Below are 42,298 nucleotides of genomic sequence, written 5' to 3'. Positions count from 1 at the left end.
AACTCGCGACCCCGACCTTGGCAAGGTCGTGCTCTACCAACTGAGCTATTCCCGCGCCTTGTACCGTTAATAAATTCTTCACCGGTACGGGGTGCGCATTATACGAGAAATCGTTGCTGCTGCAAGCGTCTGAAAGCAAAAATTTTCGCTTTCAGCGCGTTTGCTGATTAAATCAGCAACCTGGTGATTTCATGCGCACCCGTCGCCGATTAAAGCTGCAAAAAGTGTTCGCGGTAGTACGCCAGCTCCGCCACGGACTCACGGATATCATCCAGAGCCTGGTGCGTCCCCCCTTTTTTGAAGCCAGGAAGGATATCGGGTTTCCAGCGACGAGCCAGCTCTTTCAGGGTACTGACATCCAGATAACGATAGTGGAAGTACGCTTCCAGCTCAGGCATATACTTAAACAGGAAACGACGATCCTGCCCGATGCTGTTGCCGCAGATAGGCGAGGTGTTCGCCGGAACCCACTGTTTCAGGAACTCAATGGTCGCCAGCTCTGCTGCGCGATCGTCAATCTGACTCTCCTTCACCCGCGCAACCAGACCGCTGTTGGTATGAGTGCGGACATTCCACTCATCCATCAGCGCCAGCTGCGCATCGGACTGATGAACGGCCATGACCGGCCCTTCCGCCAGAATGTTCAGGTTGGCGTCAGTCACCAGGGTCGCAATTTCAATAATGCGATCGTGCGTCGGATCAAGTCCGGTCATCTCAAGATCAATCCAGATCAGATTCTGTTCATTTCCAGTAGCCATGCTGTTTCCTGCGGTTGCTGTAGTCGTCATTTACGATGAATAAGGTGTATCATAGACGTTTTGCCCAGCCGGGCGAAATCTGGCTAACGCTGTGAGGGTGAGTGAGTAAAAATAAACTGTCGAAGGGCCAACAACGCCGCGTAAGCGCTAACCACGATCGCCGTCTCAACCAACGCAGAGAGCGTCCGGAAGCGGATGACAACCTGTTTGGTGAAGCTGCAGATGGGGTCGTTGTCAGCCGTTTTGGCATGCACGCTGATGTTGAGGATAGCGCAGGCGTCGCCCACCGCTGCAATATCCGCCGAACCATTCGTTCGCTGGTCACCGGCGACCGGGTGCTGTGGCGTCCGGCAACCAGCGGCAACAAAGGTATTGTTGAAGCGGTGCATGAGCGCACCAGCGTATTAACCCGCCCCGATTTTTACGACGGCGTGAAGCCGATGGCGGCGAATATCGACCAGATCATCGTCGTCTCCGCAATCCTGCCTGAACTGTCGTTAAACATCATCGACCGCTATCTGGTTGCCAGCGAAACGCTGGATATTGAACCGTTGCTGGTACTGAACAAAACCGATCTGCTGGATGACAAGGCGCGCGCCTTTGTCGATAAGCAGATGGATATCTATCGCAATATTGGCTATCGCGTGGTGATGGTCTCCAGCCGGGCGAAAAACGGCATGGACGACCTGAAAGCGGCGCTGACCGACCGCATCAGTATCTTTGCCGGTCAGTCTGGCGTCGGCAAATCGAGTCTGCTGAATGCCCTGCTCGGCTTCGACAAAGAAGAGCAGGTCGCTATTCTGACTAACGAGGTTTCGGATGGCTCAGGCTTAGGCCAGCACACCACCACCGCATCGCGCCTTTATCACTTCCCGGACGGCGGCGATGTGATCGATTCACCTGGCGTGCGTGAGTTCGGTTTATGGCATCTTGAGCCGGAACAAATTACCCGCGGATTTGTCGAATTCCGCGCATTCCTTGGCGATTGCAAATTCCGCGATTGTAAACACGGCAGCGATCCCGGCTGTGCCATTCGCGAAGCGGTCGAACAGGGCAAAATCAACAGGTCCCGTTTTGATAACTACCACCGTATCCTGGAGAGCATGGCGCAGGTAAAAACGCGTAAAAATTTCCCTGATGGTGAAAGTTAATCGGTATAACCGCGTCTGAACGGATAAGCCGGAGCATTTTGCGAGGTGCATTCCAGTCGCGCGTCCAGACCGTGCAGCGTGCCGGAATTCGGGTATAGTCGCCATCTGAACGGGGCGCTGCTACAATCCGCCCCCTTTTTTACAACGTCATAAAATAGCCAGGAGGCTAAGGTGTTTGATCGTTTAAAACTCGGCTTGAATCATATTCTCCCGAAGAAATGGCTGACTGAACTTGCCGGTTGGGGCGCCAGTCGCCGCGGTGGTTGGTTGACCAAACTGGTCATTGACATCTTTGTCTGGTTTTACAAAGTCGACATGGCGGAAGCGCGTAAGCCCGATACCGCCAGCTATCGCACCTTTAATGACTTTTTCGTTCGTCCGCTGAAAGACGATGCGCGTCCGGTGGATGCCGATGCCAATCTCATCGCCCTGCCCGCGGATGGCGCTATCAGCCAGCTCGGCCACATTGATGGCGATCAGATTTTCCAGGCTAAAGGTCATCACTACACCATTGACGCCCTGCTGGCAGGTGATGAGCGGATGGCGGCACAATTTGTTGATGGCGAGTTCGTCACCACCTATCTGGCGCCCCGTGATTATCACCGCGTCCATATGCCGTGCAACGGCATCCTGCGTGAGATGATTTATGTGCCTGGCGACCTCTACTCCGTCAACCCGCTGACGGCGCGTAATATTCCCAACCTGTTCGCCCGTAACGAGCGCGTCATCTGCTACTTCGAAACCGATATCGGGCCGATGGTGCAGATCCTGGTGGGGGCCACCATTGTCGGCAGCATCGAAACCGTCTGGGCTGGCACCATCACGCCACCGCGTGAAGGCGTGATCAAGCGCTGGCACTATCCGGCAGCGGATGATGAAAGCGCCGTGGTGCTGTTGAAAGGCCAGGAAATGGGCCGCTTCAAGCTTGGCTCTACCGTCATCAATCTGTTCGCACCTGGCCGCGTCAAACTGGCTGAAAGCCTGGAAGCAGAAAGCAAAACCCGTCTGGGTCAACCGCTGGCGATTGCGCTGCCGGTCGCGACAGACATTTCAGACGTCATCGTCGATTAAATTGAGTGTCCTCTGTGCGTTCGATTCTCCTCCTGCTGCTGAGCCTGTGGCTCAGCAGCCCGGCCTTCGCGGCCAGCCTTCCTGATGCCAGCCAGCTCAAACAGCAGCTGGAAGAGATAAAATCGGCCAAAAGTTCACCCTCGCAGGCTGAACAGATCCAGACGATTGAAGCCGCCTTAAACTTTCTCTCTGAACGCGATGAGTCGCTGGAGCGCGCGGCGCAATATCAGCAGGTTATTGATGATTTTCCGCGTCTGGCGCGCGAACTGCGTCAGCAGATCGCCGCGCTGAGTGACAGCGGGAAAACCGTGCGCAACAACATGAGCAGCGCCGAGCTGGATCAGGAGATCCTGCAGGTCAGCAGCCAGCTGCTGGAAGAGGGGCGTCAGGCACGGCAGGAGCAGGATCGGGCGCGGGAAATCAGTGATTCGCTGTCGCAACTGCCGCAGCAGCAGACTGAAGCACGCCGGGCGATGACGGAGAGTGAACGCCGTTTGCAGAGCGTCAGCAGCAGTTCGCCACAGGGGCAGCTGCAGCTGGCGGCTCGCCAGGCGGAAAGCGCCGCGAATAAAGCGCTGGTCGATGAACTTGAGCTGGCACAGCTCTCTGCCAACAACCGTCAGGAACTGGCGCGGATGCGGGCTGAAGCCCACCAGCGCAAAGCAACTCAGCTCGATAACTATCTTCAGGCGCTGCGCAACCAGCTCAACGATCAGCGGCAACGTGAAGCCGAAGTCGCGCTGGCCCGCACCGAGCAACTGGCAGAAAACAGTGGCGATCTTCCGCCAGAGATCAGCGATCAGTTTCGGGTTAACCGCGAACTCTCGGTTGCCCTGAATCAGCAGGCGCAGCGCATGGATCTGGTGGCGTCGCAGCAGCGACTGGCCACCAACCAGATTATTCAGGTCCGTCAGGCGCTCTCTACCCTGCGTGAACAGTCGCAGTGGCTGGGTGCCTCTAATCTGCTGGGCGAAGCGCTACGGGCGCAGGTCGCGCGTCTGCCGGAGATGCCCAAGTCGCAGCAGATTGATAATGAGATGGCACAGCTTCGCGTGCAGCGTCTCAATTATGAAGATCTGCTGGAGCGCCAGGAGGCGCTGCGCAAGGGACGGCAGACCGATGGTCAGCCCTTCACCGCAGACCAGAAGCGTATTCTTGATGCGCAGCTACGCACTCAGAGGGAACTGCTCAATTCGCTGATCTCCGGCTGTGACACGCTGATTCTGGAGATCACCAAGCTCAAGGTTGGCAACACGCAGTTGCAGGATGCGCTGACGGAAGTCAAAGAGGCGACGCACCGCTATCTGTTCTGGACCGCCGACGTTAACCCGATTGGTTTGAGTTATCCGCTGGATCTGGCCAAAGATCTTTCCCGTCTGCTGTCGCTGGATACGCTGGGTCAGCTCGGCAAAGCGATGGCGATGATGTTTACCAGCCGCAACTCGGTGCTGCCGATTATTGGTGCGTTGCTGCTGGTCGGCTTCAGCATCAGTTCGCGCCGCCACTTCAATGCTTTCCTTGACCGTTCCGCCAGCAAAGTCGGCAAGGTCACGCAGGATCGTTTCCGTCTGACTATCCGTACCCTGTTCTGGTCGATCCTGGTGGCGCTGCCGCTGCCGGTATTATGGGGTGCACTGGGTTATGGCCTGCAGAACGCCTGGCCCTACCCTATCGCCGTAGCGATTGGTGATGGCATTACCGCCACGCTGCCGCTGCTGTGGGCGTTTATGATCAGCGCTGCCTTTGCCCGTCCTAACGGCCTGTTCATTGTGCATTTCCGCTGGCCGCAAAACCGGGTGGCGCGTGCCATGCGCTACTACTCGCTGAGCATCGGATTAATTGTGCCGCTGATTATGTTGCTGATCGCCTTTGGTAATCTGGAAGATCGGCAGTTCTCCTCGTCGCTGGGTCGTCTCTGTTTCATCCTGATCTGCGGGGCAATCAGCATTGTCACCGTCAGCCTGAAGCGTTCCGGGATTCCGCTCTATCTCGATAAAGAGGGAAATGGCGAGAACATGGTGAACCGGATGCTGTGGAACCTGATGATCGCCATGCCGCTGATGGCTGCCCTCGCCTCCGCTGTGGGTTATCTGGCTACCGCGCAGGCGCTGCTGGCGCGACTGGAAACCTCTGTCGCCATCTGGTTCCTGCTGCTGGTTATCTATCACATTATCCGGCGCTGGATGCTGATTCAGCGTCGCCGTCTTGGCTTTGATCGCGCCCGTCAGCGTCGTGCCGATATGCTGGCTAACCGTGCGCGCAGTGAAGAGGAGAAGGAGCAAGGCTCTCTGAACACTGATGCGATTGAAATTGAAGAGCCGGTAATTGACCTGGATGCGATCAGTGCGCAGTCGCTGCGGCTGGTACGCTCTATCCTGATGCTTATCGCCCTGGTCTCCGTGATTGTGCTGTGGTCAGAAATCCATTCGGCCTTTGGCTTCCTGGAGAATATTCAGCTGTGGGACGTCAGTACCTCAGTGCAGGGCGTAGAGTCGATTCAGCCCATCACCCTGGGGTCGGTGCTGATCGCCATTCTGGTGTTTATTATCACCACCCAGCTGGTGCGCAATATGCCCGCGCTGCTTGAGCTGGCGCTGTTGCAGCATCTTAATCTGACGCCAGGTACGGGTTACGCCATCACCACACTGACCAAATATCTGCTGCTGTTGATTGGCGGGCTGATTGGTTTCTCAATGATTGGTATTGAGTGGTCAAAGCTGCAGTGGCTGGTTGCCGCGCTGGGTGTGGGACTGGGGTTTGGTTTGCAGGAGATTTTTGCCAACTTTATCTCAGGTCTGATTATCCTGTTCGAAAAGCCGATTCGTATCGGCGATACCGTGACGATCCGCGATCTGACCGGCAGTATCACGCGAATTAATACCCGCGCGACCACTATTACCGACTGGGACCGCAAAGAGATCATCGTGCCGAACAAGGCCTTTATCACCGAGCAGTTTATTAACTGGTCGCTGTCCGATTCCGTGACGCGCGTGGTGCTCACCATTCCGGCTCCGGCGAAAGTCAGCAGTGAACAGGTGACCACCATTCTGATCCAGGCGGCTGAGCGCTGCAGCTATGTCCTGGACACGCCGCAACCGGAAGCCTTCCTGGTCGATCTGCAGCAGGGCATTCAGTTATTTGAACTTCGTGTGCATGCTGCTGAGATGGGACACCGTATGCCGCTTCGTCACGAACTGCATCAGTTGATTCTCAGCGGATTTGATCAGCACGGTATTGAGATGCCGTTCCCGCCGTTCCAGATGCGTATGGAAACCCTGGGTAAGAAGCTGCCTGCCAGCAACGGTACACCCGCTGCCCGCGCCTATAAGTCTGGCGGACTGTAATGCAAAACGCCCGGCAAAGCCGGGCGTTATTGCAAGTCTGAGCCGTCAGTTACTGCTTAACGAACTCTTCGCCCTGGGCGATATCTTTCTTCAGCGTATCCAGCATGCCTGACAGCGCCTGCTGTTCGTAAGCGCTGAGGGTACCAATCGGCCTGCGTTCAGCCACACCGTTTTTACCCAGCAGCAGCGGCTGGGAGAAGAAGCGCGCATGTTCACCCTCGCCTTCTACGTAAGCACACTCCACCACATTAGCTTCACCCTTCAGCGCGCGTACCAGTGACAAACCGAAACGTGCGGCTGCCTGGCCCATCGACAGCGTGGCCGAGCCGCCACCCGCTTTGGCTTCCACCACTTCGGTGCCGGCGTTCTGGATGCGTTTGGTCAGATCGGCCACTTCCTGATCGCTGAAGCTGACGCCTTTAACCTGCGACAGCAGCGGCAGAATGGTTACGCCAGAGTGGCCACCAATGACCGGAACTTCCACCTGATCAGGCTGCTTGCCTTTCAATGCAGCCACAAAAGTATTGGCGCGAATGATATCCAGCGTGGTCACGCCGAACAGCCGATTTTTGTCGTAAACACCGTGCTTTTTCAGCACTTCTGCCGCAATGGCCACGGTGGTATTGACCGGGTTGGTGATGACACCAATCAACGCTTTAGGTGCCGTTGTGGCAACCTGTTCGATCAGGTTACGGACGATGCCTGCGTTAACGTTAAACAGGTCGGCGCGATCCATACCGGGCTTACGTGCGACACCAGCGGAAATCAGTACCACATCGGCACCCTGTAAGGCAGGCGTGGCGTCTTCTCCACTGAATCCCTGAATAGCCACTGCGGTAGGAATATGGCTGAGATCAACGGCAACACCCGGCGTAACCGGCGCGATGTCATACAGCGAGAGTTCTGAACCTGCGGGAAGCTGGGTTTTGAGCAGAAGTGCGAGCGCCTGGCCTATGCCGCCAGCGGCACCGAGAACGGCAACTTTCATTCTTAACTCCTTATTAAGGTGGGGCAGAGATGGGCCGAAATTCTATCTGTGTCAGACCTTAATCAACTGCTCAGGCGATGATAAATATCCGTTGTTAATTCTACGTGTTTTCACACTTAATCTCCGGATTCAAAAGTTACTTATCATTGCACCTGAATGACCGACAACTTTGCCGTCGTCAGACAGAGAACGGCTACGTGCGTTTTCTGTTACTACACCACCAATAATATAACAACTTTGCAACCTTCGCCTTCCGGGGCTGTGACGCGTGTTTTGGTCTGAGCGGATTTATTTGCTATTATCGCCGCCCGCTAGCCGCCCGGACGCTGCTCATCAATCGAACGATTGCATAAAAATGCATATAAATGCATAATCACCACTCTGCCGCGGGCGGATGCGCGGTTATTCTCTCTATTTATTGGTAACCTATGCGAAACCCATCGAAACAAGACGATCTGGTTAAGGCTTTTAAAGCCTTATTAAAAGAAGAAAAATTCAGTTCCCAGGGCGAAATTGTTCAGGCGCTTCAGGACGAGGGCTTTGAAAATATCAATCAGTCCAAAGTCTCGCGGATGCTGACCAAGTTTGGCGCAGTGCGCACCCGGAATGCCAGGATGGAGATGGTCTATTGCCTGCCCGCTGAGCTGGGTGTGCCGACCACCACCAGCCCGTTAAAAAACCTGGTACTGGATATCGACTACAACGATGCCCTGGTAGTGATTCATACCAGTCCCGGCGCAGCGCAGCTGATTGCACGTATGCTGGATTCACTGGGTAAGTCGCACGGGATTCTGGGTACCATCGCTGGCGATGACACAATCTTTATTACCCGCGCGCGCGACTTCACCGTTAAGCAGCTGCACGGCGCCATCCTCACCCTGTTTGAACAGGAACTCTGATCGCGGACTGACGACCGGCCATCATGCGCCAGATCGTCAGTTCGTTCTCTCTGCTCACCCCTTTCCACGACAGTTACCCGCTCTGGATAAGTAATAAGCCTGCTTTTACACGCCCGGCTGTTGGTCAGATCGATAACTCTGCTTCACTTTATGCGCTATTTTACACTGCTTTACATCACTGAACCGGCACCATTGCCCGGATCCAGATCAAACTCCAGCCCGATACACCCCCGACTTTCGCACTAAAAGTTAAAGTGATCTATCTCACTGTTTTTGCAATTAAAAGTGGCTTAAAGGTTACTTTTTATCCTTTTTTTATAACGTTAAGTTATTAAAAGTAGCCATAAGGATAAAGAATCACAAAAAAAATTATTAGCGGAGTATTAATTTCTGACGTTATTAGTTCTATACTTCTTTTCGTGATGCAAATCACACTAAATAAAAAGATAAAAATAGACGACGAGGAAAAATCTATGAACGTAAAAACTACCATTGCTACCCTGAGCATTCTCTCCGCACTCTCATTTGGTGCTGTGGCAGCAGAATCTATTGATGCGTCACAGGCGCAGAATCTGCAGGCTGTCGGCACCATCAGTGTCAGCGGCGTGGCGGGTTCACCGATGGATATCAAACAGAAACTCAGCGACAAAGCCGATCAGCAGGGCGCAAAAGCCTATCGCGTGATTGAGGCATACAACAACGGCAACTATCACGCTACCGCCGCACTGTATAACTAAGGCGTAACCGATAATGCCATCTGCTCTCTGTCTGACGCGCCCTTTTGCGCTCCGGAGAGCTGAAGCAGAAATTTCAGGAGAGTTGACCATGAAAATGAAATTAGCTATCGCTGCACTGAGTCTGGCATCCCTGTTCTCAGTAGGTGCCAACGCCGCCAGCCTGGTGTCCAATGAACAGGCACAGGGTCTGCAGCCAATGAATCAGACCATCAGCATTGGTGGACGAAATGGCGACCAGACGCATATCCGTCAGGTGCTGTCAGAGAAAGCGGATGCCCAGGGCGCAAGCCACTATCGCATCATCGAAAACAACCAGGATAACACCTGGCATGTCACCGCTGAGCTTTATAAATAATTAACCGTGATGACGCCTGAAGGGCGTCAGAAGATATCGACGACCCGCCTTTACGAGTAACCGCAGGTTGTTGAATGTATTGAGGAGATAATCATGAATATTAAAACAACCATCGCTACAGTCAGTCTGCTTTCCGTTATGACGTTCGGCGCATCAGCCGCACAGCTGGTCACCGGCGATCAGACGCAGAACCTGCAGCCTGCGGGCACCGTAACCATCAGTGGAACCGCGGGATCGCCAATGGATTACCGCGCTGAGCTTTCTCAGAAAGCGGATGAACAGGGTGCCAGCGCCTATAAAGTTATTGAGGCGCGCACCGGTGATAACTATCACATCACCGCACAGCTTTATAAATAATTCCTCGTCAGATGTATGACGAACCCTTTGGCCCCGCTCGCCGGGGCCTTTTTTCATCTGACGTTTTATCTGACATTAAAGTGAAGCTGACCTTCCAGCTCCTCTTCCGCTTCATCAAATAACAGAATCAGCGCGCCATAACGCCGTCGCTGTCCCCTGCCCAGATTAACAAACTCAATCTCCAGCGGCAGCGGTAACAGATCGCCCGTCACCACATCCCATAATCCATCCAGATCGCAGATGCGGCGCTCCTCCAGCGCAAATCGCTCGCTGAACTGGCGGAAGAAATGGGCCTGATCGACAATTTCATTAAAATCAAAACGCTCGATTTTCATGCTGACGGCTCCCATGCTCCGTCTGCGGGCGACCTTCGCCGCCCGTTACTGTCCGCTAGCTCAAACCGCCCAGGTGCAGCGCTTTGACCTCCAGATACTCTTCCATGCCGAGTACCGAACCTTCGCGGCCCAGCCCCGACTCTTTCACACCACCAAACGGCGCCAGCTCGGTTGATACGGCACATTCATTAATGCCAATCATGCCGCTTTCCAGCGCGGCTGAAACACGGAACACCCGCTGCAGATTCTGGGTGTAAAAGTATGCGGCAAGGCCGAACGGCGTATCGTTAGCGCGACGGATGACCTCATCTTCATCATCAAAGCGGAAACAGGCAGCCACCGGACCAAAGGTCTCCTCCTGCGCGAGCTGCATCCCTTCGTGCGCCTCAGTAATCACAGTGGGCTGCCAGAAGTTGCCACCCAGCGCATGTCGCTCGCCACCCGCCAGTAATTTGCCGCCTTTTGCTACCGCATCATTGACGTGCTGCTCAACCTTTTCCACCGCCGATGCCTCAATTAATGGCCCGACAATCACGCCCTCTTCCATGCCGTTGCCCACCTTCAGCTTGTTCACTTCGGTAGCCAGCTGCTGAGTAAAACGATCATAGATAGCATTGTGAATGTAGAAGCGGTTTACGCTGACGCACACCTGGCCCGCATTACGGAATTTGTTGGCAATGGCGCCCTGTACGGCGGCATCAATGTCGGCATCGTCAAACACGATATAAGGGGCATTACCCCCCAGCTCCATCGACACTTTTTTCATGGTTTCGGCAGCATTGCGCATCAGCAGCTTGCCCACCTGGGTGGAGCCGGTGAACGAGATTTTACGCACCGCTTTGCTGGCCATGATGGCATCGCTGATAGCATGGGTATCACCGGCTACCGCATTCAGTACACCATCAGGCACGCCTGCCTCCTTCGCCAGCGCCAGCAGGGCAAAGGCGGAGAGTGGCGTGTTATTGGCAGGTTTAATAATGCCGGTGCAGCCGGCAGCCAGAGCTGGCCCCAGTTTGCGGGTCAGCATCGCCATCGGGAAATTCCACGGCGTAATGGCGGCCACAACGCCAATCGGTTCGCGGGTTGCCAGAATACGGGAGCCGGGTTTAGCTGGCGGAATAATCTCACCATTGGTCCGTTTCGCCTGCTCGGCGAACCACTGAATAAAACTGGCGGCGTATTCTACTTCCCCTTCCGCCTCTTTCAGGGGCTTGCCCTGTTCGGTCGTCATCAGCAGTCCCAGCCAGCGCTTGTTCTCAATGATCAGCTGGTACCAGCGAGTGAGAATTTCAGCGCGCGCTTTTGCAGTCTGCGCCCGCCAGGCGGGAAATGCGCGCTCCGCTGCGGCGATAGCCTGTTCCGTTTCAGCTTTACCCGCTTTTGCCACCTGTGCAATCACCTCACCGGTCGCCGGATTGGTCACGTCAAAGGTAGAAGCCGCCTGATGCCACTGGCCGTCCGCTAAATAGCCGGTCCGGAACAGTTCGCTCTCTTGCAGTGATTTCATTGATTCGCTCCTGTCAGTTTTGCTCTTCCGTCTGGAGAGTATAGTTGGCAAAAGCGACAGATTTTGTGATGGGTGGGGATTGCGCAGGCCGCTGCAGGTCACAGCGGCCAGATTCAGATTTGGATGAGCGTGTTCTGGTACTTATCCAGCATCATAGCCAGTCGTTTTACCGGTTCCGTTACGCTGGCGGGAGCCTCGTAATGGGCCAGTTTTTCCTGATAGACATCCAGCTCTTTCAGCAGACGTTCAAAGTAGTAACGCCGCTTGTCATCGCTGCTGGCGGAGATCACCCGGTCAGCGGTGTAACGCAACTGCCGGTGATAAGCAGAGAGGTCGGCATTCACCGGCACTTCTGCGTCGCGTAACCGCTGATGACCGATGATCAGCGTCAGGGCGATGCGATATTTGTTGATATCGCCCGGAAACAGGTTCAGCAGCAGAAACAGTTGCTGATAGAGCGCTGGCAGATGGTTTTCACGCCGGCGCGCCTGATTGGTCGTCATGGCAGAGACAGCCGCATACATAAAGCGGTTCAGCAGCTTGCGGCCGGTGCGCGCTTTTGATTTATCACGAATCAGCAGGATCACCATCATCGCCACGAAGCAGCCGATGACCTGGCCCAGAACGTTATCGAGAAAGACGTTAATGTGGAATTCCATCGGATTATCCAGCACCAGAACGTTAAGGGTGCCAATCAACGCCCCCAGCGTGCCAAGCTGACGCCGCTGAATGAAAATACCACCGATAAAACCGAGCAGGCCGATTGCGATGCAGAGCAGCAGTGCGCTCTGCTGCGTCGCCGGGAGAACATACATAAAGTAGAGCGCGCCCAGCGGAACCGCGACCGTCATGCCGTAGAGAAAGTCCTTTGCCATCATCAGCGGGTTGGGCATACGCATCGCCAGCGCGGTGATGACAGCCAGCATGACCATGCAGCCACTGCCAGAGGTCCAGCCGGTATAGAGCCAGAACAGCGAACCCAGCGCGGTGGCCACAAAGGTACGGATACCATTGATCATCGCATGATGCGTTTCAGCGGAACGCGCCTGGATCACCACTTCGCGCTGCAGAATCTCCTCTTCCAGCGAGGTGATCCGGCTATTACTTTTGATCCCTTTCAGCAGCAGCAGATATTCGGTAGCAGTGCCTACCCAGCTGGCCAGCGTGACCGGCGTTGATTTGCCGCTGGCACCAATCACCCGCCGCATCACTTTCATCCGCTTATGCACCTCTTCAACGGTCGAGGCTGGTTTTTCAACCATCAGACGATACTGGGGCGGAATGTAATCAGGACGGGAATTCTGGATCAGAAAGGTTTCGGCTGCCTGTGTAATCAGCGTCAGTGACAGCGTATTGAGCATCTGCAAACGGCGATTGCTGTTCTTCCAGCGTGAGGATTCCATCATCAACTGGCTGCGCATGCTGTTCAGCGCCGTGGTGCGCCGTACCAGCGCGCTCCAGGCTTTATCGACCTCTTCTTTATCACCGTGAGCGACGCAGAGTTGCAACAGGTTATAGTGTGCCACCAGCAGCGAATCGACCTCAGCGTCGATCACTTTTTTAATCGAACGGGGTGAGAAAATCATGTCGGCCAGAATGGCGCACAGGATGCCGAGTACGATTTCACTGCAGCGCTCTACCGCATATTGTGGCACCAGCGTCAGACCGCCGCTGGCATTAGCCGTCACCACAATAATCAGCGCGGTGTAGCCCGCCAGTCCGAGCGCGTAAGAGTTTTCTACCTTGATCAGCGAAGAGAGCCAGACGCAGAGTCCTGCCCAGATGCAGCACAGCAGCAGCATCACGACCGGTGCACGCACGGTGGCGATCATGATGGTCAGCGCGGCGATACAGCCAATAAATGTCCCGATAATACGCAAAACGCCGCGATAGCGCAGCGCCCCAGAATAGGGGTCCCCCCCTGCTGCAAACGCGGTGCCGCCGGCCACGATACCGGCGGTCATCACCGCCCAGCGCGGCGTTTCAAGGTTAAAGTGAAAACCCACCATCAGCGCTAACACCAGCGCAAAGGTGAGCTTTACCGGGAACCGCAGGAACTCGATCATATCGCCCTCTTAACCAAACTCACGCAGGCGATTAAACAGTCTGACCATCGGTGAAACCTGTTCAGGCTGACGATCGGCCTGACCGGTGATCACCACTGTCGCTGTCGTGCCCGCCGGGAAGCGATTGCCGGGCTGCTGATCAAGCCGGATGCGCACCGGCACACGCTGCGCCAGACGGACCCACTCCAGATTGGAGTCCACCGTTGCCATGCCTTTGCTGTCGACCGAGCTGCTACTGTTGGTGACGCCAGCCGCCACACTGTCTACGGTGCCGCGCAACACGATGTTGCTGCCAAGTGGGGTGACTTCCGCGCGGAAGCCCTTCTCCACGCCGTGCAGTTTGGTCTCTTCCAGGTAAGCCAGCACATAGAAAGAGTGCTGCTGAACCAGCGCCACGGCAACCGAACCACGGGTAATGAACTCACCCTGGTAGACATTCAGGTTGGTGACCCAGCCATCGGATGGCGCTTTCACCGTGGTGCGCTCAAGGTCAATCTTCGCCAGATCGCGTGTCGCCACCGATTTCGCCAGCTGGTGCTCGCTGGTTTGCAAATCGTTATTGGATTGCTCGATAGCCTCGCGCGACATGGCGGAGGTGCCCAGCTGGTTACGGCGCCCGGCTTCGCGACGTTTCTCACTGACCAGTGCCTGGTAATATTCAACATCCGCCTGCGCCTGATCGAGCGCTTTTTGATAGCGCGGCCGGTCAACCACAAACAGCGTATCGCCCTTCTTCACCAGCTGGTTGTCGTGTACCGGAACCTCGGTGATCAGGCCGGTGACGTCAGGGGAGATCGCCACCACGTCAGCGGCGAAACGCGCATCACGGGTCCAGGGCGATTCGGTATAGAAGACCCAGGCGCGGAAAATAATGACCACTGCGATGATGACCAGCAGGATAGTAATCGCGTAGCGCGCGATTTTTCTTATGAGTGCTTTCACTTAAACCTCAGACTAATAAACGGGAGACAAGGTAAAACACACAGCAGTAAAGCGCTGTATTAAAAAGTGCCGGATGCCAGACAAGATCGTAGATACCGCTCGGCGTAAGCACGCGTTTCACTAACCAGAACAGCATCAGTGAAATAATAAGTTCGATGAAAATGGGCGGAAAAGAGAGCCCAAACATGACAAATACCGGAAGCACACTCATCACAAATCCTTAGTTCGACCTTGCCGGGATACTCATGCCTCTTCAGATGTCGCGGGAAAACCCTCTGGAAGCGTTATCCGAACCGCAGCTGGCTTAATAATAGCGTATCATCGAAGGGTATCAGGCAATGAAGAATCACCGGGAAATACCCCGGCGCGCTTATAATAACGCGCCTGACTATAAGTTTTCTACAGAATGTGATCTAAATCACTTTTAAGTCAGAGTAAATAATGGAACGACTGAAAGGCATGTCTGTCTTCGCTAAAGTGGTCGAACTGGGTTCGTTTACCGCTGCGGCGCGTCAGCTTCATCTGAGCGTCTCATCAATCAGCCAGATCGTCGCGAAACTGGAAGATGCATTGCAGGTAAAACTGCTGAATCGCAGTACCCGCAGTATCGGGCTGACCGAAGCGGGCAAAATCTATTATCAGGGCTGCCGCCGTATGCTGGCCGAAGCGACGCAGGTGCATGAACAGCTTTACGCTTTTAACAATACGCCCATTGGCGTACTGCGAATTGGCAGCTCCTCTACCATGGCGCAGAACGTGTTAGCCGGCATGACCAGCGATATGCTGCGGGAATATCCGGGGCTGAGTGTGAATCTGGTCACCGGCGTTCCGGCCCCGGATCTGATCGCGGATGGTCTGGATCTGGTGATTCGGGTGGGAGCGTTAAAAGATTCCAGCTTGTTTTCGCGTCGCCTGGGTGCGATGCCGATGGTGGTGTGCGCCGCAAAAAGCTATCTGGCGCAGCATGGTACGCCGGAGAAGCCGGGTGATATCGATAATTTTTCCTGGCTGGAATATAGCGTACGGCCCGACAACAATTTCGAACTGATTGCGCCGGAAGGATTAGTGACACGCCTGGCACCGCAGGGGCGTTTTGTGACCAATGATTCCCTGACGCTGATTCGCTGGCTGAAGTCGGGCAATGGCATCGCCTATGTGCCGATGATGTGGGTGATTAATGAGATCACCGCAGGCGAGATCGATATTCTGTTTCCGCAGTATCAGTCCGATCCGCGCCCGGTCTACGCGCTCTATACCGAGAAGGATAAGTTACCGCTTAAGGTGCAGGTCTGTATCGATTATCTGACCGGCTATTTTGAACAGGTGGCTGAACAGTATCAGCAGCATCGTAAAAGCTAACAATAGATTGTTGACAACATCTGTCCCGACCAGCTGTAAGACCCAGCCAGCGAAGGGAACACGGTCAGATCGGAAAGACGCAAAATCCGTCATCCCTGACACGCTCGGCCCGCGCCATCCGTGGCGCGGGACGCTTTCCTCCTCTGCCCGTGTTCCCTGCGCTTTCAGCTATTGCATTGCTGCCAGGTTCATCCGGCTATGGATTTGTCAGCATTCTGACAACCCGCCAGGCGGCGGGTTGTTGGGGTCACATCAGGCGGTGCCGCCGATGGTCAGTTTATCCAGCTTCAGGGTCGGCTGACCGACACCGACCGGCAGGCTCTGTCCCTCTTTACCACAGACGCCGACGCCTTTATCCAGCGCCAGGTCATTACCCACCATCGAGATCTGCTGCATCGCTTCGATGCCGGAACCAATCAGCGTTGCGCCTTTAACCGGTTTGGTGATTTTGCCGTTCTCAATCAGATAAGCCTCTGAGGTTGAGAAGACAAATTTGCCGGAGGTGATATCCACCTGACCGCCACCAAAGTTCGGCGCATAGAGGCCATACTCAACGCTTTCAATAATATCCTGCGGCGATGACTTGCCAGCCAGCATATAGGTGTTGGTCATGCGCGGCATCGGCAGATGCGCGTAGGATTCACGACGTCCATTACCGGTAGGGCTAACCCCCATCAGTCGCGCATTCAGCTTGTCCTGCATGTAGCCTTTCAGCACACCATTCTCAATCAGCATGTTGTACTGACCGGGAACGCCCTCATCATCTACTGCCAGTGAACCGCGCAGCCCTTCAAGGGTGCCGTCATCCACCACGGTACAGAGGTCAGACGCAACCTGCTGACCAATTTTACCGCTGAACACCGAGGTGCCACGGCGATTGAAGTCGCCTTCCAGACCGTGACCGACCGCTTCATGCAGCAGCACGCCCGGCCAGCCCGCACCCAGTACCACTGGCAACGCACCAGCAGGTGCGGCCACGGCGGAGAGATTCACCAGCGCCATACGCACTGCTTCACGCGCCCAGGCGTCAGCGCGGACTTCGCCATCTTCATCTGCCAGGAAAAACGCATAACCGGTACGCGCACCGCCGCCGCTTGCGCCGCGTTCACGTTTGCCCTGATCTTCCACCTGGACACTAATAGAGAGGCGAACCAGCGGACGGACATCTGCCGCCAGCGTGCCGTCAGTCGCGGCTACCAATACCTGCTCGTAAACGCCGGTCAGGCTGGCATTGACTTCCTGCACGCGCGGATCAGCCGCACGAGCCACTTTATCAACGCGATGCAGCAGGGCAATTTTGTCTTCACGTGTCAGGCTGCTCAGCGGATCGATAGCCTGATAGAGCGAACGGTTCATCACGGCAGAAAGCGTGTGTGCCTTGCCATTTCCCTGTTCGCGTACGATGCTGCGTGCGGCTTCAGAGGAGAGACGCAGTGCATTCAGCGTGATCTGGTCTGCATAGGCGAAGCCGGTTTTCTCTCCGCTGACCGCACGCACGCCCACACCCTGATCGATATGGTAGGAGCCATCTTTAATGATTTTGTCTTCCAGCACCCAGGATTCGTGAAAGCTGGACTGAAAATAGAGATCGGCATAATCCAGACGACGTTCTGAAAGCTGCCCTAACAGGGAAAATAGGTCCTGCTGATTAATGCCGTTAGCAGTCAGTAACTGCTCACTTACCAGGTTCAGAGTCATCGTTTCTCACTCATTATGTGCTCAGATAATCATAGCCTGCGGTAATTCCGGTACGGCGTCAAATTCACTTGTTGTCAGTTTCACGCGGTTTACGCAGCACTTCATTGATTTCTGGTTTATCCAGCGGGCCACTGATGTGATAACGCAGCAGCGATATCTTGTTCCACAGGGGTCCCAGAACTTTACTGGCGGCAAACACCGCCGCGCCAATTACCGGATTGATGGCAAAAGCTGTCGCCACACCGACCGAGGCGGATATTTCCGGCGCAACCACCGCTTCCATGTCGATCTGACGCTTCACCAGATCGAGATTACCCTGCATCGCAATGTCCGCTTCCAGGCCATCCACCAGCAGATTATCGGTGCGCATCATGCCGTTTTCGATCCAGGCGGTGCCGTTAATCGAGTCGAAGTAGAAAGAATTGGTGAAGGTGTCGCTGAAGTCGAAGCGCAGCTTGCGCAGTAGCGCATCAAAGCTCACCAGCCGCAGGATTTTCCCGGCGGCACCGGTATTCACATCGGCGATCTGGCCTTTGCCAAAGTGGGTCTTCAGGGTACCGCTCAGCGTCTCTGCCGAGGGCTGCCAGGGCGCAGAGCGCCAGTGCAGGTCATACGCAATATCAAATGGCGCATCGCGCAGCGGCGTGTTGACCCCAAACCAGTTGGTCGCGTTATTAATATTCGGGCCTTTCAGCGTGCCCTTCAGCGAAGTGCGCTGGTCGTCCGGGCGGTTAACCCATTCCCCGTTGATTTTCAGCTGTGAACTGCCAGTATCCACTTTTCCGTTAGTAAGCGCTAACGTATCTCCGCGGGGTTGCAGCATCGCGGAGACCTGACCATATTTCTGACCCAGCACCCAGCACTCTTTACAGCGCAACTGTAAAGCGGGCCACTGGCTGAAGTTAATGTTCGTGGCTTTTTGAGGTGGCGCTTTGCCGCCTTTGCCTTCACCGTTATCCCACTGCGGATTGTAGTAAAGGTAATCCAGGTTCACCTGCCACGGTGCTTTCGGGGCCATTGCCAGCGCACCACGCAGCTCTTTAGCCCTGACGCCGACCTGGCCCTTGCCGCCCGCACTCTGAGCCAGTGTCGCTTCAACCTCATGCCATTGCTGCCCGGCCAGGGTGACCGCCGGGCTGCGTAGCGTGATATTGCCGGGCAGCGTGACGCCACCCGTTTTGAGGCCGCCGCCTGACTCGCTGCCCCCGGATGCTCCCCCTGCGGCCATCATCGCCACCCAGGCCTCGCCATCCAGCGCGGGCAGGTTCAGTACCATGCCGGGATGATCGGGCAGAGCAGGTGTTTTCTGCGCATCATTCAGCCAGATGCCACGATCGACGCGCAGCGTCGGCTCCAGCAACCAGCGGCTGTTAAAGCGATGGTTTGCATCGACGCTGCCACTGAGATCGAAATGGTGCAGGTCGCCACTGGCCTTAATTGCGACTGGCATCGCCTCACCGGCTTTCTTATCGAGCGGTGCAGGTAAGTGACTACTTACTTCTTTTGCATTACCGTTCAGCGTCACGTCATAACGCGCGCCGCCATGATGGGGCAGCGTAATATTGACGTCGCCCTGCCACGGCAGATTTCCGCCCAGCTGCTTGCTGACGGCTGCAGGAAGCTGGCTGATTTTAGCAGGCTGCCAGTCGCCCTGAAGTTTGACGTTCACGCCAAAATCGTCCGGATTCTCTTTGGTGCTGAAACGCACGCCCATCGGCTGACCAAACCAGTTCGCACGCAGATCCTCACTGGCCAGATTGCCGTTGTCGTAAAGGAAGCGCCCGGAGAGATTGTTAATGGTGGTTTTTAACGGTTTGATAAACAGCGAATTATTGTTCAGGTCCACATTGCCACGGGCATGAACCTGCTCACCATCCAGCGGGATATCCAGATTCAGGTGGCCGCCGACGCGGCCTTTGATTTCCAGCTGTTCCAGCGCGGCACCCAGTGAAGGTTTCAGCGGAGTCTGCCCGAAATAGTCCGCGATCTGCTGGCCTTCACCACTGATATCACCCTCAATGATCAGTTTTTCTTTCAGGTAGTCGGGGATGACCGCAGTGACGTTGCGCGCGTCCACCTCGCCCAGTTTCGCCACCGGCGCTTTCATCCAGAGACCGTCATTCAGGAAGTTAAGGTCGATATCGAGATTGCTTAACGCTGGCCATTTGGGCTGAAACGCATAGGTTGCCTGGCGAAGCGGCACCCAGACCTGGAACATGCCATCATTATGCTTGAACGGGAACAGCGCCGGATTACCGGCAAACAGCAGTGTGGCGTTATCCACCTTGCCACCCTTCACTGCCCCACTCAGATAGTGCGTCAGGCTGTTACCCAACAGCGGCACCGGGAAGTAGCGCCAGGCATCGCCCGCATCGGTAAGCCGGATACCGGCCAGAATATCCAGACGAGGCTCACCGCCGCTGTTCTGCTGGTAGCTGAAGTCGCCGCGCGCCCAGAGCGAGCGTGCCTCCAGGTCAAGATTTTCGCCCGCCAGCGTGAGGCCATGATCATCATTCAGCCAGCGCAGCGCACCGGTCACCCGCCTAATCTCTAACGGAGCCTGGAACATGTCGCCATAGGGAACGGTCGCCGCCCCCATATCCACACTGACCTGACCATTGCTCAGGCTGCCGCGCGCTTCACCGCTTAAATGGCTGATGCCCGGCAACAGTTTCCAGTGCTGCCAGCTGAAATCACGCCACTTCACCTGTACGCGGGTTTTTTCAGGCTGCTGTAACGGAATATCCAGCGCCAGGCCATCGATGGTGCCCTGCGGCTGCAGCGTCTGCCAGTTTTCAAACAGCGCCGGAGAGAGCGGCGCAAACAGCGGAACGATCGGCGCAATATGACTCAGCACCAGCTGTGTGGCGCGAACGCGCACTTCCGGCTGACCATCCGGTCCCAGCATCTGCTTATCTTCAGGACGCCATAACAGAGAGAAGTGACCGGCGGGCCAGGCGTGGCCGTCGGTGCTGAGCCGGGTTTGTGGCACATTGACCACCCAGCCATTCTGGAAACGTGACAGATGCGCGGTCAGTCCATCGACCTCAATGCGGTGTCGTCCGGTCTCGCCCTGCCAGCTGGCTCCGCCCTTGCGCAGCAGCAGATCGCCGGCGTAGATGTCGCCATCGCGCAGGTTAACCCAGGCCGCCAGGCTAAATCGGGCGCTATCCAGCCGGGTATTGTCACGCACCCAACGGCCCAGCCACGGGCGCATATCGACGTCGTCGGCCTGCATCCAGATGCGGCCATCATTGAGTAAACCGTTGCTGTCGTTAAGATCAAGCCGCACCTGGACCACGCCGTGCTGGCCGGTGAAGCTCGACAGGCTGACTTCGCCTTCGGCCCGGTGGCGGTTATCTTCATTGACCCAGGTGAGTCGCGGGATCGCCAGCTCAGCATGCTGACCGGAAGGGGTGCGGAAACGGATGGTGCTGTCACGCAGGTCAAAGTGGTCAAACTGACGCAGGAAGAGTTCGTTTATCTGCGCCGGACGGAAGCTGTTTTTCTCTTTGTCGTTATCCAGCAGCGGGCGATTAGTATCGAGGTGCAACTGCCAGAAGGTCAGATCGCGAAACTGCCACCGCCAGTGCAGCAGGGACTGCCAGACGTCGAGAGCCAGATTGATACGTTTGATAGTGAGTTTGCCGTTCTCATGCAGATCGACGCTAAGATCGCGAACCTGCAGGGTTGGGCCAAAATTCTCCCATTTACCCTGTAACTGGCTGGCGTTGACCGGCACGCCGCTGCTGTCGGAGATGTATTGCAGAAGGTTGCTGCGATAGCTGTCGAGATGCGGCATCACCAGACGCAATCCGCTGACCAGCAGCGCGACAATCACGATGATTGCCGCGACCAGCAGTAACAAAATCCTCGGCAACTGCCTCACTCACGCCTCTCCTTGTGTTCCGTAAACGACGGATAGTTGGTTCTCATACCCGACCGTCTCCCGATAAAAGCGTTAAAACGCGCATTTTATCTCAAACAAGGGCGATTTTTCAGCCCGATATCCGAAGAAACCGGTGACCGGGCTGGCGTTACATCATCACTACGTCGAACTGCTCCTGAGTGTAGAGCGCTTCGACATGAACTTTAACCTGCTTGCCGACAAAGATTTCGACTTCAGCCAGTGCATGAGACTCGTCAGTTTTTAACGCCTCACCCACCGTCGGTGAAACATAGACCAGAAAGCGGTCAGAATCATAAGCGTGATGAACCCGGACAATCTCACGCATGATTTCATAGCAGACCGTTTCAACGGTTTTCAGCGTGCCGCGCCCTTTGCAGACCGGGCAGTCCTGACACAAAACGTGCTCAATGCTTTCACGGGTACGCTTACGCGTCATCTCCACCAGACCCAGCGCCGAGAAACCATTAATACCGGTTTTAACCCGATCTTTACTGAGCGCGCTTTCCAGCGAATGCAATACCCGGCGGCGATGGTCTTCGTTGCTCATATCGATGAAGTCGATAATGATAATGCCACCAAGATTACGCAGTCGCAGCTGACGTGCGATCGCCTGAGTGGCTTCAACATTGGTATTAAAGATCGTCTCATCAAGGTTACGATGGCCGACAAACGCACCGGTGTTGATATCGATGGTGGTCATCGCTTCGGTCTGATCGATGATCAGATATCCGCCTGACTTTAGTTCAACTTTGCGATCCAGCGAGCGCTGAATCTCATTTTCGACGTCAAACAGGTCGAAAATAGGCTGTTTACCGTTGTAGAGCTCCAGCTTACCGGCCATTTCCGGGATATATTCACCGGTAAATTCCACCAGCATATCGCAGGTCAGGCGGGAGTCGACCCGGATGCGATCCAGCGCCGCGCCCGCAAAATCACGCAGAATACGCTGGGCCAGAGCCAGCTCACCGTAGAGCAGGCAGCGGGTCTGATTGCGCTTTTTACGCTCGCTGACTTTGGTCCAGAGTCGTTTGAGAAAAGCCGCGTCCTGCGCCAGCTCCTCTTCCCCGATGCCTTCTGCGGCGGTACGGATAATAAAGCCGCCCAGATCGTCGCAGTAGTCAGCCACGACCGCTTTAAGCCGATCGCGCTCTTTCTCGCTCTCAATACGCTGAGAGACACCCACATGCGATGCGCCTGGCATAAAGACCAGGTAACGCGAAGGCAGCGTGATGTCAGTGGTCAGCCGGGCACCTTTGGTACCAAGCGGATCTTTGACGACCTGAACCACCAGATCCTGTCCCTGCCGCACCAGCTCGGCGATATCCCGCACGATAAAGTTTTTCTTTTCGTCGCCCGCCACACATTCAGTATGCGGCATGATATCTGAGGCATGCAGAAAGGCCGCTTTCTCCAGACCGATATCAACAAAAGCGGCCTGCATGCCGGGCAGAACACGGCTTACACGGCCTTTATAAATATTGCCAACGATGCCGCGCCGCGCCTCACGCTCAATGTGAATTTCCTGCAGTATGCCGCCGTCAATATAGGCAACACGTGTTTCAGAAGGCGTGACGTTTACCAGTAATTCAGCCGTCATGTTGACCCCTTACGGCACGCAGTGACTCGAAATGGCTGATCAACTCCCCTGTCTCAACCAAGGGTAATCCGACCACTGCATGGTAGCTTCCATTAATTTTGCGGACAAAGTTTCCTCCCCTGCCCTGAATACCGTATGCACCCGCTTTATCCATTGGCTCGCCGGTCGCGATATAGTCGTCGATGTCGGTGGCGGTTAAGGTGCGGAATGTCACATCAGTGATTACGACGCAATCCAGCGCCTGCTGACTGTCGGCCAGCGCTACCGCCGTCATCACCTGATGCGTATGACCAGAGAGTTTGCACAGCATCGCGCGGGCATTAGCGGCATCGCGCGGCTTTTCCAGCACTTCGCCATTCAGCACCACAATCGTATCCGCGCCCAGCACCGGCAGATCCTGCGCGGCCAGTTTGACACCCGCCTGCGCTTTATCATTGGCCAGACGGCGGACATAGATTTCCGCCGCTTCGTTCGGCTGACGCTGCTCTTCAACGTCAGTCACGATGCGCTCGAATGTCAGCCCAAGTTGAGTTAACAGCTCACGACGACGCGGTGAACCGGAAGCAAGATAGAGGGTTACCATAAATTTCCTTATTGAACAGCGAACTGACGACGAATTTTTCTCATTAATAAGAATAGCCAGGGCCAGAGAATACCGTCGACGACACTGCTCCAGAAAATTTCAGGTCGGAATGAAACGTTGATTACCAGGAATTCAGCCCAGAAGACAATCACATCCATCGCCAGCGACAGCACCATAACCATTAACGCTTGCTGCCACAACGCTAAGTTGCGGAATAACTGGAACTTAAAGGCAATCAGGTAGGCGATGATACTGAGCGCCAGCGCACGCACGCCGAGTGTGGAACCCGCAATCAGATCCATGATGGCACCCAGCACAAATCCGCTGCCGACATTGACCCGATGCGGCAGTGCGAGCACCCAATAGATAAGGATCAACAGTAGCCATGAGGGCCGGAACATATAAATTTCATCCGGCCAGGGCATGATCTGCAGGACAAGCGCAACCAGGAAGGAAAGCCAGATGACCCAACGTCCCTGGCTGCGATATCGACTCAAGGCTGCCCCCCGCGTGAACGCGAGGAGTTGCTTTGTCCACTGCTGCTGGTAGCTGACGGTGCAGGCGGTCCCATCTGTACGGCAGGCGCAGGCGGGCCCATTTCTCCCGCAGGCGGTAAGACCTGCGGCATCATCTGCATCAGACGCTCGTTCGCAACGCGATGAACTTCATCCTGCGGCAGCGGCATATCACCATTGCGATCGGCACCCCACAGCAGCAGCAGGTAACGCAGACGCTGCAGACCCGCGGTCGGATGCGCCTGAATCACCGTATAGGCGCGTTGGGTATCCACTTTTACCGAAGAAACCACACCCACCGGATAGCCTTCAGGGAATCGGCCACCGATACCTGAAGTCACCAGCACATCGCCGACCCGAATGTCCGTATTACCCGGCAGATGCTCAAGCTGAAGATCTTCAGTACAGCCGTTACCTGCGGCAATGACACGGATGTCATTACGCAGCACCTGAATCGGCAGGGCATGTGACGCATCGCAGATCAGCAGAACACGGCTGGTGAGTTGTCCGACAGCGATGACCTGACCGACTACCCCTTTATCACTGATGACCGGCTGGCCTTCATAGACGCCGTTAACGCTGCCTTTGTCGATTACCACCTGGTCGGTGTAAGGATCGGTGCCGGTAGAAATGACCTGTGTCACCATCTTTTGCTCATCCTGACGCAGCGGTGAACCCAGCAGTTCACGCAGGCGTGCGTTTTCCTGCTTATATTGCCCCAGCATTAGCAGGTTACTGTTTTTCAGGAAGAGCTCACGACGTAACGCTTTGTTTTCCTGCTCGAGTTGCTGACGCGACGCCAGCGACTCTGACACGCCATCCAGCAGCTGACGTGGCCCATTGGCCAGGAAGTAAAACGGACTGACCGACGTATCCAGATAGTTGCGTATTTGGGTGAAAGAACCCACACGGCTGTCGGCAATGATAATGGCAATCGCCACGATAACCGCCAGGAATAGACGCAACTGCAGGGAAGGTCCCCTGCTAAAAATCGGCTTCATATAATCTGCGTGATCCTCGACAACAGGAGAGGAAGCGACGGCGTAACACCGTGCTTCCCTGGGCTGAACGCACTGCACCGGCACAGATTGCGCCGGTTCACATGCCACTCCCTCGCATGATCATTGCGTTCTTAGCCGGTTGAGGCAATTATTCTTCGCTGAACAAATCGCCGCCATGCATGTCGATCATTTCCAGCGCTTTGCCGCCACCGCGAGCCACACAGGTCAGTGGATCCTCAGCAACCACAACCGGAATGCCCGTCTCTTCCATCAGCAGACGATCCAGGTTGCGCAGTAACGCACCACCGCCGGTCAGCACCATGCCGCGCTCCGAAATATCTGAAGCCAGCTCAGGCGGACACTGCTCAAGGGCAACCATCACCGCGCTAACGATGCCGGTTAATGGCTCCTGCAGCGCTTCCAGAATTTCATTAGAGTTCAGTGTAAAGCCGCGCGGTACACCTTCTGCCAGGTTACGACCACGCACTTCGATCTCACGGACTTCATCACCCGGATAGGCTGAACCGATCTCATGCTTAATACGTTCTGCGGTCGCTTCGCCGATCAGTGAACCGTAGTTACGACGCACATAATTAATAATAGCTTCATCGAAACGATCGCCACCAATACGCACTGACGAGGAGTAGACCACACCGTTCAGCGAGATCACCGCCACTTCTGTGGTACCGCCACCAATATCCACCACCATTGAGCCGGTCGCTTCTGAAACGGGCAGACCCGCACCAATTGCTGCAGCCATCGGCTCTTCAATCAGAAATACTTCACGCGCGCCTGCGCCCTGAGCGGATTCACGAATCGCGCGGCGTTCAACCTGTGTTGCCCCGACGGGTACGCAGACCAGCACACGCGGGCTGGGACGCATAAAACTGTTGCTGTGAACCTGCTTGATGAAGTGTTGCAGCATCTTTTCGGTCACGAAGAAGTCAGCGATAACGCCATCTTTCATCGGACGAATCGCTGCGATATTGCCTGGCGTACGGCCAAGCATCTGTTTGGCCTCATGACCTACGGCCGCAACACTTTTCGGTGAACCGGCACGATCCTGTCGAATAGCGACGACGGAGGGCTCGTTCAGTACGATGCCCTGTCCTTTCACGTAAATCAGGGTATTCGCGGTACCCAGGTCAATGGACAAGTCGTTGGAAAACATGCCACGAAATTTTTTAAACATACTAAGGGGTAATCCTGCAAGCTGGGGGCGGAAAATAAAATCCGCTTACTTTACCAACCACACGAAGCTGCCACAAGGCGCAAAAACGTTCTGCTTCGGTGAAAAAAGACGCCTGATTGCGTTTAAGTCATCTGAACTGGCGATCCACAACAGCAGAATGGCGACCAGACGCCATCAGCACTGCATTTCACGCTATTTCCCCTCGCCCTGTCCGACATAAAATCTAACATTTCCGGCAGTAAGTTCAGAGGTTCAGACGCGGATAAACATTAAAAAAAACCGTAAATTTCCGTCAGTACGACCGCAATTCATTAAATACGGTAACGTTGTGAATACTTCTTCACGTTACTGTTAACCGGAAGCGAGGGAGCAAAAAAGTCGCCCTGCCCACCTGCTACGCCCAACGCGACTAAAGTTTGCCACTCCGCTTTAGTGCGGACACCGGTAGCAAACACCTGAATGCCCGTACATTTACAGACTTCCAGCAGACTCTGCACAAACAGCTGATTTTCAGTCCGGCGCTCAATATTGCGTACCAGACCGGCATCAAGCTTGATCAGTTCCAGCGGCAGCTGTCGTATGTAGGCGCTGCTTACCACGGTTAAACCCGCCTGATTTACCGCAACCCGACAGCCAAAAGCCTTAAGTGCGCGGAAAACTGGCGTTAAACGGTTGATGTGTTGACAAACATCTGCCTCGGCAAGTTCAAATAAAAATCGTTTTCTTTGCGCTTTCGGGCACTGCAGCAGCATGTTCTGCAGCCAGAGGACAAAAGAGCGCTGCAGAAGCGAGGTAATCGTCACCGGGATCACCAGCGTCTCTTCTGGCCAGAGTTCAGAGAGTGCCGCAATGCGAGTCATTAACTGGCGATCCCAGCCATCAGCCATGCCGAGCTGCTGTACCAGGGGCATATATTCTGCGGCCAGCACTTCTTTATCGCCGTCGAAGATGCGGGTCAGCATCACCCGGTGCTGTACCTTACCCTCAATATTGACGGTGGGTTTATGATAGAGCCGCGGGCCGCCACGGCTAAGCGTGTTCTCCAGCAGGGTTCGCCAGCGCACACTACCCCGCCCGGCGTCCTGCGGATTTCCGGCACCATTGGTCCAGTTGTTGCCGCCCAGCAGTGCCGCACGTCGGGTAGCCATTTCGGCATTTTCCATCACCTGCGGCACAGTCTGCCCGCTGTGCCAGGCGCTGATACCGATATGAATGAGATCATCACGATTAACCAGCCGCATCGGCGGCAGAGAATCAACAGCATTGATCAGCTGATCCGCAATACTGTTTGCCTCTTTAAGACTGCGATGCGGCAGTAGCACGGCAAAATCACTGCGGAAATAGCGTGCCAGCAGGGCGCCAGGATAGCGCAGCACAAAGGTGGAAAGCATGTTGACGAAATTGAAGAGGTACTCCTCAACCAGCCCCGGCTCCAGCGAATCCTTCAGCGTGTCCAGATCGGGCAGGCGCACCATCATCACCACACCATGGGTGCCGACAGCTTCCTGATCCTCTAGCAGGGTGGCGAGCTGGTTATCAAAGAACAGCCGGTTGTTGAGACCGGTGCGTCCATCCTGCGCAGCAAAGGTGCGGATCAGCGTGTCGATACGCAGACGCTGCTCGCCCGCTTCCTGCAGATCCGCCAGCAACACATCCAGTGCGCGGCTCGCTCTCGGTGGCCACTCATCCGCACCGCGTTTCGGCATTACGCCGCGCTCACCGCTGATAATCGCCTCTGCCCGCACTTCAAGATGCTCCATACCGCGCCACTGACGACTGAGCCAGCGATGCATCAGCAGCAGCACCAGACTCATCACCAGCATGACGGTAAACAGGATGCCCAGCGTAGAGGTGCCGGTAATGGAGCGCAGCCAGGTTTTGGCAGGATCAAGGGTGACGACCCGCAGCTCTAACCCCGTCTGGTGCATCAAAGGCACATCGACCTGGATAAAACGATTAGGCTCGTCTTCCAGCATCTGGTTTTCGTGTCGGGAGAGGGTAAGGAAAGTCTGCCTGCCGTTGTGAAGGGAAATCTGCTCGGCATTCATTATCGGCATCATACGCGTGAGCCAGACATGCAGCTCTGCCGGCGTCTGGGTGAACATCGCCTGATCCACTTCGGTCGCCAGTATCTGCGCCCGATGTTCAACCCGCTGATGACTGAACCAGAAAACACTGAATGCACAGCCTGCCAGCATCAACGACATGGCCAGCAGGCTTAAAAAGGTAATAAACGCAGATAATTTTGTGGTTAATCGCATCCCTGTGCCTGTATTACTGCGGTGATAACCGGATCACCCAACCTTGTACCGTCAGCCTGACGAAAACGCGAGCAAAAATAGCATAATTTGCCGTTGCCGACAGCGCCGGGACGTATGAAGCCGAAGTATATCGTCGGGATATCATCGCTGACGTTGATCCTGGCACTTTTCGGTGCATTCTCATCGTACCGGCCAGCCAGGAAATTTCACATTTTCAGGGCGAAACTGGCTGATATCAGTAATAGTCATCATGCTGGTTAATGACATCCTGTCTGGAGAAGGCACCATGAAACGCACACCCCGTCTGACCGAAGCCGACGTAACGCCGGAAAGCATTTTTAACATGAAGCGCCGCCAGGTGCTGAAAACGCTGGGACTGAGCGCAGCGGCGATGGGTATGCCGGGCGTGGCGCAAGCCGATATTCTCAGCTGGTTCAAAGGCAACGATCGCCCACCCGCGCCAGCAGGCCGGCCGCTGGACTTTACCAAACCAGCGCAATATCAGGCCGATCTGACCTTAACGCCTGCGGATAAAGTTTCCGGCTATAACAACTTCTATGAGTTCGGGCTGGATAAGGCCGATCCGGCTGCCAATGCCGGTACGCTGAAAACAGAACCCTGGAAACTGACCATTGATGGCGAAGTGGCTAAACCCGTGACCCTGGATATGGATGACATCTTTAAACGGTTTGCCATGGAGCAGCGAATCTATCGCATGCGCTGCGTGGAGGCCTGGTCGATGGTGGTGCCCTGGATAGGCTTCGAGCTGAATAAGCTTATCTCTCTGGCGGAACCCACCAGCAAAGCGCGTTTTGTCGCCTTTCAGACACTGTACGATCCTGAGCAGATGCCAGGTCAGAAAGATCGCTTTATTGGCGGCGGACTCAATTATCCCTATGTCGAAGGTTTACGTCTGGATGAAGCCATGCATCCGCTGACCATTCTGACCACCGGCGTCTATGGCAAAGCGCTGCCGCCGCAGAATGGCGCGCCGATTCGCCTGACGGTGCCGTGGAAATATGGTTTTAAGGGCATTAAGTCGATTGTCAAAATCACCCTGACCGCAAATCAGCCACCAACGACCTGGAATCAGATCGCCGCAGATGAATATGGTTTTTATGCCAATGTGAATCCGCATGTTAATCATCCACGCTGGTCGCAGGCCACTGAGCGATTTATTGGCCCGGGCGGAAGTCTGAAGGTCGAACGTCAGCCAACGCTGCTGTTTAACGGCTATGCCGAACAGGTTGCGTCGCTCTATCGTGGCCTGGATTTACGGGGGAATTACTAGGTGGTACGCCTGTCGATAAAACAGATCACCTGGCTTAAGGTGATTCTGCATCTGGCGGCCCTGTTGCCGTTGGTTTATCTGGTTCTTGCCGCGATGCAGGGCGGCCTGAGTGCGGATCCGGCAAAAGATATTCAGCATTTTACCGGCCGCATGGCGCTGAAACTGCTGCTGGGTACGCTGCTGGTCTCACCGCTGGCACGTTATGGCAGGCAACCGCTGTTAATCCGCACCCGGCGTCTGCTTGGCGTCTGGACGTTTGTCTGGGCTTCTCTCCATCTGCTGAGCTATTACCTGCTGGAGCTGGGCGCTGACAATCTGCGTCTGCTGGGCAGCGAGCTGATTTCCCGTCCCTATCTGACACTGGGGATTATCAGCTGGCTGATATTACTGGCCCTGGCGCTGACGTCGTTTCAGCGCGCTCAGCGCAAGCTCGGTAAGCGCTGGCAAACTCTGCACAACGCGGTCTATCTGGTGGCCATTCTGGTGCCGATTCACTATATCTGGTCAGTGAAAACCGTGTCACCCCAGCCACTTATCTACGCACTACTTGCTGCAATACTGTTAGCCTGGCGTTACAAAAAATTTCTCAAATGGTGGCCTCGCTAGCGCTTCACCCGTTGTTTTCCTCTGCTGTTTTCTGATAAAAGATGTGGCCCGCAGGCCACATCCGATCATCTTCGCAGATAAGACCAGTATTTTGCTGCGAAATGACACGAAACGGATATAATGCCCGGCTTTATTGCTCGTCGGGTCTTCTTTTTCATTCTCAAAGGTGACAAATGAAGATTCGCAAGGTATTTTACGCGATGCCTCAATGATTGCGGGAGATGGCAGCACGATGGCGCATAAATTACATATTCTGCTTTTAAACGGACCCAACCTGAACCTGTTGGGAACGCGTGAACCTGAGAAGTATGGTCATACCACGCTGCGTCAGATCGTTGACGATTTGACGCGTCAGGCAGACCAGTTGAATGTGGAATTGAGCCACCTGCAAACCAATGCTGAATTTCAGCTGATTGATCGCATTCATGAGGCCAAAGGCAATGTGGATTACATCATTATTAATCCTGCCGCGTTTACCCATACCAGTGTCGCACTACGTGATGCCCTGCTGGCGGTAGAAATACCGTTTATCGAGGTTCATCTCTCCAACGTGCATGCCCGCGAGCCCTTCCGCCATCACTCCTATCTTTCTGATGTCTCTGCTGGCGTGATCTGTGGGCTTGGCGCTGACGGCTACACATGGGCTTTACAAACGGCAGTAAAACGCCTGTCTCAAACTAATTAATCAAACTGAGTACGGAACCCCACTCATGGATATTCGTAAAATTAAAAAACTGATCGAACTGGTTGAAGAGTCTGGCATTTCAGAGCTGGAAATTTCTGAAGGTGAAGAGTCCGTTCGCATCAGCCGTGCACCTGCAAACGTGGGTTACCCGATGATGCAGCAGACTTACGCTGCGCCGGTTCAACAGCCTGCTCTGGCAACAGCTGTTGCTCCTGTTGCAGCAGTTGCCGAAGCGGCACCGGCTGAAATCAGCGGTCACATCGTGCGTTCACCAATGGTAGGGACCTTCTACCGTACGCCGAGCCCGGATGCGAAAGCCTTTGTGGAAGTCGGCCAGAAAGTGAATGCCGGCGATACCTTGTGCATCGTCGAAGCCATGAAAATGATGAACCAGATCGAAGCTGACAAATCAGGTGTAGTGAAAGCGATCCTGGTTGAAAGCGGTCAGCCGGTCGAATTTGACGAGCCACTGGTTATCATCGAGTAACGGGGCAGATCATGCTGGATAAAATTGTTATTGCTAACCGTGGTGAGATTGCGCTGCGCATTCTGCGTGCCTGTAAAGAACTGGGCATCAAGACTGTTGCGGTACACTCAAGCGCGGATCGTGACCTGAAGCACGTGCTGCTGGCAGACGAAACCGTCTGCATCGGCCCGGCGCAGTCAGTTAAAAGTTACCTCAACATCCCGGCGCTGATCTCTGCTGCAGAGATCACCGGCGCGGTGGCGATTCACCCTGGCTACGGCTTCCTCTCTGAGAATGCCGATTTTGCTGAGCAGGTTGAGCGCTCCGGCTTTATCTTTATCGGTCCGAAAGCAGACACCATTCGCCTGATGGGCGACAAAGTCTCTGCGATTAATGCGATGAAGAAAGCAGGCGTCCCAACCGTACCCGGTTCTGACGGTTCGCTGACCGATGATATGGAAAAAAACCGTGCCTTTGCGAAGCGCATCGGTTATCCGGTCATCATCAAAGCCTCTGGCGGCGGCGGCGGTCGTGGTATGCGCGTTGTGCGCAGCGACAAAGATCTGGAACAATCCATCAACATGACGAAAGCGGAAGCCAAAGCGGCTTTCAGCAACGACATGGTTTACATGGAGAAGTATCTGGAGAATCCGCGCCACATCGAGATTCAGGTTCTGGCTGACGGCCAGGGCAACGCGATCTATCTGGGCGAACGTGACTGCTCTATGCAGCGTCGTCACCAGAAAGTGGTTGAAGAAGCGCCAGGCCCAGGTATTACTGAAGAACAGCGCAGCTTTATCGGCAATCGTTGTGCCAAAGCCTGTATTGAGATTGGCTATCGTGGCGCAGGTACCTTCGAGTTTCTGTACGAAAACGGTGAGTTCTACTTCATTGAGATGAACACCCGTATTCAGGTGGAACATCCGGTGACCGAGATGATCACCGGTGTGGATCTGATCAAAGAGCAGCTGCGCATTGCTGCGGGTCAGCCACTGTCGATCAAACAGGACGAAGTGGTTATTCGCGGACATGCGGTCGAGTGCCGTATTAACGCTGAAGATCCGGTCACCTTCCTGCCAAGTCCGGGTAAAATCACCCGCTTCCATGCGCCAGGCGGTTTTGGCGTGCGCTGGGAGTCGCATATTTACTCAGGCTACACCGTACCGCCGTATTACGACTCCATGATCGGTAAGCTGATCACCTATGGCGAAACGCGCGACGTGGCTATCGCCCGCATGAAGAATGCGCTGGCGGAACTGATCATCGACGGTATCAAAACCAACGTTGAACTGCAGATGAAAATCATGTCCGACGAAAACTTCCAGCACGGTGGAACCAATATCCACTATCTGGAGAAAAAACTCGGCTTGCACGAGAAGTAAACGCAACGCTGAGTCAGTCAGAGGCCGGTTAATCCGGCCTTTTTCTTTTGCCGCTGGCGTTAAGGTTGAATCATGGATGCTCGTTTTATACAGGCACATAAAGAGGCGCGCTGGTCGCTCTACCTCACCCTGCTCTGGCTCGCTGCCTGGGGGCTTTCTGCCTGGCTGGGTGGCAGTGAAATTGGTATCACCGGCCTGCCGCGCTGGTTTGAACTCTCCTGCCTGTTTGCTCCCCTGTTGTTCATATTCCTGTGCTGGATGATGGTGCGGTTAATTTTCCGCGACATGCCGCTGGAGGACACAAATGAACAGTGAAATTATCCTGCCGTTACTAATTTATCTGGTGTTGATTGCCGCGCTGTCGGTGTTTGCCGTGCGCAAAAGGCGCGAGGGTAGCTTCCTCACTGAATATTTCCTTGGCAGCCGCTCCATGGGCGGATTTGTGCTGGCGATGACGCTCACCACCACCTATATCAGCGCCAGCTCGTTTATTGGTGGTCCCGGTGCCGCCTACAAATATGGGCTGGGATGGGTATTGCTGGCGATGGTGCAGGTGCCCGCCGTCTGGCTCTCGCTGGGTGTGCTGGGGAAAAAGTTTGCCATCCTGGCGCGTAAGCATAATGCGGTGACGCTGAATGACATGCTCTACGCCCGCTATCAGAGCCCGCTGCTGATCTGGCTGGCAAGTCTGAGCCTGCTGGTTGCCTTTATCGGTGCCATGACAGTGCAGTTTATTGGCGGCGCGCGGCTGCTCGAAACCGCCGCAGGCATCCCGTATGACACGGGTCTGCTGATTTTTGGCGGCACTATTGCGCTCTACACCGCTTTTGGCGGGTTCCGTGCCAGCGTTCTCAATGACGCCATGCAGGGCATCGTGATGCTGATTGGCACATTTCTGCTGCTGTTCGCGGTGATTCATCAGGCTGGCGGCCTGAGCACGGCCGTGCAGAAACTGCATGACATTGATCCCGCTCTGCTGTCGCCGCAGGGACCGGGTGAGATTATAACGCCGACCTTCCTCAGTTCATTTGTCGTGCTGGTCTGCTTTGGGGTGATTGGCTTGCCGCATACTGCGGTGCGCTGCATCTCTTATAAAGACAGCAAGGCAGTCCATCGGGCCATTATTCTGGGTACCATTGTGGTGGTGATCCTGATGCTGGGAATGCATTTGGCCGGTGCGCTGGGCCGGGCGATACTGCCGAATCTGACCGTGCCGGATAGTGTTATACCCACCCTGATGATCACTGTGCTGCCACCGTTAGCTGCCGGACTGTTTCTGGCAGCCCCCATGGCCGCCATTATGTCGACCATTAATGCCCAGCTGTTACAGGCTTCGGCTACGCTGATCAAAGATCTCTATCTGCGTGTTGCCCCACAGCAGATGGAAAATGAGACGCGGCTGCGGCTGTTATCTGGCACCATTACGTTCGCACTGGGTCTCCTGCTGCTGATTGCGGCCTGGAATCCACCCGATATGATTATCTGGCTCAACCTGCTGGCCTTTGGCGGCCTTGAGGCGGTTTTCCTCTGGCCGCTGGTACTGGGTCTCTACTGGGAACGCGCTAATGCCGCAGGCGCCATCACCGGCATGGTGGTGGGTGGAGGCTGCTACGCTTTTCTGGCGAGCCTGAACCTGCAGATTCTGGGTTTTCATCCCATTGTGCCCTCACTGCTTTTAAGCCTGCTGGCATTTTTAGTGGGCAACCTGTTTGGACGCGCGCCGCAAACGGTCGACGCGCCGCAACATTGACGGAAAGAGAGACGTTATGCCGTGGATTCAAATCAAAATTAATAGCTCAGGTGAACACGCGGAAACGCTGAGCGATGCGCTGATGGACATTGGTGCGGTTTCAGTGACCTTTCAGGATACCAACGACACGCCGGTGTATGAGCCGCTGCCAGGTGAAACCCGCCTGTGGGGCGATACCGATGTTATCGGCCTGTTCGATGCAGAAACTGATATGGCCGCGATTACCGCCGAACTGGCGCAGCATCCGTTGCTGGGCGCCGGTTTTCGTCACCGGATCGAGCAGATCGAAGATAAAGACTGGGAGCGCGAATGGATGGAAAACTTCCATCCGATGCGCTTCGGTGAGCGGCTCTGGATCTGTCCGAGCTGGCGTGATGTGCCGGATCCTGATGCCGTCAACGTGATGCTCGATCCCGGCCTGGCGTTTGGGACCGGCACGCATCCGACCACCTCACTCTGCCTTACCTGGCTTGACGGGCTGGATCTGGTGGGCAAAACGGTGATCGATTTCGGCTGTGGTTCGGGGATCCTGGCGATCGCCGCACTGAAGCTGGGTGCGGCTCAGGCGATCGGGATTGATATCGATCCGCAGGCTATTCAGGCCAGCCGGGATAATGCTGAGCGCAACGGCGTCTCTGATCGCCTGTCGCTCTATCTGCCCCACCAGCAACCCGAAAATCTGCAGGCTGATGTGGTGGTGGCCAATATCCTGGCCGGCCCGCTACGTGAACTGGCCCCGCTGATCAGCGTACTGCCGAAGTCTGGCGGTCATCTGGGACTCTCGGGCGTGTTAGAGAGCCAGGCAGAGAGCGTCTGCGAAGCGTATGTCAGCGAGTTCACGCTCGACCCGGTTGCGGTTAAAGAGGAGTGGTGCCGGATTACCGGGATTAAATCCTGAATATAGCGCCTGTCTGCCCCCTCTGATATCGCGCTGCCCGTAACAAAGTGCCTTAACAGAACATTCAGCCAGCCCGTAGCGTAAGTTGCGGGCTTTCCCGATTTGAAATGGATGCTTGTATCGTTAATCACGGCATGTGACGTTTTTTATCTGGCGAATTGACGTACTTTTCTGGAAAAACTTTTGCTCACAATTTCAGCATAAATTGTTAAGTGATTGATATTTAAGCTTAATAAATATGCGCATCGATCATGGCCCGGATTTCATTGATCTTTCTTGCTGATTGTTCAAAGTTTGGCCTTTCATCTTCCTGCAAAAATGCGTAATATACGCCGCCTTGCAGACACAGTATGGCCATTCTGACTTCATGCGTATTGGAAACCTCCAGCTGAGAAATCGACTGATTGCAGCACCGATGGCCGGTATTACCGACAGGCCGTTCAGGGCGCTGTGTCACGAAATGGGTGCAGGCATGGCAGTTTCTGAGATGTTGTCTTCAAACCCGGAAGTCTGGGCTAGCGACAAATCTCGATTACGTATGGTTCACAGCGATGAGCCAGGCATTCGCGCCGTGCAAATTGCCGGTTGCGATCCCAGTGAAATGGCGCAAGCTGCACGCATTAATGTTGAGGCTGGTGCACAGGTCATCGACATTAATATGGGATGCCCTGCCAAGAAGGTTAACCGCAAAATGGCGGGTTCAGCCTTGCTGCAATATCCCACCGTGGTGGAGTCAATTCTCTCCGCAGTGGTTAATGCAGTGAATGTGCCGGTTACGCTGAAAATTCGTACTGGCTGGGATCCTGAAAACAGGAACTGTGTCGCGATTGCCCAATTGGCTGAACGCTGCGGTATACAGGCTCTGACGATACATGGTCGCACTCGTGCCTGCCTGTTCAACGGAGAAGCTGAATATGACAGCATTCGGACAGTTAAGCAGAGTGTCTCCATTCCGATTATCGCGAATGGAGACATAACTGACCCGCATAAAGCCAGAGCGGTGCTCGACTATACAGGGGCCGATGCTCTGATGATAGGACGTGCTGCTCAGGGAAGACCGTGGATCTTCCGGGAAATCCAGCATTATCTGGACACTGGGGAGTTGCTTGCCCCGCTGCCGATGGCAGAGGTCAAGCGCTTGCTTGTTTCGCATATACGTGAGCTGCACGACTTTTACGGTTCAGGCAAGGGATACCGTATAGCGCGAAAGCACGTCTCCTGGTATCTGCAGGAGCACGCCCCGAATGACCAGTTTCGGCGCACATTCAACGCCATTGAGGATGCCAGCGAACAGCTGGAGGCGTTGGAGGCATACTTCGAAAATCTTGCGTAACGAAATAAAGAGCTGAAAGAACTATGTTCGAACAACGCGTAAATTCTGACGTACTGACCGTTTCAACCGTTAACTCACAGGATCAGGTAACTCAAAAACCTTTGCGTGATTCGGTTAAACAGGCACTGAAGAACTATTTTGCTCAACTGAATGGTCAGGATGTGAGCGACCTGTATGAGCTGGTTTTGGCTGAAGTCGAGCAGCCTCTGTTGGACATGGTGATGCAGTATACCCGTGGCAATCAGACCCGTGCTGCCCTGATGATGGGTATCAACCGCGGTACGCTGCGTAAGAAATTGAAAAAATACGGCATGAACTGATTTTTAGTTCTGTCTGTAAATCACGCCAGCCTTCGGGCTGGCGTTTTTATTTGTGCGTCGACGCACAAAGCCACGGTAATAATAGTGAAACAGTTTCCGGTAATATGGTAACTGTAGTTGCAATCGCTGGCGTGATATTTCACCCTCTCGCTTTCGCCCGCTGTGATTTGACTTAGTGCCTGCCTGACCCTCACCTCGCTTCACATCCCCGCCACTGCTGGGTATGTGACTTTCTGCGCATTAAAAAGCAACGCAATCTCTTCATACATTTCTGCCTGAGTGAATGCTCACACTGCTCCCACATAGTGAAACTATTTGCACTAAATGTGATCGGGTCGACTCGCATTGCTTCCTTTTGGTGCGCCATATTAGCGGAACTTTCTAAGTGCTTCCGATTATTAACCGTTCTTTCATACGAATTCAGGAACCTGCAAACCTGGCATCAGCTTTGCAGAGTCGTGGATGGCTGACCGCCACAGACAGGAAAAACGCACACTAAAGTGCGCAAACATAACAACATGATCCCGCCACACAGGATGCTTTATGAAAAAGATGATGCTCTCTACGCTGATCGCTGCTGCCTCGCTGGTTGCCGTTGCTCAGCAAGCACACGCAGGCACCACACTGGATGCGATAAAGAAAAAAGGGTTTGTTCAATGTGGTATCAGTGACGGCTTGCCGGGCTTCTCCTATGCAGATGCTGGCGGCAAGTTTACCGGTATCGATGTGGATGTGTGTCGTGCGACGGCTGCCGCTGTGTTTGGTGATGCGACCAAAGTGAAATATACCCCGCTGACCGCGAAAGAGCGTTTTACCGCTCTGCAGTCCGGCGAGGTGGATGTGCTTTCACGTAATACCACCTGGACCTCATCGCGCGATGGCGGCATGGGCTTCCTGTTTGCGGGCGTGAACTATTACGACGGTATCGGCTTCCTGACTCACCAGAAGGCCGGCCTGAAAAGTGCGAAAGAGCTGGATGGTGCCACTGTCTGTATTCAGGCGGGAACCGACACCGAGCTGAACGTAGCGGACTTCTTTAAAGCCAACAAAATGCAATATACGCCTGTGACCTTTGACCGCTCTGATGAATCGGCTAAAGCGCTGGATAGCGGACGTTGCGATACGCTGGCATCTGACCAGTCTCAGCTTTACGCATTACGCATTAAGCTGGGCAAACCGGACGAATTTATTGTTCTGCCCGAAGTGATCTCCAAAGAGCCGCTGGGGCCGTTGGTGCGTCGTGGTGATGATGACTGGTTCACCATCGTGAAGTGGTCGCTCTACGCCATGCTGAATGCGGAGGAGATGGGCATCTCCTCGAAGAACGTTGATCAGATGACGGCCAAGCCAACCACACCAGACATGGCACACTTCCTGGGCGCCGAAGGTGATTTTGGTAAGGATCTGAAGCTGGATAACAAGTGGGCCTACAACATCGTCAAGCAGGTGGGTAACTATCAGGAAAGCTTTGACCGTAACGTCGGTAAAGACAGCGCACTGAAGATTGCACGTGGTCAGAATGCGTTGTGGAACCAGGGCGGTATTCAGTACGCACCACCGGTACGTTAACAGACCTCACTAATCGGGCACCCTATTCTGTGGTGCCCTACCCCAGCTTTCGTTACTGAGGTTTCAACATGTCACAACGCCCAACCGTGAAAAGGGATTTTTCATTTGGTAATCCCACGGTTCGCGCCTGGATTTATCAGCTCATCGCCGTCGTCGCGGTGCTTGGTGTGGTGGGTTATCTGGTGCATAACACCATTATTAACCTTGCTAATCGCGGTATTACATCGGGGTTTGGATTTCTTGAGCGCACTGCCGGTTTCGGCATCGTTCAGCATCTGATTGAGTACACTGAGGGAGATACCTACGCGCGCGTGTTTCTGGTCGGATTAACCAACACGCTGCTGGTCTCTGCACTCTGTATTGTTTTCGCTTCGATTCTCGGATTCGCGGTCGGTCTTGCCCGCCTTTCTGACAACTGGCTGCTGCGGAAACTCTCGAATATCTATATCGAAACCTTCCGTAATATCCCACCCCTGCTGCAAATCTTCTTCTGGTACTTTGCAGTCTTACGCAATCTGCCGGGCCCACGTCAGGCGCTGAATGCTTTTGACCTGGCATATGTCAGTAATCGCGGACTCTACGTTCCGTGGCCGACCTATGCAGCAGGCAGCTGGCCATTTGTTATTGCACTGCTTCTGGCCGCGGCTGTGAGCTATGGCCTGTACCGCTTTAACCGTAAACATCAGCTGAAAACCGGTCAGTTACGTCGCACATGGCCCGCTGCCGTTGTGATGCTGATTCTCTTTCCTTTGCTTGCACACATTGGGTTTGGCCCAGCCACGCACTGGGATGTGCCACAACTGCGCGGTTTCAATTTCCGTGGCGGCTCGGTGATGATACCGGAGCTGGCAGCCCTGACGCTGGCACTGTCGATTTATACGTCGTCGTTTATTGCTGAAGTGATCCGCTCCGGGATCCAGTCGGTACCCTATGGTCAGCATGAAGCAGCGCGGTCGCTGGGGCTGCCTAATCCGGTTACGCTGCGCCAGGTGATTATTCCTCAGGCCATGCGCGTCATTATTCCGCCACTGACCAGCCAGTATCTGAACATCGTGAAGAACTCCTCACTCGCCGCCGCTATCGGTTATCCCGATATGGTGTCGCTGTTCGCCGGATCGGTACTTAATCAGACCGGTCAGGCCATTGAGACGATTGCTATCACGATGGGCGTTTACCTGATTATCAGCCTGCTGATATCAATGCTTATGAACTTCTACAACCGCAAAATTGCGCTGGTTGAGCGTTAAGAGAACGGGATAACTATGTCTGTGACTACGCATGAAACGCCCCCCGTCCCGACGACTCTGGTCAGTCGCGCCTGGTTTTGGGCTCGTAAAAACCTGTTTTCCAGCTGGTTTAATACGCTACTGACGCTGTTTTGCATCTGGGTTATCTGGCACGTCATTCCACCCGCGCTGAACTGGCTGGTCTTTCAGGCAAACTGGATCGGCACCACGCGCGCCGATTGCACCAAAGAGGGTGCCTGTTGGGTCTTTATCCATGCTCGTTTCGGCCAGTTCATGTATGGGCTTTACCCGCATGAATTGCGCTGGCGTATTAACCTGGCGCTGGTGATCGGCCTGTTGTCGATTGTGCCGATGTTCCTGAAGAGCCTGCCGTATCGTGGACGCTACATTGCTGCCTGGGCTGTCATCTATCCGGTGATTGTCTGGTTTCTGCTGTATGGCGGCTATCTGGGGCTGGAACGTGTCGAAACACGTCAATGGGGCGGATTAACGCTGACGCTGATTATTGCGTCAGTGGGTATTGCCGGTGCGCTGCCGCTGGGTATTTTGCTGGCGCTGGGCCGTCGCTCACGCATGCCGGTCGTGCGCACGCTGTCGATTATCTTTATTGAGTTCTGGCGCGGCGTGCCGCTGATTACCGTGCTGTTTATGTCATCCGTGATGCTGCCGCTGTTTATGTCTGAAGGCACTAACATCGACAAGCTGGTGCGCGCGCTGGTCGGCGTCATTCTGTTCCAGTCCGCCTATGTGGCAGAGGTGGTTCGCGGTGGCCTGCAGGCACTGCCGAAAGGTCAGTACGAAGCAGCCGAATCTCTGGCGCTGGGCTACTGGAAGACGCAGATGCTGGTTATTCTGCCCCAGGCGCTGAAGCTCACTATTCCCGGCCTGGTCAATACCATCATCGCACTGTTTAAAGATACCAGCCTGGTCATCATCATTGGTCTTTTCGATCTGTTCAGCAGCGTCCAGCAGGCAACGGTCGATCCGACCTGGCTGGGGATGTCGACCGAAGGTTATGTCTTTGCTGCACTGGTCTATTGGATCTTCTGTTTTAGCATGTCGCGCTACAGCCAGTATCTGGAAAAGCGCTTTCACACCGGGCGTACATCGCACTGAGGTTTTACATGACTGACTCTATGACACACTCTTCCGACGCGTTGATGATCTCGCTTGAGAACGTGAATAAATGGTACGGGCAATTCCATGTACTGAAAGACATCAACCTGCAGGTTAAACCCCGTGAACGCATCGTACTGTGCGGACCTTCCGGCTCCGGCAAATCGACGACGATCCGCTGTATCAACCATCTGGAAGAGCATCAGCAGGGCCGCATTGTTGTTGACGGTATCCATCTTAATGATGACGTTCGTAACATTGAGCGCGTGCGCACCGAAGTCGGTATGGTCTTCCAGCACTTCAATCTCTTTCCGCATCTGACCGTACTGCAAAACTGCACGCTGGCACCTTCCTGGGTAAGAAAGATTCCAAAGAAGGAAGCTGATGAGCTGGCCATGCACTATCTGCAACGCGTGCGTATTGCCGAGCATGCACATAAGTTTCCGGGCCAGCTCTCTGGCGGACAGCAGCAGCGTGTCGCCATCGCCCGCTCACTCTGTATGAAGCCCAAAATTATGCTGTTTGATGAGCCCACGTCAGCGCTGGATCCTGAGATGGTTAAAGAGGTGCTGGATACGATGATTGGTCTGGCTGAGGATGGGATGACTATGCTGTGCGTCACCCATGAGATGGGCTTTGCCCGAACGGTGGCTGACCGGGTGATCTTTATGGATCGGGGAGAGATCGTCGAAGTCGCGCCACCGCAGGAGTTCTTTGCGAATCCAAAATCGGAGCGTACCCGGGCGTTTCTATCGCAGGTTATTCACTGATCAGACGTTCAGTTATCTCACTACCCGGCCTGGTGCCGGGTTTTTTTATGGCCTGAACAGCCGCTTTAATATGCTTACTGACCTGTTGCTGTTATGAATAGACAGACAGATACGCTGTGAAGAGGGAGTTTTATCGCGGTTTGCCACAACGAAAAAAGCCCTTCGCATACGCAAAGGGCTCTCTCTTATTTGATGCCTGGCAGTTCCCTACTCTCGCATGGGGAGACCCCACACTACCA

Annotated in this window: 37 protein-coding genes; 22 read left to right on the top strand and 15 right to left on the bottom strand. The window is 54.8% G+C overall.

Features of this window, described 5'->3' with window-relative positions; translation table 11 throughout:
* Window positions 1-209: 209 nt before the first annotated feature.
* Window positions 210-758: an oligoribonuclease gene (orn, locus tag ACK13D_RS21410; protein ID WP_010256094.1), complete on the bottom strand. Its 549-nt coding sequence runs from the start codon at window positions 756-758 to the stop codon at window positions 210-212.
* Window positions 759-859: 101 nt separating this feature from the next.
* On the opposite strand from orn, the gene rsgA reads away from it, so the two are divergent.
* From rsgA to mscM, 3 genes are all read left to right on the top strand, one after another.
* Entirely contained in the window at window positions 860-1,909 is a 1,050-nt protein-coding gene (gene rsgA, locus ACK13D_RS21405) for a small ribosomal subunit biogenesis GTPase RsgA (protein ID WP_010256092.1), read from the top strand.
* A 171-nt stretch (window positions 1,910-2,080) separates the two neighbouring features.
* Complete coding sequence (gene asd / locus ACK13D_RS21400) at window positions 2,081-2,980, top strand: archaetidylserine decarboxylase (RefSeq protein WP_010256089.1); 900 nt, start codon at window positions 2,081-2,083, stop codon at window positions 2,978-2,980.
* Between the two features lie 14 nt (window positions 2,981-2,994).
* Window positions 2,995-6,324: a miniconductance mechanosensitive channel MscM gene (mscM, locus tag ACK13D_RS21395; RefSeq protein ID WP_132500101.1), complete on the top strand. Its 3,330-nt coding sequence runs from the start codon at window positions 2,995-2,997 to the stop codon at window positions 6,322-6,324.
* Between the two features lie 49 nt (window positions 6,325-6,373).
* On the opposite strand, the gene mdh is transcribed toward mscM, so the two are convergent.
* Entirely contained in the window at window positions 6,374-7,312 is a 939-nt protein-coding gene (gene mdh / locus ACK13D_RS21390; RefSeq protein WP_010699812.1) for a malate dehydrogenase, read from the bottom strand.
* A 428-nt stretch (window positions 7,313-7,740) separates the two neighbouring features.
* Here mdh and argR point away from each other — a divergent pair, with 428 nt between their 5' ends.
* The 4 genes from argR (at window position 7,741) to yhcN (ACK13D_RS21370) (ending at window position 9,660) form a co-directional block, all read left to right on the top strand.
* A complete protein-coding gene (gene argR, locus ACK13D_RS21385) occupies window positions 7,741-8,211 on the top strand; it encodes a transcriptional regulator ArgR (protein WP_010256080.1) in 471 nt (156 codons plus the stop codon).
* A gap of 473 nt (window positions 8,212-8,684) precedes the next feature.
* Window positions 8,685-8,948 (top strand): peroxide/acid stress response protein YhcN, encoded by a 264-nt coding sequence (yhcN, locus tag ACK13D_RS21380; RefSeq protein ID WP_022623941.1) that lies wholly within the window; start codon window positions 8,685-8,687, stop codon window positions 8,946-8,948.
* A gap of 88 nt (window positions 8,949-9,036) precedes the next feature.
* Window positions 9,037-9,303 carry a YdgH/BhsA/McbA-like domain containing protein gene (locus ACK13D_RS21375; RefSeq protein ID WP_010256074.1) on the top strand — a complete coding sequence of 89 codons (267 nt, stop codon included), beginning with the start codon at window positions 9,037-9,039 and terminating at the stop codon, window positions 9,301-9,303.
* Window positions 9,304-9,396: 93 nt separating this feature from the next.
* Complete coding sequence (yhcN, locus tag ACK13D_RS21370) at window positions 9,397-9,660, top strand: peroxide/acid stress response protein YhcN (RefSeq protein WP_052271667.1); 264 nt, start codon at window positions 9,397-9,399, stop codon at window positions 9,658-9,660.
* A 65-nt stretch (window positions 9,661-9,725) separates the two neighbouring features.
* Here yhcN (ACK13D_RS21370) and ACK13D_RS21365 read toward each other — a convergent pair whose 3' ends face one another.
* The 5 genes from ACK13D_RS21365 to aaeX form a co-directional block, all read right to left on the bottom strand.
* Window positions 9,726-9,995 carry a barstar family protein gene (locus ACK13D_RS21365; protein ID WP_010256069.1) on the bottom strand — a complete coding sequence of 90 codons (270 nt, stop codon included), beginning with the start codon at window positions 9,993-9,995 and terminating at the stop codon, window positions 9,726-9,728.
* 55 nt (window positions 9,996-10,050) lie between these two features.
* Window positions 10,051-11,502 (bottom strand): NAD-dependent succinate-semialdehyde dehydrogenase, encoded by a 1,452-nt coding sequence (locus ACK13D_RS21360; RefSeq protein WP_060681161.1) that lies wholly within the window; start codon window positions 11,500-11,502, stop codon window positions 10,051-10,053.
* Window positions 11,503-11,615: 113 nt separating this feature from the next.
* Window positions 11,616-13,568 carry a p-hydroxybenzoic acid efflux pump subunit AaeB gene (gene aaeB / locus ACK13D_RS21355; RefSeq protein ID WP_010256064.1) on the bottom strand — a complete coding sequence of 651 codons (1,953 nt, stop codon included), beginning with the start codon at window positions 13,566-13,568 and terminating at the stop codon, window positions 11,616-11,618.
* Between the two features lie 9 nt (window positions 13,569-13,577).
* On the bottom strand, window positions 13,578-14,510 hold the full coding sequence (aaeA, locus tag ACK13D_RS21350; protein ID WP_010256061.1) for a p-hydroxybenzoic acid efflux pump subunit AaeA: 933 nt from the start codon (window positions 14,508-14,510) through the stop codon (window positions 13,578-13,580).
* A 7-nt stretch (window positions 14,511-14,517) separates the two neighbouring features.
* A complete protein-coding gene (gene aaeX, locus ACK13D_RS21345) occupies window positions 14,518-14,721 on the bottom strand; it encodes a p-hydroxybenzoic acid efflux pump operon protein AaeX (protein ID WP_010256058.1) in 204 nt (67 codons plus the stop codon).
* A gap of 230 nt (window positions 14,722-14,951) precedes the next feature.
* Here aaeX and aaeR point away from each other — a divergent pair, with 230 nt between their 5' ends.
* Window positions 14,952-15,869: an HTH-type transcriptional activator AaeR gene (aaeR, locus tag ACK13D_RS21340; RefSeq protein WP_163799506.1), complete on the top strand. Its 918-nt coding sequence runs from the start codon at window positions 14,952-14,954 to the stop codon at window positions 15,867-15,869.
* Between the two features lie 252 nt (window positions 15,870-16,121).
* On the opposite strand, the gene tldD is transcribed toward aaeR, so the two are convergent.
* The 8 genes from tldD to csrD all read right to left on the bottom strand — a co-directional run bounded on the left by tldD (window position 16,122) and on the right by csrD (window position 28,626).
* Window positions 16,122-17,567 carry a metalloprotease TldD gene (gene tldD / locus ACK13D_RS21335; protein WP_010699816.1) on the bottom strand — a complete coding sequence of 482 codons (1,446 nt, stop codon included), beginning with the start codon at window positions 17,565-17,567 and terminating at the stop codon, window positions 16,122-16,124.
* Between the two features lie 64 nt (window positions 17,568-17,631).
* Complete coding sequence (gene yhdP / locus ACK13D_RS21330; protein ID WP_418797021.1) at window positions 17,632-21,456, bottom strand: AsmA2 domain-containing protein YhdP; 3,825 nt, start codon at window positions 21,454-21,456, stop codon at window positions 17,632-17,634.
* Window positions 21,457-21,604: 148 nt separating this feature from the next.
* Window positions 21,605-23,074: a ribonuclease G gene (gene rng, locus ACK13D_RS21325; RefSeq protein ID WP_003855268.1), complete on the bottom strand. Its 1,470-nt coding sequence runs from the start codon at window positions 23,072-23,074 to the stop codon at window positions 21,605-21,607.
* Window positions 23,064-23,657 carry a Maf family protein gene (locus ACK13D_RS21320; RefSeq protein ID WP_122889551.1) on the bottom strand — a complete coding sequence of 198 codons (594 nt, stop codon included), beginning with the start codon at window positions 23,655-23,657 and terminating at the stop codon, window positions 23,064-23,066. Before ACK13D_RS21320 ends, rng begins: the two co-directional genes overlap by 11 nt.
* An 8-nt stretch (window positions 23,658-23,665) precedes the next feature.
* Window positions 23,666-24,154 carry a rod shape-determining protein MreD gene (gene mreD / locus ACK13D_RS21315; RefSeq protein ID WP_010256045.1) on the bottom strand — a complete coding sequence of 163 codons (489 nt, stop codon included), beginning with the start codon at window positions 24,152-24,154 and terminating at the stop codon, window positions 23,666-23,668.
* Window positions 24,151-25,173: a rod shape-determining protein MreC gene (mreC, locus tag ACK13D_RS21310; protein WP_010256043.1), complete on the bottom strand. Its 1,023-nt coding sequence runs from the start codon at window positions 25,171-25,173 to the stop codon at window positions 24,151-24,153. Before mreC ends, mreD begins: the two co-directional genes overlap by 4 nt.
* A gap of 148 nt (window positions 25,174-25,321) precedes the next feature.
* On the bottom strand, window positions 25,322-26,365 hold the full coding sequence (gene mreB, locus ACK13D_RS21305; RefSeq protein ID WP_004385136.1) for a rod shape-determining protein MreB: 1,044 nt from the start codon (window positions 26,363-26,365) through the stop codon (window positions 25,322-25,324).
* Between the two features lie 311 nt (window positions 26,366-26,676).
* Window positions 26,677-28,626: an RNase E specificity factor CsrD gene (gene csrD / locus ACK13D_RS21300; protein WP_010699819.1), complete on the bottom strand. Its 1,950-nt coding sequence runs from the start codon at window positions 28,624-28,626 to the stop codon at window positions 26,677-26,679.
* A 286-nt stretch (window positions 28,627-28,912) separates the two neighbouring features.
* Between csrD and msrP the strand changes: the two genes are divergently transcribed.
* The 14 genes from msrP to ACK13D_RS21230 all read left to right on the top strand — a co-directional run bounded on the left by msrP (window position 28,913) and on the right by ACK13D_RS21230 (window position 42,059).
* Complete coding sequence (gene msrP / locus ACK13D_RS21295; protein WP_033787988.1) at window positions 28,913-29,917, top strand: protein-methionine-sulfoxide reductase catalytic subunit MsrP; 1,005 nt, start codon at window positions 28,913-28,915, stop codon at window positions 29,915-29,917.
* Window positions 29,918-30,523, top strand: coding sequence for a protein-methionine-sulfoxide reductase heme-binding subunit MsrQ (msrQ, locus tag ACK13D_RS21290; RefSeq protein ID WP_010699820.1), 606 nt, complete (start codon window positions 29,918-29,920; stop codon window positions 30,521-30,523).
* 232 nt (window positions 30,524-30,755) lie between these two features.
* Window positions 30,756-31,208 carry a type II 3-dehydroquinate dehydratase gene (gene aroQ / locus ACK13D_RS21285; RefSeq protein ID WP_010256011.1) on the top strand — a complete coding sequence of 151 codons (453 nt, stop codon included), beginning with the start codon at window positions 30,756-30,758 and terminating at the stop codon, window positions 31,206-31,208.
* Between the two features lie 25 nt (window positions 31,209-31,233).
* Window positions 31,234-31,695 (top strand): acetyl-CoA carboxylase biotin carboxyl carrier protein, encoded by a 462-nt coding sequence (accB, locus tag ACK13D_RS21280; RefSeq protein ID WP_010256009.1) that lies wholly within the window; start codon window positions 31,234-31,236, stop codon window positions 31,693-31,695.
* A gap of 11 nt (window positions 31,696-31,706) precedes the next feature.
* Window positions 31,707-33,056 (top strand): acetyl-CoA carboxylase biotin carboxylase subunit, encoded by a 1,350-nt coding sequence (gene accC, locus ACK13D_RS21275; protein WP_010256007.1) that lies wholly within the window; start codon window positions 31,707-31,709, stop codon window positions 33,054-33,056.
* A gap of 72 nt (window positions 33,057-33,128) precedes the next feature.
* Window positions 33,129-33,371, top strand: a complete 243-nt coding sequence (locus tag ACK13D_RS21270; protein WP_010256005.1) for a YhdT family protein — start codon at window positions 33,129-33,131, stop codon at window positions 33,369-33,371.
* The gene (gene panF, locus ACK13D_RS21265; protein WP_010256003.1) at window positions 33,361-34,806 is read left to right on the top strand and encodes a sodium/pantothenate symporter; all 1,446 of its coding nucleotides are present in this window, start codon (window positions 33,361-33,363) and stop codon (window positions 34,804-34,806) included. Before ACK13D_RS21270 ends, panF begins: the two co-directional genes overlap by 11 nt.
* Before the next feature lie 16 nt (window positions 34,807-34,822).
* Window positions 34,823-35,704 (top strand): 50S ribosomal protein L11 methyltransferase, encoded by an 882-nt coding sequence (prmA, locus tag ACK13D_RS21260; protein WP_010699821.1) that lies wholly within the window; start codon window positions 34,823-34,825, stop codon window positions 35,702-35,704.
* A gap of 367 nt (window positions 35,705-36,071) precedes the next feature.
* Complete coding sequence (gene dusB / locus ACK13D_RS21255; protein ID WP_008925814.1) at window positions 36,072-37,037, top strand: tRNA dihydrouridine synthase DusB; 966 nt, start codon at window positions 36,072-36,074, stop codon at window positions 37,035-37,037.
* A gap of 23 nt (window positions 37,038-37,060) precedes the next feature.
* Complete coding sequence (gene fis, locus ACK13D_RS21250) at window positions 37,061-37,357, top strand: DNA-binding transcriptional regulator Fis (protein WP_003855228.1); 297 nt, start codon at window positions 37,061-37,063, stop codon at window positions 37,355-37,357.
* A 543-nt stretch (window positions 37,358-37,900) separates the two neighbouring features.
* Entirely contained in the window at window positions 37,901-38,926 is a 1,026-nt protein-coding gene (locus tag ACK13D_RS21245) for an amino acid ABC transporter substrate-binding protein (protein WP_010255984.1), read from the top strand.
* Window positions 38,927-38,994: 68 nt separating this feature from the next.
* Window positions 38,995-40,173, top strand: coding sequence for an amino acid ABC transporter permease (locus ACK13D_RS21240; protein WP_033780626.1), 1,179 nt, complete (start codon window positions 38,995-38,997; stop codon window positions 40,171-40,173).
* Between the two features lie 15 nt (window positions 40,174-40,188).
* Window positions 40,189-41,289 (top strand): amino acid ABC transporter permease, encoded by a 1,101-nt coding sequence (locus ACK13D_RS21235; protein ID WP_010255980.1) that lies wholly within the window; start codon window positions 40,189-40,191, stop codon window positions 41,287-41,289.
* Between the two features lie 8 nt (window positions 41,290-41,297).
* On the top strand, window positions 41,298-42,059 hold the full coding sequence (locus ACK13D_RS21230; RefSeq protein ID WP_010699823.1) for an amino acid ABC transporter ATP-binding protein: 762 nt from the start codon (window positions 41,298-41,300) through the stop codon (window positions 42,057-42,059).
* Window positions 42,060-42,298: the final 239 nt, after the last annotated feature.

Origin of the sequence: Pantoea sp. K16 (assembly GCF_048452805.1) — a bacterium.
Taxonomy (GTDB): domain Bacteria; phylum Pseudomonadota; class Gammaproteobacteria; order Enterobacterales; family Enterobacteriaceae; genus Pantoea; species Pantoea agglomerans.
The sequence above is the reverse complement of the archived record's forward strand: the minus strand, read 5'-3'. Positions and strand labels throughout refer to the sequence as shown.

Coding starts and splice junctions, on each gene's coding strand:
- panF (WP_010256003.1), top strand. CDS start 33,361: ATGAACAGTGAAATTATCCTGCCGTTACTAATTTATCTGGTGTTGATT.
- mdh (WP_010699812.1), bottom strand. CDS start 7,312: ATGAAAGTTGCCGTTCTCGGTGCCGCTGGCGGCATAGGCCAGGCGCTC.
- ACK13D_RS21240 (WP_033780626.1), top strand. CDS start 38,995: ATGTCACAACGCCCAACCGTGAAAAGGGATTTTTCATTTGGTAATCCC.
- ACK13D_RS21375 (WP_010256074.1), top strand. CDS start 9,037: ATGAAAATGAAATTAGCTATCGCTGCACTGAGTCTGGCATCCCTGTTC.
- fis (WP_003855228.1), top strand. CDS start 37,061: ATGTTCGAACAACGCGTAAATTCTGACGTACTGACCGTTTCAACCGTT.
- msrP (WP_033787988.1), top strand. CDS start 28,913: ATGAAACGCACACCCCGTCTGACCGAAGCCGACGTAACGCCGGAAAGC.
- accC (WP_010256007.1), top strand. CDS start 31,707: ATGCTGGATAAAATTGTTATTGCTAACCGTGGTGAGATTGCGCTGCGC.
- aaeB (WP_010256064.1), bottom strand. CDS start 13,568: ATGATCGAGTTCCTGCGGTTCCCGGTAAAGCTCACCTTTGCGCTGGTG.
- accB (WP_010256009.1), top strand. CDS start 31,234: ATGGATATTCGTAAAATTAAAAAACTGATCGAACTGGTTGAAGAGTCT.
- ACK13D_RS21270 (WP_010256005.1), top strand. CDS start 33,129: ATGGATGCTCGTTTTATACAGGCACATAAAGAGGCGCGCTGGTCGCTC.
- tldD (WP_010699816.1), bottom strand. CDS start 17,567: ATGACTCTGAACCTGGTAAGTGAGCAGTTACTGACTGCTAACGGCATT.
- dusB (WP_008925814.1), top strand. CDS start 36,072: ATGCGTATTGGAAACCTCCAGCTGAGAAATCGACTGATTGCAGCACCG.
- yhcN (WP_022623941.1), top strand. CDS start 8,685: ATGAACGTAAAAACTACCATTGCTACCCTGAGCATTCTCTCCGCACTC.
- ACK13D_RS21230 (WP_010699823.1), top strand. CDS start 41,298: ATGACTGACTCTATGACACACTCTTCCGACGCGTTGATGATCTCGCTT.
- prmA (WP_010699821.1), top strand. CDS start 34,823: ATGCCGTGGATTCAAATCAAAATTAATAGCTCAGGTGAACACGCGGAA.
- rng (WP_003855268.1), bottom strand. CDS start 23,074: ATGACGGCTGAATTACTGGTAAACGTCACGCCTTCTGAAACACGTGTT.
- argR (WP_010256080.1), top strand. CDS start 7,741: ATGCGAAACCCATCGAAACAAGACGATCTGGTTAAGGCTTTTAAAGCC.
- ACK13D_RS21235 (WP_010255980.1), top strand. CDS start 40,189: ATGTCTGTGACTACGCATGAAACGCCCCCCGTCCCGACGACTCTGGTC.
- aaeX (WP_010256058.1), bottom strand. CDS start 14,721: ATGAGTGTGCTTCCGGTATTTGTCATGTTTGGGCTCTCTTTTCCGCCC.
- aroQ (WP_010256011.1), top strand. CDS start 30,756: ATGGCGCATAAATTACATATTCTGCTTTTAAACGGACCCAACCTGAAC.
- aaeR (WP_163799506.1), top strand. CDS start 14,952: ATGGAACGACTGAAAGGCATGTCTGTCTTCGCTAAAGTGGTCGAACTG.
- ACK13D_RS21245 (WP_010255984.1), top strand. CDS start 37,901: ATGAAAAAGATGATGCTCTCTACGCTGATCGCTGCTGCCTCGCTGGTT.
- ACK13D_RS21360 (WP_060681161.1), bottom strand. CDS start 11,502: ATGAAATCACTGCAAGAGAGCGAACTGTTCCGGACCGGCTATTTAGCG.
- ACK13D_RS21320 (WP_122889551.1), bottom strand. CDS start 23,657: ATGGTAACCCTCTATCTTGCTTCCGGTTCACCGCGTCGTCGTGAGCTG.
- ACK13D_RS21365 (WP_010256069.1), bottom strand. CDS start 9,995: ATGAAAATCGAGCGTTTTGATTTTAATGAAATTGTCGATCAGGCCCAT.
- csrD (WP_010699819.1), bottom strand. CDS start 28,626: ATGCGATTAACCACAAAATTATCTGCGTTTATTACCTTTTTAAGCCTG.
- mreB (WP_004385136.1), bottom strand. CDS start 26,365: ATGTTTAAAAAATTTCGTGGCATGTTTTCCAACGACTTGTCCATTGAC.
- yhcN (WP_052271667.1), top strand. CDS start 9,397: ATGAATATTAAAACAACCATCGCTACAGTCAGTCTGCTTTCCGTTATG.
- orn (WP_010256094.1), bottom strand. CDS start 758: ATGGCTACTGGAAATGAACAGAATCTGATCTGGATTGATCTTGAGATG.
- mreC (WP_010256043.1), bottom strand. CDS start 25,173: ATGAAGCCGATTTTTAGCAGGGGACCTTCCCTGCAGTTGCGTCTATTC.